This is a genomic window from Mesorhizobium sp. P2_C4 (genome assembly GCF_056404575.1).
This window is the reverse complement of the sequence record NZ_JBFUDT010000002.1, coordinates 951119-1006706: the sequence shown is the minus strand read 5'-3', so window position 1 is coordinate 1006706 and position 55588 is coordinate 951119. Positions and strand designations below refer to the sequence as shown.

General features: G+C 62.0%; 51 protein-coding genes, 1 tRNA gene and 1 pseudogene (2 of these 53 cut by a window edge). 23 read left to right on the top strand and 30 right to left on the bottom strand.

Annotated features, from left to right (window positions below; all coding sequences use genetic code 11):
• From AC1DX6_RS11200 to AC1DX6_RS11190, 3 genes are all read right to left on the bottom strand, one after another.
• Positions 1-552, bottom strand: partial view of an oxidoreductase gene (locus AC1DX6_RS11200; protein WP_477313130.1) — the 5' portion only. It extends 264 nt beyond the left edge of the window; the window shows 552 of its 816 coding nt (coding positions 1-552); the start codon lies at positions 550-552; its stop codon lies beyond the left edge, outside the window.
• 66 nt (positions 553-618) lie between these two features.
• Positions 619-1911 carry a beta-ketoacyl-ACP synthase II gene (fabF, locus tag AC1DX6_RS11195; RefSeq protein ID WP_477313128.1) on the bottom strand — a complete coding sequence of 431 codons (1293 nt, stop codon included), beginning with the start codon at positions 1909-1911 and terminating at the stop codon, positions 619-621.
• Between the two features lie 46 nt (positions 1912-1957).
• On the bottom strand, positions 1958-2536 hold the full coding sequence (locus AC1DX6_RS11190; protein WP_477313699.1) for a TetR/AcrR family transcriptional regulator: 579 nt from the start codon (positions 2534-2536) through the stop codon (positions 1958-1960).
• A 364-nt stretch (positions 2537-2900) separates the two neighbouring features.
• On the opposite strand from AC1DX6_RS11190, the gene AC1DX6_RS11185 reads away from it, so the two are divergent.
• From AC1DX6_RS11185 to AC1DX6_RS11155, 7 genes are all read left to right on the top strand, one after another.
• Positions 2901-4553, top strand: coding sequence for an ABC transporter substrate-binding protein (locus tag AC1DX6_RS11185; RefSeq protein ID WP_477313697.1), 1653 nt, complete (start codon positions 2901-2903; stop codon positions 4551-4553).
• Positions 4554-4729: 176 nt separating this feature from the next.
• A complete protein-coding gene (locus AC1DX6_RS11180; protein ID WP_477313126.1) occupies positions 4730-5713 on the top strand; it encodes an ABC transporter permease in 984 nt (327 codons plus the stop codon).
• Entirely contained in the window at positions 5710-6612 is a 903-nt protein-coding gene (locus tag AC1DX6_RS11175) for an ABC transporter permease (protein WP_477313124.1), read from the top strand. The genes AC1DX6_RS11180 and AC1DX6_RS11175 overlap by 4 nt, the downstream gene beginning before the upstream one ends.
• Positions 6609-7424 carry an ABC transporter ATP-binding protein gene (locus AC1DX6_RS11170; RefSeq protein ID WP_477313122.1) on the top strand — a complete coding sequence of 272 codons (816 nt, stop codon included), beginning with the start codon at positions 6609-6611 and terminating at the stop codon, positions 7422-7424. Before AC1DX6_RS11175 ends, AC1DX6_RS11170 begins: the two co-directional genes overlap by 4 nt.
• A complete protein-coding gene (locus AC1DX6_RS11165; protein ID WP_477313120.1) occupies positions 7421-8359 on the top strand; it encodes an ABC transporter ATP-binding protein in 939 nt (312 codons plus the stop codon). Before AC1DX6_RS11170 ends, AC1DX6_RS11165 begins: the two co-directional genes overlap by 4 nt.
• A 21-nt stretch (positions 8360-8380) precedes the next feature.
• Positions 8381-8857 (top strand): GNAT family N-acetyltransferase, encoded by a 477-nt coding sequence (locus AC1DX6_RS11160; protein ID WP_477313118.1) that lies wholly within the window; start codon positions 8381-8383, stop codon positions 8855-8857.
• 28 nt (positions 8858-8885) lie between these two features.
• Complete coding sequence (locus tag AC1DX6_RS11155; protein WP_477313116.1) at positions 8886-10895, top strand: beta-N-acetylhexosaminidase; 2010 nt, start codon at positions 8886-8888, stop codon at positions 10893-10895.
• 74 nt (positions 10896-10969) lie between these two features.
• Here the strand turns inward: AC1DX6_RS11155 and AC1DX6_RS11150 are convergent, their stop codons facing one another.
• A complete protein-coding gene (locus tag AC1DX6_RS11150) occupies positions 10970-11470 on the bottom strand; it encodes a peptide deformylase (protein ID WP_477313114.1) in 501 nt (166 codons plus the stop codon).
• A 6-nt stretch (positions 11471-11476) separates the two neighbouring features.
• Positions 11477-12682, bottom strand: coding sequence for an ROK family protein (locus tag AC1DX6_RS11145; protein ID WP_477313112.1), 1206 nt, complete (start codon positions 12680-12682; stop codon positions 11477-11479).
• A gap of 522 nt (positions 12683-13204) precedes the next feature.
• Here AC1DX6_RS11145 and eglC point away from each other — a divergent pair.
• From eglC to AC1DX6_RS11130, 3 genes are all read left to right on the top strand, one after another.
• On the top strand, positions 13205-14596 hold the full coding sequence (gene eglC, locus AC1DX6_RS11140; RefSeq protein ID WP_477313110.1) for an endo-1,3-1,4-beta-glycanase EglC: 1392 nt from the start codon (positions 13205-13207) through the stop codon (positions 14594-14596).
• Between the two features lie 99 nt (positions 14597-14695).
• Positions 14696-16450: a type I secretion system permease/ATPase gene (locus AC1DX6_RS11135; protein ID WP_477313108.1), complete on the top strand. Its 1755-nt coding sequence runs from the start codon at positions 14696-14698 to the stop codon at positions 16448-16450.
• Positions 16450-17760 (top strand): HlyD family type I secretion periplasmic adaptor subunit, encoded by a 1311-nt coding sequence (locus AC1DX6_RS11130; protein WP_477313106.1) that lies wholly within the window; start codon positions 16450-16452, stop codon positions 17758-17760. Before AC1DX6_RS11135 ends, AC1DX6_RS11130 begins: the two co-directional genes overlap by 1 nt.
• A gap of 92 nt (positions 17761-17852) precedes the next feature.
• Here the strand turns inward: AC1DX6_RS11130 and AC1DX6_RS11125 are convergent, their stop codons facing one another.
• On the bottom strand, positions 17853-19679 hold the full coding sequence (locus tag AC1DX6_RS11125) for a patatin-like phospholipase family protein (protein ID WP_477313104.1): 1827 nt from the start codon (positions 19677-19679) through the stop codon (positions 17853-17855).
• Between the two features lie 587 nt (positions 19680-20266).
• Here AC1DX6_RS11125 and AC1DX6_RS11120 point away from each other — a divergent pair.
• Both AC1DX6_RS11120 and AC1DX6_RS11115 read left to right on the top strand, forming a co-directional pair.
• Positions 20267-21682 carry an alpha/beta fold hydrolase gene (locus AC1DX6_RS11120; protein WP_477313102.1) on the top strand — a complete coding sequence of 472 codons (1416 nt, stop codon included), beginning with the start codon at positions 20267-20269 and terminating at the stop codon, positions 21680-21682.
• A gap of 299 nt (positions 21683-21981) precedes the next feature.
• Positions 21982-23778 carry an adenylate/guanylate cyclase domain-containing protein gene (locus AC1DX6_RS11115; protein WP_477313100.1) on the top strand — a complete coding sequence of 599 codons (1797 nt, stop codon included), beginning with the start codon at positions 21982-21984 and terminating at the stop codon, positions 23776-23778.
• A gap of 392 nt (positions 23779-24170) precedes the next feature.
• On the opposite strand, the gene AC1DX6_RS11110 is transcribed toward AC1DX6_RS11115, so the two are convergent.
• A tRNA-Met gene (locus AC1DX6_RS11110) sits at positions 24171-24247 on the bottom strand.
• Between the two features lie 241 nt (positions 24248-24488).
• On the opposite strand from AC1DX6_RS11110, the gene AC1DX6_RS11105 reads away from it, so the two are divergent.
• Positions 24489-25454 (top strand): Gfo/Idh/MocA family protein, encoded by a 966-nt coding sequence (locus AC1DX6_RS11105; RefSeq protein WP_477313098.1) that lies wholly within the window; start codon positions 24489-24491, stop codon positions 25452-25454.
• Between the two features lie 16 nt (positions 25455-25470).
• On the opposite strand, the gene mnmA is transcribed toward AC1DX6_RS11105, so the two are convergent.
• The gene (mnmA, locus tag AC1DX6_RS11100; protein WP_477313096.1) at positions 25471-26661 is read right to left on the bottom strand and encodes a tRNA 2-thiouridine(34) synthase MnmA; all 1191 of its coding nucleotides are present in this window, start codon (positions 26659-26661) and stop codon (positions 25471-25473) included.
• 257 nt (positions 26662-26918) lie between these two features.
• On the opposite strand from mnmA, the gene sciP reads away from it, so the two are divergent.
• Positions 26919-27194, top strand: a complete 276-nt coding sequence (sciP, locus tag AC1DX6_RS11095; RefSeq protein WP_013529904.1) for a CtrA inhibitor SciP — start codon at positions 26919-26921, stop codon at positions 27192-27194.
• A 73-nt stretch (positions 27195-27267) separates the two neighbouring features.
• Here sciP and AC1DX6_RS11090 read toward each other — a convergent pair whose 3' ends face one another.
• Positions 27268-28194, bottom strand: a complete 927-nt coding sequence (locus AC1DX6_RS11090) for an NADP-dependent oxidoreductase (RefSeq protein WP_477313094.1) — start codon at positions 28192-28194, stop codon at positions 27268-27270.
• Positions 28195-28282: 88 nt separating this feature from the next.
• Between AC1DX6_RS11090 and AC1DX6_RS11085 the strand changes: the two genes are divergently transcribed.
• A complete protein-coding gene (locus AC1DX6_RS11085) occupies positions 28283-28687 on the top strand; it encodes a winged helix-turn-helix transcriptional regulator (protein ID WP_477313092.1) in 405 nt (134 codons plus the stop codon).
• A gap of 125 nt (positions 28688-28812) precedes the next feature.
• Here the strand turns inward: AC1DX6_RS11085 and AC1DX6_RS11080 are convergent, their stop codons facing one another.
• Complete coding sequence (locus tag AC1DX6_RS11080; protein ID WP_023669945.1) at positions 28813-29190, bottom strand: flagellar export protein FliJ; 378 nt, start codon at positions 29188-29190, stop codon at positions 28813-28815.
• Between the two features lie 450 nt (positions 29191-29640).
• Between AC1DX6_RS11080 and ctrA the strand changes: the two genes are divergently transcribed.
• On the top strand, positions 29641-30336 hold the full coding sequence (gene ctrA / locus AC1DX6_RS11075; protein ID WP_006203583.1) for a response regulator transcription factor CtrA: 696 nt from the start codon (positions 29641-29643) through the stop codon (positions 30334-30336).
• A gap of 95 nt (positions 30337-30431) precedes the next feature.
• On the opposite strand, the gene AC1DX6_RS11070 is transcribed toward ctrA, so the two are convergent.
• Complete coding sequence (locus AC1DX6_RS11070) at positions 30432-30800, bottom strand: response regulator (protein WP_477245637.1); 369 nt, start codon at positions 30798-30800, stop codon at positions 30432-30434.
• 267 nt (positions 30801-31067) lie between these two features.
• A complete protein-coding gene (gene chpT, locus AC1DX6_RS11065) occupies positions 31068-31697 on the bottom strand; it encodes a histidine phosphotransferase ChpT (RefSeq protein ID WP_477313090.1) in 630 nt (209 codons plus the stop codon).
• A 345-nt stretch (positions 31698-32042) separates the two neighbouring features.
• Between chpT and AC1DX6_RS11060 the strand changes: the two genes are divergently transcribed.
• Both AC1DX6_RS11060 and AC1DX6_RS11055 read left to right on the top strand, forming a co-directional pair.
• On the top strand, positions 32043-32621 hold the full coding sequence (locus tag AC1DX6_RS11060) for a DUF1134 domain-containing protein (protein WP_477313088.1): 579 nt from the start codon (positions 32043-32045) through the stop codon (positions 32619-32621).
• A gap of 152 nt (positions 32622-32773) precedes the next feature.
• Positions 32774-33928, top strand: coding sequence for a coiled-coil domain-containing protein (locus tag AC1DX6_RS11055; RefSeq protein WP_477313086.1), 1155 nt, complete (start codon positions 32774-32776; stop codon positions 33926-33928).
• Positions 33929-33948: 20 nt separating this feature from the next.
• Here the strand turns inward: AC1DX6_RS11055 and AC1DX6_RS11050 are convergent, their stop codons facing one another.
• From AC1DX6_RS11050 to AC1DX6_RS11025, 6 genes are all read right to left on the bottom strand, one after another.
• Positions 33949-34752, bottom strand: a complete 804-nt coding sequence (locus tag AC1DX6_RS11050; protein ID WP_477313084.1) for a TrmH family RNA methyltransferase — start codon at positions 34750-34752, stop codon at positions 33949-33951.
• A gap of 56 nt (positions 34753-34808) precedes the next feature.
• Positions 34809-35147, bottom strand: coding sequence for an ArsR/SmtB family transcription factor (locus AC1DX6_RS11045; protein WP_477313082.1), 339 nt, complete (start codon positions 35145-35147; stop codon positions 34809-34811).
• 144 nt (positions 35148-35291) lie between these two features.
• Positions 35292-36080 carry a HugZ family pyridoxamine 5'-phosphate oxidase gene (locus tag AC1DX6_RS11040; protein ID WP_477313080.1) on the bottom strand — a complete coding sequence of 263 codons (789 nt, stop codon included), beginning with the start codon at positions 36078-36080 and terminating at the stop codon, positions 35292-35294.
• Positions 36081-36085: 5 nt separating this feature from the next.
• The gene (locus AC1DX6_RS11035) at positions 36086-37285 is read right to left on the bottom strand and encodes a CaiB/BaiF CoA transferase family protein (RefSeq protein ID WP_477313078.1); all 1200 of its coding nucleotides are present in this window, start codon (positions 37283-37285) and stop codon (positions 36086-36088) included.
• A gap of 10 nt (positions 37286-37295) precedes the next feature.
• Positions 37296-38057 carry a 3-hydroxyacyl-CoA dehydrogenase gene (locus AC1DX6_RS11030; protein ID WP_477313076.1) on the bottom strand — a complete coding sequence of 254 codons (762 nt, stop codon included), beginning with the start codon at positions 38055-38057 and terminating at the stop codon, positions 37296-37298.
• Between the two features lie 122 nt (positions 38058-38179).
• Positions 38180-38716, bottom strand: a complete 537-nt coding sequence (locus AC1DX6_RS11025) for a GNAT family N-acetyltransferase (RefSeq protein ID WP_477313074.1) — start codon at positions 38714-38716, stop codon at positions 38180-38182.
• A 273-nt stretch (positions 38717-38989) separates the two neighbouring features.
• Here AC1DX6_RS11025 and AC1DX6_RS11020 point away from each other — a divergent pair, with 273 nt between their 5' ends.
• Positions 38990-39979 carry a glutathione S-transferase family protein gene (locus tag AC1DX6_RS11020; RefSeq protein WP_477313072.1) on the top strand — a complete coding sequence of 330 codons (990 nt, stop codon included), beginning with the start codon at positions 38990-38992 and terminating at the stop codon, positions 39977-39979.
• Between the two features lie 100 nt (positions 39980-40079).
• Here the strand turns inward: AC1DX6_RS11020 and AC1DX6_RS11015 are convergent, their stop codons facing one another.
• Complete coding sequence (locus AC1DX6_RS11015; RefSeq protein WP_477313070.1) at positions 40080-40556, bottom strand: ABZJ_00895 family protein; 477 nt, start codon at positions 40554-40556, stop codon at positions 40080-40082.
• A gap of 65 nt (positions 40557-40621) precedes the next feature.
• A complete protein-coding gene (locus AC1DX6_RS11010; RefSeq protein ID WP_477313068.1) occupies positions 40622-41119 on the bottom strand; it encodes an NUDIX domain-containing protein in 498 nt (165 codons plus the stop codon).
• Between the two features lie 71 nt (positions 41120-41190).
• Here AC1DX6_RS11010 and AC1DX6_RS11005 point away from each other — a divergent pair, with 71 nt between their 5' ends.
• Positions 41191-42120, top strand: a complete 930-nt coding sequence (locus AC1DX6_RS11005) for a metallophosphoesterase family protein (protein ID WP_477313066.1) — start codon at positions 41191-41193, stop codon at positions 42118-42120.
• Here AC1DX6_RS11005 and AC1DX6_RS11000 read toward each other — a convergent pair.
• The 4 genes from AC1DX6_RS11000 to leuA all read right to left on the bottom strand — a co-directional run bounded on the left by AC1DX6_RS11000 (position 42110) and on the right by leuA (position 47405).
• Positions 42110-42721 carry a hypothetical protein gene (locus AC1DX6_RS11000; RefSeq protein ID WP_477313064.1) on the bottom strand — a complete coding sequence of 204 codons (612 nt, stop codon included), beginning with the start codon at positions 42719-42721 and terminating at the stop codon, positions 42110-42112. The genes AC1DX6_RS11005 and AC1DX6_RS11000 overlap by 11 nt on opposite strands.
• Before the next feature lie 79 nt (positions 42722-42800).
• The gene (locus AC1DX6_RS10995; RefSeq protein ID WP_477313062.1) at positions 42801-43604 is read right to left on the bottom strand and encodes an alpha/beta fold hydrolase; all 804 of its coding nucleotides are present in this window, start codon (positions 43602-43604) and stop codon (positions 42801-42803) included.
• A gap of 112 nt (positions 43605-43716) precedes the next feature.
• A complete protein-coding gene (locus tag AC1DX6_RS10990) occupies positions 43717-45489 on the bottom strand; it encodes a tetratricopeptide repeat protein (RefSeq protein ID WP_477313060.1) in 1773 nt (590 codons plus the stop codon).
• Between the two features lie 188 nt (positions 45490-45677).
• Positions 45678-47405 carry a 2-isopropylmalate synthase gene (leuA, locus tag AC1DX6_RS10985; protein ID WP_477313058.1) on the bottom strand — a complete coding sequence of 576 codons (1728 nt, stop codon included), beginning with the start codon at positions 47403-47405 and terminating at the stop codon, positions 45678-45680.
• 419 nt (positions 47406-47824) lie between these two features.
• Between leuA and AC1DX6_RS10980 the strand changes: the two genes are divergently transcribed.
• The gene (locus tag AC1DX6_RS10980; protein ID WP_477313695.1) at positions 47825-48991 is read left to right on the top strand and encodes an ATP-grasp domain-containing protein; all 1167 of its coding nucleotides are present in this window, start codon (positions 47825-47827) and stop codon (positions 48989-48991) included.
• A gap of 4 nt (positions 48992-48995) precedes the next feature.
• The gene (locus AC1DX6_RS10975) at positions 48996-49772 is read left to right on the top strand and encodes an esterase family protein (protein ID WP_477313693.1); all 777 of its coding nucleotides are present in this window, start codon (positions 48996-48998) and stop codon (positions 49770-49772) included.
• Between the two features lie 262 nt (positions 49773-50034).
• Here AC1DX6_RS10975 and AC1DX6_RS10970 read toward each other — a convergent pair.
• The 4 genes and pseudogenes from AC1DX6_RS10970 to AC1DX6_RS10955 form a co-directional block, all read right to left on the bottom strand.
• A pseudogene (locus tag AC1DX6_RS10970) lies at positions 50035-51112 on the bottom strand (AbrB family transcriptional regulator).
• 81 nt (positions 51113-51193) lie between these two features.
• Positions 51194-51502: a putative quinol monooxygenase gene (locus tag AC1DX6_RS10965; protein ID WP_477313056.1), complete on the bottom strand. Its 309-nt coding sequence runs from the start codon at positions 51500-51502 to the stop codon at positions 51194-51196.
• 42 nt (positions 51503-51544) lie between these two features.
• Positions 51545-52330, bottom strand: a complete 786-nt coding sequence (locus AC1DX6_RS10960) for an SDR family NAD(P)-dependent oxidoreductase (RefSeq protein ID WP_477313054.1) — start codon at positions 52328-52330, stop codon at positions 51545-51547.
• Positions 52331-52392: 62 nt separating this feature from the next.
• The gene (locus tag AC1DX6_RS10955; protein WP_477313052.1) at positions 52393-52836 is read right to left on the bottom strand and encodes a DsrE family protein; all 444 of its coding nucleotides are present in this window, start codon (positions 52834-52836) and stop codon (positions 52393-52395) included.
• A 102-nt stretch (positions 52837-52938) separates the two neighbouring features.
• Here AC1DX6_RS10955 and AC1DX6_RS10950 point away from each other — a divergent pair, with 102 nt between their 5' ends.
• On the top strand, positions 52939-54036 hold the full coding sequence (locus AC1DX6_RS10950) for a hypothetical protein (RefSeq protein WP_477313050.1): 1098 nt from the start codon (positions 52939-52941) through the stop codon (positions 54034-54036).
• 241 nt (positions 54037-54277) lie between these two features.
• Here AC1DX6_RS10950 and AC1DX6_RS10945 read toward each other — a convergent pair whose 3' ends face one another.
• Both AC1DX6_RS10945 and AC1DX6_RS10940 read right to left on the bottom strand, forming a co-directional pair.
• Positions 54278-55207, bottom strand: coding sequence for a cation diffusion facilitator family transporter (locus tag AC1DX6_RS10945; protein ID WP_477313691.1), 930 nt, complete (start codon positions 55205-55207; stop codon positions 54278-54280).
• 23 nt (positions 55208-55230) lie between these two features.
• Positions 55231-55588: the 3' end of an anthranilate synthase gene (locus AC1DX6_RS10940; RefSeq protein WP_477313048.1), read on the bottom strand. The gene runs 1832 nt beyond the window's last position; only the last 358 of its 2190 coding nucleotides appear in the window; its start codon lies off the right edge, out of view; its stop codon occupies positions 55231-55233.

The window sequence follows — 55588 nt, the reverse complement described above, 5'->3', positions numbered from 1 at the left end:
CTCGAATGACGTGCGGGTATAGGCAGGCTCCACCAACGAAACGCGAATGCCGAACGGGCGCAATTCGTGATCGAGCGATTCGGAATAGCCCTCGATGGCATGTTTGGTCGACGCGTAAAGCGCGAAATAGGGAGCGGGGATAAACCCCTGCACCGAACTCAAATTAACGATTCTGCCCTTCCCTTGGCGTCGCATTGCCGGCAACACCGCGTTGGTCATGCGGAAAACGCCGAAGACGTTCACGTCGAACAGCGCCTGGGCCTGGGCGGTCGAGGACTCCTCCGCGCCGCCAAACAGCCCCATGCCGGCATTGTTGACAAGCAGGTCGATGCGCCCGGCCTTTGCCAGGACGTCATCGACCATTTTCGCAACGGACGCGTCGTCGGTCACATCGCAGGTCAGCATGGTAACGCCGTCGGATTGCTTGGAGGCCGTGCGACGGCTGGTTCCGAATACGTGAAAGCCCGCGTTCCGTAGGGTGTTGGCGGTTGCGCGCCCGATGCCGGAGGATGCCCCTGTCACCAGGGCGACGCCAGGATTGGTCTTGTTCATGGAAATCATGTCTTTCTTTGCGTTGGATCGGAGTGGGAGAAGCATGAAAGGTCGGAGCAAAGGGCGTCAGTTGTGAGCGTCCTTGACGCTCGCGTCGGGCCAGCGCCTAAACAACGCGCTGGCATTCACGCCGCCAAAGCCGAAGCCATTTGAGATCGCATACTCCATCGCCATTGGCCGGGGCTCGTTTGCGACGAAGTCGATGCCGTCGGCGGCCGGATCGGGAGCGCTCAAATTGAGCGTCGGCGGTGCCACCTGATCCCTGAGCGCCAGGATCGCGAAGATGGCACCAAGCCCGCCGGCCGCTCCGAGAAGGTGTCCGGTCGCCGATTTCGTTGCGCTGACAGCTATCGCGAAATCGCGCCCGAACAGGCTCTTGATCGCTTCGATCTCACCCAGGTCGCCGACTGGCGTGGAGGTCGCATGCGCATTGAGGTGACGAACCTCGCGCGGCGAAATCCCTGCTTGCGCAATGGCGATCTGCATGGCTCGGCGCGCACCGTCGCCGTCCTCAGGACCGGAAGTGACGTGATGAGCATCCGCGGTCGTCCCGTAGCCGACGAGCTCGGCCAGCGGTTTTGCGCCGCGCGCCAGCGCGTGGCTCAACTCCTCGATGACCAGCACGCCGGCTCCTTCGCCCATGACGAAGCCGTCGCGCGACTTGTCGAACGGCCGGGAGGCCTCATCAGGACGGTGATTAAAGGAGGTCGAAAGAGAGCGTGCCGCGGCAAACCCACCGAGGCTGACGATATTCATGCATGCTTCCGTCCCGCCGCACACGGCAATATCGGCTTCATCGGCGCGGATAAGACGAGCCGCATCGCCGATCGCCTGGATGCCGGCCGCGCACGCCGTCACCGGCGCGCCGAGCGGACCTTTGAAGCCATGGCGGATCGAGATGTGACCTGCCGCAAGATTCACCAGGAAGGACGGCACCGTAAACGGCGACAGGCGGCGGACACCGCGCGTGTCCACCGTGCGCACCGCCTCGGTGATGGCGGGAAACCCGCCGATCCCTGAAGCGATGATCGTGGCTGTGCGCAGGCGATCCGTTTCCAAGGCAGGCTTCCATTTCGCCTGCGCAAGCGCCTCTTCCGCCGCAGCCAGCGCAAAGACAATGAACCGGTCTACCTTGCGCTGATCTTTCGCAGACAGGACGACATCGGGATCGAAACCGGCGTCCGGATCTTCTTCCAAGGAGGGCACCACGCCGCCGATCTTCGCCGGCAGGTCTCCCACCACATCGTCCGGAAGCCTACGGATGCCCGAACGACCTGCCAAGAGGCGCGACCAGGACGCTTCGACATTCGCGGCAAGGGGGGTGACCGCTCCCATGCCTGTAACAACAATCCGTCGCATCTATTCTCCTATCACTTGGGTGCACCGACAGCGCTACCGGCAACGCTCAAGCGGCGACTGCGTCGCGAACCTGATCGGTCGCCGCATCCAGAAAAGCCTGTGCGAGATCGGGATCGTTGACGACGCGCGAAAGGAGCACCGCGCCGACCATCGTCGAGAGAATGGCCGTGGCCTTGCCGCCGGTCTCCTCGCCATTGGTCTCGGCAATGAAACGGCCGAGGATCTCGAGATGCTCCTTGATGCCGGCTTCGAATGACGCCTTCACGTCCGTGCCCTGCCTTGCGGCATCCGAACCGAGCGCCACGATCGGACAACCGTCCATCTTTTCTCCGCGATGGCCCATACTGAGGTAGAATCCGATTACCGCGCCCAGCGGATCCTCAGGGTTCGTCGCAGTTGCGGCCGACCATCGGTGGGTGGCGCTCTCCATCGCCCGCCTGGACGCCTGCGCAGCCAGATCCTCCTTTGACGCGAATTGCTTGTAAAAGGCGCCCTGGGTCAGTCCGGCACCCTTCATCAAATCCTTGAGGCCGATGCCGTCAAAGCCGCGCTCCCGAAAAAGGCGGCTTGCGACGTTGATTACGGTTTCGCGGTTTTCCGCGGCCTGACTACGACTCACACGCATCGTCAGTCTCCCTTTAGAGTTCACTCGAAATCTATACCTCATATAGATGTCGAGCGCAATCTATCAAGAGGAGATAAGAGACGATCCTCTGGGCATCAATCCAACGCATTCCGCACCGCCGGCATCTGTGCCAGACCTTGGCATCCAGCGGCTCTGGGACCTTCAACCGGCAATGCTGAACAGAGGCGTTGACGGCAGCACCGTTTCCCACTTAGGATTAAATCAAATTGATTTATCTTATTCGCCCGAAGAGGCGGAATGGCAATCAACCAAGGGGAAATGAAGCATGACCGCCAAGCTGCCAGACCCGAATCTGCGTTACCCGCAAGACCTGTCGACGGCGATTTCACGCCGGCGGCTGTTGATGGGCACGGCGCTCGTCGCCGCGACCATTGCCACGACTTTTCCCTTCGGCGTGCGATCGGCGTCCGCCGAATCGGTGCTCGCCATGCACATCGAGGAGCAGACGAGCTGGGTGCAGAATTTCAACCCGTTCGATCTCGGTGGGCGCCGTCAGAGCACCATGGATTTCGTCTATGAGCCGCTGGTCATCTTCAACGATTATGACGGCGGCAAGCCGATCTACCGGCTGGCGACGGGTTACAAATTCTCCGACGATTTGAAGTCGATCACCTACACGCTGCGCGACGGCGTCAAATGGTCGGACGGCCAGCCGCTGACCTCGGCGGACATGAAATTCACGCTCGACCTGATGTTGAAGAACCCGGCGGTCGACACTGTCGGTGTCGGCAGCAGCGTCGCCTCGGTCGAGGCGCCGTCGCCGACCGAAGTCAAGATCACGCTGAAGGACATCGACACGCATTTTCCGGAATCGATGGCCGATTTCCCCGTGGTGCCCGAGCACATCTGGAAGGACGTCGCCGATCCGCTCGCCTTCAAGAACGAGAAGCCTGTGGGATCGGGTCCGATGACGGAGATCCGCCGCTTTACGCCGCAGGTCTATGAACAGTGCCGCAACCCGAACTACTGGGACGCCGCCTCGCTGCATGTCGACTGCCTGAAGCTGCCGCAGATCGCCGGCAACGACCAGATGCTGGCGCTGTTGCCGGAGGGGTCGATGGACTGGATCGGCTCGTTCCTGCCGGAGATCGACAAGACCTATGTCGCGCTCGACAAGGACCACAATGGCTATTGGCAGCCGCCGGCGGAAACCATCGCTTTCCAGATGAATTTCAAGACCGCCAAACCGGCGCTGGCCGAAGCCTTCAACGACATCAACTTCCGCCACGCCTTCAGCCTGGTCATGGATCGCACGGCGATGGTCGATATTGCCGGGTTCGGCTATCCGGTGGTCAATCTGCACGCCAGCGGCCTGCCGCCGCGGTTCGACGCCTGGCGCAACAAGGCAGCCGAAGGCGACAAGGACGTGTGGATGACCTACGACGTCGACAAGGCCAACAAGGTGCTTGACGACGCCGGCTACAAGAAAGGCGCCGACGGCATGCGCACCACGCCGAAGGGCGAGCCGATCGCGTTCTCGATCATCGTTCCCAATGGCTGGACCGACTGGATCGACGCCGTTCAGATCGCCACTGAAGGCCTGCGCAAGGCCGGCATCAACGCCTCTGTGGCGACGCCGGAATACGAGCAATGGCAAAAGCAGATTCTCGACGGTTCGTTCGATGCGGTCATGAACTCCCGCGCGGACGGCCCGACACCGTTCCGCGGCTATTACCAGTCGCTGTCGACGGCCTTTGCCGGGCGTATCACCAGCGCACCGTCGCGCTATTCCAACCCGGAGCTGGACAAGGTGTTCGATGCCTACCGCAAGGCGACCACCGACGACGAGCGCAAGAAACTGTTCGACCAGGTGCAAGTCATCATCGCCGACAATTTTCCGGTGGTGCCGGTGTTCAACGGACCGACCTGGTACCAGTATTCGACCAAGCGCTTCACCGGCTGGGTGACCAAGGACGAGCCGGTGATGAACCCTGAAAACCACGACAACAACCGCCTGCGGCTGATGCATTTGCTGCGCCTGAAGCCCGTGCAATAGTCGGGGCAAGCGCCCTTCTCTCGCTGAGGGGGAGGGGCGTCCCTGCCTTGCCTTGGCAGCAGCAGGGCAGGCGTCGCCAGGTCGGACGACGGTGCTGACGAAGCAGCCGACGTCCGCTTCCATCCGTTACCTTCTCCCTCAGGAGGAGAAGGCAAATCGAGCGCAAGGACAGGTGAATGCGGATTCCTCTTCGACGACTTGGGGTCTACTTCGTCGCATTCCTGTTCGCTATCGTCATGAATTTCACGGTGCCCCGGCTGATGCCGGGAAGCCCGGTCGACGGCATGATCGCGCAGCTGGGGCCACGCGCGACACCGGCGGCGATCGAAGCGATCAAGGCCCGCTTCGGCGCCGTCGAACAGCCTATCCTGGGGCAGTTCGTCGATTACATCACCGGTCTCGCCAGGTTCGATCTCGGCGTGTCGGTGAAATACTACCCGCAGACGGTCACCCAGGTTCTGGCACGCTCCGCCGGCTGGACCGCCTTCCTTGTCACCACGGCGATCATCTTTTCCCTCTGCGTTGGAGTCTCCCTCGGCGCAGTGGCAGCCTGGCGGCGGGGCGGACGCTTCGATGCGTTCGTCTCGCCGTTTTCTGTCGTGCTGATTGCGATCCCTCCGGTCATCATCGGACTGGCGACCTTGTTCACCTTCGGCGTGACGCTGCGCTGGTTCCCGGTCGGCTATGCCTACAATCCCGACCTCGATCCGGGGCTGAACTTCACCTTTTTCGGCAGCGTCTTCTGGCACGCGATCATGCCGGTGCTGACGCTGTCGCCCTATCTGATCGGCGAGTTCCAGACGACGACGCGCTCTTCGATGATATCGGTGCTTGGCGAGGACTATGTCACCATGGGCCGCGCCAAGGGGCTCGGCGAGACGATGGTGATGTTTTCCTACGCGTTGCGAAACGCCATGCTGCCGGTACTGACCAATCTCGCGCTGATGCTGGGCGCCGTATTCGGCGGCTCGATCGTGACCGAAATCGTCTTCAACTATCCCGGCCTCGGGCTGACGTTGTTTACCGCCAGCGTCGCGCGCGACTATCCGGTCATCCAGGGCCAGCTGCTTTTGATGACGATGGCGACGCTCGGCGCCAATCTTCTGGTCGATCTTCTTTACGGCGTCGTCGACCCACGCATTCGGGAGGAGCGGGCATGAATTTCGGTTGGCGACTTTTGTGGCGGCAGAAGAAGGCCGTCGCCGGCCTGATCATTGTCACGGCGCTCTGCCTGATGGCGCTGCTGGCGCCGATCCTCGCGCCGACCGATCCGGGTGAGCGCGTCGGCCGCTCGCATCAGCCGCCGACCGTCGAGCATTATTTCGGCACGACGAAGATGGGCCGCGACGTCTATGCGCAATTCGTCTGGGGCGCGCGCCCGTCGCTGGCAGTCGGCTTTGCCACCGGCCTGTTCATCACCGCGCTCGGCACCATCATCGGGCTTGTCGCCGGTTACTTCGGCGGCCGCACCGACGCCACGCTCGATCTGATCACCAATGCGGTGCTGGTGATCCCCAACATTCCGCTGCTTATCCTGCTCGCCTCCTTCGCCGGCACGGTCGGACCTGTCGCCATCATGATGATCATCGCGCTGACCTCATGGCCGTGGGGCGCGCGCATGACGCGCTCGCAGACGCTGGCACTCCGAAACCGCGAGTTCGTGACCGCCGCGCGCATGGTCGGCGAGCCGTCGTGGCGGATCATTTTCGTCGAGATCCTGCCCAATCTGGTGCCGCTGATCGGCATCAACATCGTCGGCTCGATCATCTACGCCATCGTAGCGCAGACGACGCTCGAATATCTCGGCTTCGGCGATCCACTCAACGTCACCTGGGGGACGATGCTCTACAATGCGCAGAATTCGTCCGCCATCATCGTTGGTGCCTGGTGGGACATCGGCGCGCCGGCCGCCGGCATCGCGCTGGTCGGGCTTGGCCTGGCGTTGCTGAATTTCACCTTCGACGAGATTGCCAACCCGCAGCTGCGCTCCGGTCCCGCACTCAGCCGGTGGCTGCGCCTCAACCGTCTGCGCAAGCGCGAGCTGGAGGCGGCACGGTGAGCGAGGCGTTGCTGCAAATCCGCGACCTCAGCGTCGACTATCTGCTCGACAAGGGCGCCTTTCGCGCGGTCAAGAACGTATCCTTCGACATCGGCCGCGGCGAACTGTTCGGGCTGGCCGGTGAATCCGGCTGCGGCAAAAGCACGATCGCCTATGCCATCACACGGCTGGCCAAGGCGCCGGCCTGGGTGGCGGGCGGCGAAATCCTGCTCGACGGCGAGGACCTTTTGAAACTGCCTGAAAGCCGGCTGCAAGAGGTGCGCTGGCGGCGAATAGGCATGGTGTTCCAGAGCGCGATGAATTCGCTCAATCCGCTGATGCGGGTCGAGGCGCAGTTCCACGATGTGCTGCGCCGGCATACCGGTTCATCGCGGGAAAAATCGCGGGCGCGGGCGGAAGAGATGTTCAAGCTGGTCGGCATTCCGGCCAGCCGGCTCAGTGACTATCCGCATCAGTTCTCAGGCGGCATGCGTCAGCGCATCGTCATCGCTATCTGCCTGGCGCTGAAGCCGGAGTTGATCATCATGGACGAGCCGACGACGGCGCTCGACGTGGTCGTCCAGCGCGAGATTCTCGAACAGGTCATCGACCTGCAGCGCGGGTACGGGTTCTCGGTGCTGTTCATCACCCACGATCTGCACCTGATGGCGCAGCTCTGCCACCGCATCGGGGTGATGCTGAAGGGTGAACTGGTCGAGATCGGTGACGTCCGGCAGGTCAGCCGCGCCCCGGCGCACGACTACACGCGAAAACTCTGGGGCGCGATCCCACAACTGCCAGGCCACCCCTTGGCAAAGGAAGCGGCCGTATGAACGCGTTGCCGACGACCCCCATTGCCACGATCGAGGCCGAGCCGATCATCAGGCTGGACGGCATCGAGCGCAGCTTTGGTCTGGTGCAGGCGTTGCGCGGCATCTCGCTGTCGCTGCGGGGCGGCCATGCGCTGGCATTGGTTGGCGAGTCCGGCTGCGGCAAGACCACCTGTGCCCGCATCATTGCGCGCATGGACGCCCCGACCGGTGGCGACATGTTCTTCCGCGGCCGCGACGTGACGCGAACCGGCTCAGCCGCCGGTGAAAAGGCCTATCGCCGCGCCGTGCAGATGGTGTTCCAGGATCCATTCGCCTCGCTCAATCCGGTGTTTTCGGTGCAGCATCATCTCGCCCGGCCGCTGGCGCTGCATGGCCACGCCAAAAGCAAGGCCGAGCAAGTGCGCGGCGTTGCCGATCTGCTTGAATGGGTCGGGCTGGAGCCGGCGCTGACGGCGCACAAGTTTCCGCACGAGCTTTCGGGCGGCCAGCGCCAGCGCGTCAACATCGCGCGCGCGCTTGCCGTTCAGCCGGAGGTTCTGGTCGCCGATGAGCCGACCTCGATGCTCGATGTCTCGATCCGTCTCGGCATCCTCGATCTCCTGGCGCGCATCAAGCGCGAGCGGCAGCTGGCGCTGCTCTACATCACCCACGACATCGCCACCGCGGCCCATGTCGCCGAAGAGGTGATCGTGATGTTTGCCGGACAGATGGTCGAGTGGGGCGATACGCGTGCCGTGATCGGCGATGCCCGCCATCCCTATACGCAGCTGCTGCTTTCAGCCGTGCCGGACCCGGAACGGCCGTTCATCGCTGGCGACAGCGCCCGCTTTCTCGGCCACGCCGAGGAGGTGCGCCGCTTGAGCCGGCCAACCTCGACGCTGGTCGACCAGGTCGGGCCGAACCATTTCGTCCGCGCGCTCGGTGCGGTTTCCTGACATTCACGCCGGAAGGTTTTCATGGACTATCTCGTCAATCTCTCGCTGCTTGCCCCCGATCCGGAACTCGACGCGCGCGTCCGCAGCGCCGCTGTCACCATCCGCCGGGCGCTGGCGCCGGAATATGAGTTGGTCACCGACTGGGTCCGGCGCAAGTTCAGTGCCGGCTGGGCGGGCGAGACGGCCGTTTCGATGATGCGCCAGCCGCCGACCTGTTTCCTGGCCACCAAGGGGCAAAAACTGGTCGGCTTTGCCTGCCATGAATCGATCGCCCGCGGCTTTTTCGGCCCCACAGGTGTCGACGAGGCTGTGCGCGGCCAGGGTATTGGCCATGCACTGCTGCTGGCGTCGCTGCTCGATCTCAAGACCATGGGCTACGCCTACGCCATCATCGGCGATGTCGGCCCGTCCGAATTCTACGAACGCACCGTCGGCGCGACGCAAATCCCCAATTCGGAACCCGGCATCTATGCCGGCCTCTTGAAGTCGGCCGACTGATCTTTTCACGCTTACACATGAGATTGCCATGACCGAGACACTTGCCCTGCGGCTGGAAAGTTTTTGGACGCCCGCATCGGACGGCCAGGCATTGGCCTATTCGCTGAAACTCACCAACGCCTCAAAGCAGCCCCTGCAGGATTTCCGCCTCTGTATCAGCGGTCCGGCGCGGATCGACCCCGCAGCCGCGGTGGAAGGCGCCATACTGGTCAATCGCGTGTCGAACCATGCCGAGTTTGCGCCACCCGCCGGCTTCGTGCTTGAACCCGGTGCTGCCTGGACCTTGACGGCGCGCGGCCTGAGCTACCCGCTGCGCCACTGGACGGATGGCGCCACCGGCGCCTATCTCGTGCTGGCTGATGGCAGCGTCCAGCGCATCGCCGTCGAACCGACGAAGGCCAAGGGCGACAACGCGCCGCTGAAGCGCGGCGCCGAGCCCTATCCGGTGCCGACTGTCGCGCCAGTTCCCATCTCGGTCATCCCCTGGCCGCGCCAGGTCGAAGTGTCAGGCGCGCTGCCCACGCCAGCCGGCATCGACCCGAGGCCAGAAGGCGAAGAGGCCAAGGCCGCGGCGGCCGCTTTCGCCGAGCTCAGCGCCAGGCTGTTCTCTGTCGAAGGCCTTGTGCGCCCTGCTGCGGAAGGCGGCTTTCCCGTCAATCTGTCTCGCAAGGACGGGTTCGCACGGGAGGCCTATACAATCGACTTTGCGGCCGACGCGGCAACGATTTCGGCGTCCACGCGCACGGGGCTTCTCTACGGGCTGATCACGCTCGGCCAGATCCTGCGCGGTGCCAGAAAACATCCCGCAACCTTTGTCTTCCCGGCGCGGGGAGAAATCCACGACGACCCGTCGCTCGGCTGGCGTGGCTGCCACCTCGATACGGCGCGCCAATTCTACGCCTCGGCCGAGATCGAGCAATTCCTCGCCATTTTTGCCTGGAACAAGCTCAACCGCTTCCATTGGCATCTGTCCGACGACGAAGCCTGGCGGGTCGAGATATCAGCCTATCCGCAGCTGACCAGCATCGGCGCCTGGCGCGGCCACGGCCTGCCCATCCCGTCGCTGCTTGGCTCAGGCCCGGGAAAGACCGGCGGCCATTACACCAAGGCCGTGATCCGCGAGATCGTTGCGCTTGCCGGCCGGTTCGGCATCGAAGTGGTGCCGGAGATCGACGTGCCCGGCCACTGCTATGCCATGCTCGAGGCATTGCGCGAGCTGCGCGATCCCGGCGAACACGGCCAGTATTTTTCCGTGCAGGGATTTCCCAACAACTGCCTCAACCCGGCACGCGAGGAAACCTACCGCGTGCTTGAGACGATCTTCGACGAGATGATCGAGCTGTTCCCGTTCAGGGCGATCCATGTCGGCGCCGACGAGGTGCCGATCGGTGCATGGTCGGGCTCGCCGGAAGCCTTGCGGCGGCTCGCCGAACTCGGCGGCGAGGCGCTGGCACAATCGCATGCCAAGCGCCTCGGCGTGGTGACCAACACGCATGGCGCCGACGAGATCGACGGCTCGGGGGCTGCCATGCTGCAAGCCCAGTTCCTCAAAAGGATACAAACATTCCTTGCTTCCCGCGGCTGCATCACCGGCGGCTGGGAAGAAGCCGCGCATGGCAACGTCATCGACAAGACGAAGTGCTACCTCAATGGCTGGCGCAACGTCGAGGTTTCGGCGGCACTGGCCGGCGAAGGTTACGACATCGTCGTCAATCCCGGACAGGTCTACTACCTCGACATGGCCAACAGCCAGGAATGGTCGGAGCCTGGCGCTGCCTGGGCCGGCTGGTCATCGCCCGAAAAGCTTTACGGCTTCGATCCGGTGGAAGGGTGGAGCGCGGCGCAGAAGAAGCATTTCCTCGGCGTGCAGTGCTGCATCTGGTCGGAACCGATGACCGACCGTGCCGTCTTCGACCGACTGGTGTTCCCCAGGCTCTCGGCCCTTGCCGAGACCGGCTGGACGGTGCCGGAGCGAAAGTCGTGGGAACGGTTCAGCGCGCTCGCCGGGCTGATGCCGGTGCTCTACGGGTTGTCCTAGAGCAATTCCAGGAAAAGTGTTGACGGTTTTCCGTCCGGAATTGCGTCAAAACAAAGAGATAGCCGGACCTCCGCTCAGGACGACCGCATCAGTTTGTCGTATCGTTTGGTCAGGCGGTCGCGCTTCAAGCGCGACAGCCTGTGCATCCAGAAGATACCGTCGAGTTGATCGATCTCATGTTGGTGGCAGACCGCCAGCAGACCATCGGCATCCTCGAACCGCTCGTCCCCGTCCAGATCCTGATAGCGAACACGTATTCTTGCGTGCCGCTCGACGTCTTCCGTGACGCCGGGCATCGAAACGCTGCCTTCCGCATGGCGGATCATTTCGGGCGAGGCCTGGATGACAGATGGATTGACATAGATTCCCGGCTTTGCGGCAGAAGGCAGCTGGATCACGACCAAGCGTTTCAAAATGCCAATATGCGGGCCAGTGATGCCGATTCCGGGTGCCGCGCGCATAGTGTCGATGAGATCGCCCGCCAGGCTCGACAAGTCGTTGTCGAACAGCTGGATTGGCTCCGCGACAGCGCGTAGGAGCGGATTGGGAAATCTTACGATCGATCGAACCGCCATAGGCGTCTAGCCGAACGGTTTCTGCAGCACGTCGAATTGCGGGTTGGTCTCCGAAAATATCGGCAGCGCGGCAGCGCCCAGAACCGAGGTGTCCTTGCCGGCGGCTCCAACCAGCACCCTTGGTACAGTGCGGGTGCTGGTCGAGCTGACCGAGAGATACAAGGGATCGAGCCGGCTCGCCAGAAGCTCGATCACCGCCAGCGGCATGAAGCCGCCGAGGACGACGGTTTCAGGATCGAGCGCCAGTTCGAGCACATTGATCGCCTGGCGCAGCGGCGCAGTGGCTTGTTCGATCCATGCTTCCATGCGGCTGTCGCCACTTGCCAGCAAAGCCTCGAGCAGTTCCGGCGAGGCGTGATCGGGATCGGGGATCTCCAAACATTCATAGGCGGCGCGCAAGGAGACATAGCGTTCAAGACAGCCGCGCTTGCCGCAGCCGCATTCGAGGCCGCCAGGATTGACGATCATATGGCCGATCTCGCCGGCGTTGTGGCGGGTGCCCTTGTAGAGATGGCTGTCAAGAAACAGGCCGGCACCGAGCCCGGTGCCGATGAACAAATAGACGAAGCTGCTGAGGTTGCGGGCAACGCCGTAAAGCCGCTCGCCGATGGCAGCGGCGGTGGCGTCGTTCTCGACCGTCACCGGAATGCCGGTCAGCCGCTCAAGCTCTTCGGCGACGGGGAAATCCTGCCAGCCGGGCAGTGCCGTCGGCCCGACCGAGGTCATGCCCTCGACATCGAACGGGCCGGGCATCGCCATGCCGATGCCAAGCAGGCGGCTGCGGTCGAAACGAAACGTCCGCATCAAATCATCGGCGATCGCCGCCAGCAATGGCATCGCCTGCGCCGGCGTCGGCCGGTCGACCGGCCGCTCGAAACGGGCCCGAACCGTACCGGAGAGATCGGTGATGACACCCACCGCCAGCTGATGGTCGAGTTGCAGGCCGATCGAATAGCCACCGTCGGGATTGATCGAATAGGGGACCGCCGGCTGGCCGCGCGCACCCTTCTGCGTCGCTTCGGGGCGCAGCAGCTCTTCATTTTCGAGCTCCTCGACGATGTTGGAAATGGTCTGGGAACTCAGCGCCGTAAGTCGCGCGATGGCCGCACGCGACAATGCGCCGTTGGTTCTGATCGCTTCGATCACCACACGGCGGTTGTGCGACTTGGCCTGTTCGAGATTGGTGCCGGCGATGGCTTTCTTGACTATCATGATGACCAGCTAGACGAGTCTTTCGGAATTATGATCCTGAAAATAAATCAATCATCTTGATTTAATTAATGTCAAGCGTTTGATTTCGGCTGGGCGGCCCGCCGGGGCCCGCAAATGGCGAATCCGCCGTCTTACGTGCGATAGCGGATCGAGGACGGTAGCGGGAGCGCGATACCGCCTCTCCCCACACCCACCGGACTGTCAATGCCGGCTTCGTTGCTGCCGTTGAGCAGCGCTGCCATGTTGCTCGGCGGACTGCCTTTTGATGGCGCAACGCGCGTTTCTCTGCACAGACGGTAGCGTCAAACCTTGCCCCCAAAATTGCGACGACTCGTGACCAAAAAAGTGCTGGCTGCCCAATCCTTATGCATTCGAGGCAATGAGGCGGCTCGGACCGCCTGCGTGTTAAGTTCTTGGTAACTCTCACAAGTCGAACCCAAGTCGACGACCAAATAAGAGGTTTGGCTTCTCGTCCCTACCGTAGATGCTAGGGCCGGCATCGAGCGAGACGAGGAGACCAGAATGGCCACCGTCCTGAACGCCAAAGGCGTTCCACTCCCCTATAGCGGGTCCTCAACAAAGTGGTACTCGGCGACGAATTCCGGCCCGTCACTCTATGGCAGCATATACAACGACACCATCTACGGCGACGCCAGCGTCAGCGTCACGATGTATGGCGGCAAGGGCGACGACATTTACTATCTGTATTCCACGAAGAACAAGCCGGTTGAGCTGGCCAATGAGGGTGTCGACACCATCTCGACCTGGATGAGCTACAGGCTGCCGGCGAATTTCGAGAACCTGACCGTCACCGGCGACAAACACTATGCTTTTGGAAACGCGCTAGACAACATCATTGCCGGCGGCGCCGGCCAGCAGACGCTCGACGGCTTGCAGGGCGATGACGTTCTGAAAGGTGGATCCGGGGCGGATATCTTCGTCGTTACCCGGGGCAACGGCAGCGACCTGATCCTGGACTTTGGCGCCGACGACACCGTGCGCGTCGGCAGCTACGGCTTCACCTCCTTCGAGCAGGTGCAGGCCAATATGGTCCAGTCGGGCGCGAATGTGCGGCTCAATCTTTCCAGCACCGAGTTTCTGGTCTTCGCCAACAAGACGGTCGGCCAGTTCACTGAAGGCCAGTTCGATCTGGCGCTGGACAGGTCGCATCTGCAACTCACCTTCTCCGACGAGTTCAACGCGCTGAGCCTGAGGAATGGCTCGAGCGGCACCTGGGATACGAACTTCTGGTGGGGCGGCGCGAACGGCAGTTCGCTCACCGACAATGGCGAGCTTCAATGGTATGTCGATGCCAATTACGCGCCGACCAGTTCCGTCCACCCGTTTAGCGTTGCGAACGGCGTTCTCACGATAACCGCCGCCCCGGCTGCGGACGCGATCCAACCCTTGATCAACGACTACAAGTATACTTCAGGCTTGCTGACGACCCACGACACCTTCGCGCAGACCTATGGCTATTTCGAAATCCGTGCCGACATGCCGGAAAAACAAGGCGTGTGGCCGGCCTTCTGGCTGCTGCCGGCGGACGGTTCCTGGCCGCCGGAACTGGATGCAATCGAGATGACCGGCCAGGACCCGAACAAGCTCCTCCTGACTGGCCACACGAACGAGACGGGAACGCACACAACCGTGGGCGCGACGCCCTTTGTCTCGGATACCGCAGGCTTCCACACATACGGGGTGCTGTGGACGCAAGACGAACTGGTCTGGTATTTCGACGACGTCGAAGTCGCCCGCGCCGCAACGCCTGCCGACATGCACGAGCCGATGTATATGCTGGTCGACCTGGCGGTTGGCGGCATCGCGGGAGCGCCAGCCGACGGGCTCGCGACGCCCGCGGAAATGCACATCGACTATGTTCATGCTTATGCGCTGGGCGATTGGTTTATCTAAGCGCAACACCTGACGGTGAGGTCGGCACGGACGCGTTCGTCATCAAGCCTCGGCAATTTCCGTTGTTGCACTGCCGCCTGAGACTGAACTGGAACTGATGTGAAGGCGACGACGCAACTCCATCCATCCGAGCCGCCGCGAACAACCCTGGCGGCGGTTTTGGCTTCGTTTCGACGCGCGTTCGCCGGAATCGCTCTGATGAGCGGCGTCGTCAACATCCTGGCGCTGACCGGCTCGTTCTTCATGCTGCAGGTCTATGATCGCGTCATACCCGGCCGCAGCGTGCCGACGCTTGTCGGCCTTGCGGTGTTTGCCGCCACGCTTTTCATCTTCCAGGGCGTTCTCGAGCTCATCCGGTCACGGCTGCTGGTGCGCATCGGCATGGCGCTCGACGCGCAGCTGAGCGGGCAAGTCTATGCCGCGCTGATGCGCCTGCCATTGCGCACCAAGCTCGCTGGCGATGGCCTGCAGTCGTTGCGGGATCTCGACCAGGTGCGCTCGTTTCTGTCGAGCGCTGGTCCGACCGCGCTTTTCGATCTGCCGTGGATGCCGCTGTATCTGGGTATTTGCTTCCTGTTCCATTTCTGGATTGGCATGGCGGCGCTCGCCGGCGCCGTCATTCTCTTTGGCCTGACATTGCTTGCCGAAATGCGCACACGAGAGCCGGCAAAAAGAGCAAACAGCCAGGCCGCGGCGCGCAACACGCTTGCCGAGGCTACCCGGCGCAACGTCGAGGTTCTGCAGGCCATGGGCTTTGGCTCGCGCATCGCCGAGCGCTGGTCGGGTATCAACGCCGACTATCTCGACACGAATGCGAAAGCGAGCGATCTGGCGGGTACGCTCGGAACGATCTCGAAGATCCTGCGGATGATGCTGCAGTCGGGTGTGCTGGCGATCGGCGCCTATCTCGTCATTCATCAGGAGGCGACGGGCGGTATCATGATCGCCAGTTCGATCATGATGGGCCGGGCGCTCGCTCCTATCGAACTGGCCATCGCCCACTGGAAGGGTTTTGTCACTGCCCGCCAGGCTTGGACTCGGCTGACGCAGCTTTTGGCGCTGCTTCCCGAAACTGCAACAAGTGTCTCGCTGCCGGCGCCGATATCGGCGCTTTCGGTCGAAGGCATCAGCGTCACGCCGCCGGGCGAGCGCCGCATGGTTGTCCAGGATGCCGGCTTCGCGCTGGAGAAGGGTGCTGGCCTCGGCATCATCGGGCCGAGCGCTTCGGGAAAATCCTCGCTTGTCCGCGCGATCGCCGGTATCTGGCTGCCGGTGCGCGGAACCGTCAGGCTGGACGGCGCGACGCTCGACCAGTGGTCGCCCGAAGAGCTTGGCAAGCATGTCGGCTACCTGCCGCAGGACGTCCAGCTGTTCGACGGCACCATTGCCGAAAACATATCGCGCTTCGAACCCCAGGCGCCCTCGGACAGGATATTGGCGGCGGCGCGCGCCGCGGGTGTGCACGATCTTGTCGTCCATCTGGCGGAAGGTTACGAGACGCGGATCGGCGAGGCCGGGTCGGCACTCTCGGCCGGACAGAGGCAAAGGGTGGCGCTGGCCAGGGCTCTCTATGGCGATCCGTTCCTGGTCATTCTGGATGAGCCCAACTCCAATCTCGATTCCGAAGGCGAAGCCGCGCTGACGGCGGCAATCCAGGGCGTGCGTGAAAGAGGTGGCATCGCCGTCGTTGTGGCGCATCGACCAAGCGCGCTGGCAAGCCTGGATCAGGTGCTCGTCATGGCCGGCGGCCGCGTCCAGGCCTTTGGTCCCAAGAATGAGGTGTTGAACAAGGTTGCCCGCCCGGCAGGCGTCCCGCTGAAGGTCGTCTCCGCCCCCGAAGAGGCTACATCCTGATGGCGGAACGCGCTGCATCCGCGATTGACCGGACCATTCGGCGCTATCTCATGGCCGGTGTCGCCGCCTGCGTCCTGCTTGTTGGCGGCGCGGGAAGCCTTGCGGCGGTCACAGAGCTTTCCGGAGCCGTCATCGCCTCGGGACGATTGGTCGTCGATTCAAGCGTGAAGAAGGTGCAGCATCCAACGGGCGGCGTGGTCGGTCAAATCTTGGTCCGGGAAGGCGATGCCGTGCAGGCGGGGCAAGTCCTGATCCGTCTCGATGAAACGATCACCCGCGCCAATCTGGCCATTGTCACCAAGAGCCTCGATGAATTCGATGCCCGCCTGGCGCGCCTTGAAGCCGAGCGCGACGGCGCCGACGTCATCGCCTTTCCAGCGTCACTCATGTCGCGGCAAGCGGAACCCGAGACCAGCCGCGCGATGGCCGGCGAGCGATCCCTGTTCGAGTTTCGCAGGCAGGCGCGCGCTGGCCAGAAGGCTCAGCTGGCGGAGCGTATCGCTCAGCTTGTCGAGGAGGTCTCCGGACTGACCGAGCAAAGAGACGCCAAAAGCCAGGAAATCAAGCTGATCGAAATCGAGCTCGAGGGCATGCGCAAACTTTGGCAAAGCAAGCTGGTCTCGATCGAACGTATAACCGCTCTCGAACGCGATGCCGTGCGGCTGGAAGGCGAGCACGGGCAGCTGACCGCGTCGATCGCGCAGTCGAAGGGCCACACGTCAGAAATCCGCCTGCAGATCATCCAGGTCGACCAGGATCTGCGCAGCGAGGTCGCGACCGAGCTGCGCGATGTCCAGGCAAAGATCTCCGAGCTGGTCGAACGCAAGGTGTCGGCCGAGGACCAGCTCAAGCGAATCGACATACGCAGCCCGCAAACCGGGGTGGTTCTTCAGCTTGCCGTGCACACGGTCGGCGGTGTTGTCTCTCCGGGAGAGCTGATCATGCTCATTGTGCCGGTGGCAGACGAACTGACCGTCGAGGCACGCGTGGCTCCCCAGGACATCGATCAACTGAGGCTAGGGCAGGGCGCAACTTTGCGGCTGTCGGCTTTCAACCAGCGAACGACGCCGGAACTCAACGGAACCGTCAGCAAGATTTCCGCCGATCTCAGCATCGATGAGCGAAGTGGTGTCAGCTTCTATACCGTGCACGTCGTTTTACCGCGCGAGGAACTCGCCAGGCTCAAAGGATTGTCCCTGACGCCTGGAATGCCGGTCGAGGTGTTCTTTTCGACCAGCAGTCGCACAATGCTTTCCTATCTCGTGAAACCCCTGGCGGATCAGATCCAGAGGGCGTTCCGGGAGGAGTAAACGTGTGCTGCTTCCGAATGCCTAGCGCGAGGGGTACAGAGGTCAGCCGATACCCTCCGTGAACCGCTTGAGCATAGTGGGACTGTGATGCGCTAGGTATGTGCGTTACCGAGCACCGCCCGGAGCCCTGAGTCGTTCTGGCGGAGACGTTCCTCGATCCAATGCGCCGTGCGGTCGTAGGCGTCCGAAAACAACTCGGAATGCCGACTCCAATCCATGAAGGTGCTCGAAACCTGCGGACAAACCAAGACATCTTCGTCGCCGACGGCAATGTCCTGCGGCCCGTGTGCCAGTATGCTCGCGGCAATAACCTGAAGCATGCTCGGAACCTGCGGCAGGCGGGCACGGCCGAAAGGGTTCAGCAGGGCGACCGCCAGTTCCAATCTTCCGGGGATGCGGTCATAGTCGATGTGGTATTTTTGCGGTCCACTGGACCCAAAGCTCACGATGACATTGGGGCCGGTCTTGAGTTCCCTCATCTGTTCCAGCGGCAAATTGTTCATGATGGCGCCGTCCACCAGCATATCGCCGTCTGCGGTAAAGAACGGCGGCAGAACACCCGGGAGCGAGCCGGATGCCCGAACGGCGTGCCAGAGTTTTCCACGACGGTGGACATGGGGCTGACGGCTGCTCAGATTGCTCGAAAGCGCAAAGAACGGAAGCCAAAGATCTTCGATCAGAACGTCGCCGTATTCCTCCCGAAGGGCTCGATCGAAGGCTTTGTGGTCTAGAAGCGCGAAACGCGGCAAGGTGGGGCGCCGAAACGCCCGACTCTTGACAAATACGTTGTGCGTGCCGCGGTCGATCTGCTCCGCGTCCAACCCTCTGGCGAAGCCGGCCATCATCGCCGCTCCGGAACTCGTCCCGCCGAGATAGTCGAAGCGCCCGCCCGCCTCGACGAAGGCCTTGTAGACGCCCAGATGGGCGCTGCCCAGGGACCCACCCCCCGCCGCCACGAAGCCACGTGCCTTGCAGGAAATAAATCGGACCAGGCGCTGGATATCAGACGCGTCCTCCAGCGCAACATGATGATGCTGGCCGACATGGGGGCGCTCATCGAGCCACGCAGAGGTGCCGGAGACCGCAGCCGAGCGATTGTCGTGAATTAGGACTAGCCGACCGGTCGATGGTGGATGGACCGATAGCGCCAATTCCTCGGACGTGTTCAAGCGAGGCGAGGAGGACGCGTTCGCTAGCAGCAGGACGGTATCGGCCTGGCGAATGCAGACTCGTGTCCATTCATTAGGTTCTTCATCGGCGACGTAGACAACGAATTCAGCTTGCGCCTCCAGTTCGTTCAACCAGTTAAGGACCGGCTGGTCGTCGATCGGACGACCTGCGAACTTCGCCTGGACGTCAAGCCGGGAAACGAACTGAGCGCGCGCGACCGCGCCGAACTCTTGCTGTAGGTGCCCGATGAAAACCGGTGAGATACGGCTTCCGCCGGCTGCAATGATGGCAAGCGTTCGAATCTTGGCAGGCTGGAGACGTGACAAAATCGGAGATTGCGTGGCGAACCGGCGCGCCAGAGATATTGTGACCGCCTCTCTCAGGTTCGGCAGAGCCTCGGCCGCCTTCTCGAAATGATTACGACTGATTTCAAGGACGATCGAATCGCGCGCTGCAAGGACAGTGGCCGTACGGGGCAGCCCTGCAAAGAAACCAATTTCGCCGACTAGTTCGCCCTGTGCGATCTCGGCGACCGAGCCAATCCGATCTCCTTTGTGTACCGTAAAGCGACCGGACAGCACGACGAAGAACCTGTCCGATGGATCGCCTTCGCGAACCAGGACCTCACCGCGCCTCAGGACCCGACGGTCGGATTCGGCAGCCAAAGCCTCGAGCGCCAGCAACGACGCACGATCGAACATCAAGGTCGCCGACAATAATCTCGCGGCGAGAGAATCGGCGGAGGACATTTTGAGCCATCCGAGGAACGCATTCGCTCCGGTAGTTGTATCCTGTACCGCTCGTGTTTGCAGCATCGCAAGGCGCGATCCGAGCCGAACCGCAACGTTGCCGGCTGGAGCCCGTCTATGGATCAAAATTCCGATGTGCCGACCTTATGCGAAGCATTGGTTCACTGTGGCGTCTGCGAGGCGCTCGATCCGGCAACTGGTGGGATTCGCCAGGCCATCTCGAAGGCGCGCCGTCGCTGCAAGCGTGCCGACCTCATCCCTGCCAATGAGCCGAGTGTAACCCGCCACGTCAGCGGCAAAGATGGCCGCGAGGCGGCGTTGGACGCGTCCTTCAGGCATGTAGTGCATTGCCTTCAAGAGCAACAGGACAAGGATTGTACGGGCGACCGCCGGCCGAGTCCACGAGCGGGAGCGTCGAGTATGGGTCGTCATGAGCCGGAATTCAAACTAAGACACTACCGGCGCGAGGGAGGCTTTGGTCGCGATGTACCGACCGTGAACCAAGACCGCGCTCTGTTTGCTTGCTATGGTGAAGCGAATTCAGCTCCAGACAGAGCTACCACCCGAAGTGAGGGGTCATACCGAGCATGACCGAGGGACCTATGCAGCGTCGTTTGGCTGCCATCCTCGCTGCCGATGTGGTTGGCTACTCCAGGCTCATGGGTCTCGACGAGGGCGGAACACTTTCGGCTTTCAAGGCGCATCGGCGCGAACTGGTCGATGGCAAGATAGCAGAGCATCAGGGCAGGATCGTCAAGCTCACGGGCGACGGCATTCTGGTCGAGTTCCCGAGCGTGGTGGAAGCGGTTGCGTGCGCTGCTGATATCCAGCGGCAAATGCGCGAGCGCAATGTGGACGTGCCAGAGGACCGGCGCATCGAGTTCCGCATTGGGGTCAATCTCGGCGACATAATCGTTGAAGATGACGACATTTTCGGCGATGGCGTCAACGTGGCCTCGCGGCTAGAGGGGCTCGCCAAGCCGGGTGGCGTGTGCGTCTCGGACATTGTGCATCAGGCAGTCGAGGACCGGATCCAGGTCCCCTTCCGTGACATGGGCAACCAGCGGGTAAAGAACATCTCCCGACCCATCCGTGTCTGGCAGTGGACACCCGACGCGGCGCTGCAGACGAATCGACCTGTCGAGGCGGCGCTGCATCAGAGGGTGCAGTTCGCGACGGCGTCGGACGGTGTGCAACTGGCTTGGGCAAGCATTGGCCAGGGAGCGCCGGTGCTGAAGGGTCCGAACTGGCTGAACCATCTTGAGTATGAATGGCACAGTCCAATTTGGCGTCCGATGCTCGCGAAGCTCGCCAAGTTTTGCCATCTCGTGCGGTTCGATCAACGCGGAAACGGCCTCTCGGACTGGGAGGTTGAGACTATATCGGAAGATGCAATGGCCGGTGACATGTCCACAGTCGCGACCGCTGCACAGGTGGATCGGTTCGCGCTTCTCGGCATCTCGCAAGCCTGCGCCTTTTCCGTGCGCTATGCTGTGGAGCATCCGACGCAAGTGACATGTCTCGTCCTGCTGGGTGGTTTTGTCCGAGGTCGGCTAAAGCGACCGGGTCTCGACCAAAGGAAGCTATATGAAGCCGGGGCGATGATGATCCGCGACGGCTGGGGCTCGCCGAATCCTGTTTTCAGGCATTTCTTCACTTCGACGTTCATCCCCGACGCCCCACATGAGATTATGGCGGGCTTTGACGAACTACAGCGCATTGCCACGAGTCCCGAGGCGGCGATGCGACTTTGGCAAATGAACAGCACAGTTGAGGTGACAGAGCTGGCAAAGAGGGTCCGTGTGCCAACGCTCGTGCTGCATTGCGTGGGCGATCGCGTCGTGCCGATCGAGGAGGGCCGCCTGATGGCAAAACTCATTCCGGGGGCGATGTTCGTCGAACTGCCGGGAAATAACCACGTGCTCATTGAAGGCACGTCAGCCTACGACCAGTTTTTCGAGGAAACGGCTGTCTTCCTGGCGATGCACAATCCGGTCGCGTAGCTTACGACCGGTGATCCACTTTGGAACTGCCAGTGCACGGCAAGCTTTGACCCGTTGGAGACCTTCATTCGCGACCATGCAATGGCAGCAATGCGCCGCATTTCGGCCTAACAGGCAAAGTTCGTCGTTGCCCTGAAGCGGACACCATTAGGCTGAGGGTCGTGGTTGCGACTCTCCCCGATCAGGGGGAAGTCACGAGACTCGACCATGAGTGGGAACGGCTCAGCCCATACCAAGACGCAAGAATTTAAGTTACCTTTCTGGGACTGAGCTGTCGCGACTTATGGTCGGGTCGCATCATGTGGAGACCTTTCTCCAATCTCAAAGCCGGTTCCATGCGTCGATCGCTATTTCAGAAGTATTTTCTAGTCTTGTTCGCGGCGGCCATTTTTCCAATGGCTGCCAGTGGCATCAGCAACACGTGGTTCAGCTATGTCGACCAGCGTGCGATCCTCAGTGCCTTGCTGCGGTCCGAGGCAACATCGGCGGCCGACAAGATTGAGAGCTTTCTTGACAGCATCAAGGTTCCGCTCGGCTCCACGATGTCGGCCATGTCCAGCGTGAACCAGCTTCGGCTCCTTGCCGTACGAGCGATGCACCAGGTCCCGGCAATTCTCAGCATCAGTTTTGTCGACGGTACTGGCGCGGAGCGGCTGCACATCTCTCGCACTGGCTCAAACAGGACGGAAGGCGGGGCGGATCGCTCAGGCGATCCCGCTGTCGTGGGAGCCAGGACGGCGAAGGTCTGGTACGGCCCAGTCACTTATCGCCAGGGTTCCCTACCATTCGTAACCATGGCGATTGCCAATTACGACGGTACAGTCGTCGTCAACTCGGTCATCGCCGAAATCAGTCTGAAGCCTATTTGGCTCATCGTTTCCGAAATCCGCGTGGGCCGCAGCGGCCGGGGATTTGTCGTCGACCAGACCGGCCGCCTCATCGCTCACCCAGCGGTCAGCAAAGTGATGCAGGGAGCCGACGAGAAAGCAGTGTTGGCCCTGCGCGGATTGCGGGATGCGATCGCCGCCGCGGGCGGCAATGCGATTGCAAGCCGCAATCCCGATAATGAACGCGTTGTGACCGCTGTCGCGCCGGTTACCGCAGCCGGCTGGACGGTATTTGTCGAGCAGTCGCAGGCAGAGGCTTTTGCACCCCTATACGCTTCATTGTGGCGGACCGGCGGGTTGTTGTTCCTCGCCACGGCCCTTGCGGCGGTACTCGCATATTGGCTTGCCAGACGGATGAGCGGCCCTATCCTCCTGTTGGAGGAAGGCGCTCTCAAGATCGGTGCTGGACAGTTCGATCACCGGATCAACATCTCCACTGGAGACGAACTTGAGCGGTTGGCTGCTCGGTTCAACCAAATGGCGCAGGAACTTGCCACATCGCGCGACCGCGCGGAGCGATTGACGCGGTTGAAGCGCTTCCTTGCACCACAGGTTGCGGAACTCGTAGAAAAGGCCGGTGACGAGCGAATGCTCGCTGGACAGCGCGCAGAAGTAGTCGCTGTTTTTAGCGACTTGCGTGGCTTTACTGCATTTTCAGCGCACGCTGAGCCTGAGGACATCATGCAGGTCCTGCGTGAGTACTATGAGGCGCTCGGCGCGATCATCACCAAGTATGAAGCAACGCTGACCAGTTTTTCGGCGGATGGATTGATGATTCTCATCAACGCCCCGGTTCCATGTGAAGAGCCGGCGCTTCATGCCGTAAAAATGGCTGTCGACATGCAGGATTCCACACAAGAGCTCATATCTGGGTGGCGGCAGCGTGGTTATGAGATTGGCTTCGGCATGGGGCTCGCTATGGGGTGGGCAACGGTGGGTCGAATTGGCTATGAGGCCCGCGCTGACTACACGGCAATTGGCAATGTCGTGAACTTGGCATCGAGGCTGTGTTCGTCCGCTGAAGATCGACAAATCCTTATCGATTATTCCGTGGCGCGCCATTTGCCTGGCAACACGCCGTTCGTAGACCTCGGTACTCGCCAGTTCAAAGGCCTCGAAGGGCACGTTCGCGTCTACAATGTTGAGACGCAAGGGATTGAGCGGCCGAATTTAGATCCTGCTGAGAATGACGCCACGGCAAAGGGCTAGGCTCTTCTGCATCGACGTCGGCTATCGTTCTTCCCTGCACCACAAGCGGACCTACTGCTCCCGGCCCCGATCAAGACGTTCGGTGCATCGCCGCCAAGCGTCCGCTCATGGCGCAAGCCGGGCCTAGCGATGGTATGGTTGTGGTCTTTCTTGACAGGCGAGCGAACCGCAAAACCGCCCCCAGCAAGGCCGGCGCTAAGGCATTGATATTGCTGTTGTCAAAACCTGGGATTTTAGAGCTACTCCCCAGCTTCGGAGAACGACGGGCATTCGGAGAACAATTTGGGCGGGAACGTTGTTTCCGCTCCCCCCAGCTCTCGGCCGCACAGCCCGCAAACTCTGGGCTTGCGGGGAGCCATGAGGCAACCGGAGAATCGTTTGGACTTTGAAGGTGGTAGCGGGAGAGGGACTTGAACCCCCGACCCCAGGATTATGATTCCCGTGCTCTAACCAACTGAGCTACCCCGCCAGGGCGGCGAAAGGCCCGAAATCCGCCTCAAATCGAAAGGCATGTCGAGGCGTTCGCCAAGGTCGCGCGGATATAAGGTTGGGAGGGCAAGCCTGTCAAGCTTCCAGGCGACCGGCATGGCGGCATATTCGCGTGTCGCCGAAAAGCTTTGCCGGGCAGACATTTGAGCTGGGCCACCGGGGTTGAGTTCGGCGGGGCACGTCGCTATGTCTCGGCCTGGAAATTCTAGAGTTTGAAACAAATGAAACCGCGCATCGCAGTCCTCGGTTGCGGATACTGGGGCAGCAACCACATCCGCACCCTCAAGGCGCTTGGCGCGCTGCATGCGGTCTCCGACCTCAACAGCGCCCGTGCGGAAGGTTTTGCCAGCGAGCAGGATTGCCTGGCGATCGAGCCCGAGCAGTTGTTTGTCCGCGACGATATCGACGCCATCATCATGGCGCTGCCGCCGCAGTTCCATGCCGACATGGCGGTGCGCGCCGTCGAGGGCGGCAAGGACGTGCTGGTGGAAAAGCCGATCGCGCTGACGGTGACCGATGCCGAGCGCGCGGTGCAAGCGGCCAAAGACAATGGCCGCGTCTTCATGGTCGGCCATGTGCTGCGCTTTCATCCCGCCTTCGAGACGCTGAAGGCGCTGATCGACAATGGCGAGCTCGGCGAGGTACGATACATCCACTCGCACCGGCTCGGGCTCGGCAAGTTCCACACCGAGAACGATGCACTGTGGGATCTGGCGCCGCACGATCTGTCGATGATCCTGGCCATCACCGGCACGGAGCCGATCGAGGTGCGCGGCGAGGGTGCTGCGCTGCTCGACAATCTCAGCGACTTCGCCCATCTGCACATGCGCTTTCCCAATGGCCTGCGCAGCCACCTCTTCGCCTCGCGGCTCAATCCCTACCGCGAGCGGCGGTTGACCGTGGTCGGCACCAAGGCGATGGCGGTGTTCGACGATGTCGAGCCGTGGGAGCGCAAGCTCGCCGTCTACCGCCACGCCGTATGGCAGGACAGCGGCCAGTGGGCGTTCACCGCCAACGAGCCGTCCTATGTGGCGGTTGGGCAAGGCATGCCGCTGACGCGCGAGCTGGAGCATTTCATCCAGTGCATCGAGACGCGGGCCGAACCGCGCACCAGCGGTGAGGAAGCCATCAGGGTGCTGCGCATCCTGACCGCGGGCACCGTCACCCACACCAAGTCCAATTCCTGAAGAAAATGGTTGCCGTTTACTCGGCGGGGATCTGCGCCGGGCGGGCGGCCAGCCGTGTCAGCATCGCCTCGGCCTCGGCGCCGCGCTCGGAGCGCTCGATGAAGCCGCCGCCAAAGACGCGGGCCTCGTTGCCGTCGTCGGAATAGAGCACGCAGGCCTGGCCGGGCGCGATGCCGGACTCGCCATCGGCCAGCTCGACAAAGGTGCTGCCGGCACGGTGATGCAGTACGGCCGGGCGTGGCGGGCGCGTCGAACGAACCTTGGCGAACAGCTCCAACCCGGCTGCCGGAATGTCCGACAGCGAAATGTCGCCCAGCCAGTTCATGTTGCGCAGATAGATCTTGTGCGTCTCCAGCGCTTCGCGCGGACCAACGATGACGCGGGCGCGGTCGGCGTCGAGATGGACGACATAGAGCGGCTCGCCCGACGCGATGCCGATGCCGCGCCGCTGGCCGATCGTGTAGCGCAAAATGCCCTCATGGCGGCCAAGCACACGGCCGTCGATGTGGACGATGTCGCCCGGATTGGCGGCGGACGGCTTCAGCTTGGCGATGATGTCGGAATATTTGCCCTGCGGCACGAAGCAGATGTCCTGGCTGTCCTGCTTGGCGGCGACGGTGAGCCCCATCTCTTCGGCAATGGCGCGAACCTGTGGCTTCGACAGGCCGCCGAGCGGAAAGCGCAGATAGTCGATCTGCGCCTGGGTGGTGGCAAAGAGGAAATAGCTTTGGTCGCGATCGGCGTCGACCGGCCGATACAGCGCGCGATGGGCGCCGTTGGCGCCGGAGCGGATGTAGTGGCCTGTGGCCAGCGCATCGGCGCCAAGCTCCTTGGCGGTGGCCAGGAGGTCGGCGAACTTGACCGTCTGGTTGCAGGAAACGCAAGGGATCGGCGTTTCGCCGGCGACATAGCTCTCGGCGAAGGGGTCGATGACCGCCTTGCGGAAGCGCTCTTCGTAGTCGAGCACATAGTGCGGGATGCCCAGCGTCTCTGAGACACGGCGGGCATCGTCGATGTCCTGGCCGGCGCAGCACGAACCGGCCCGGTGCGTTGCCGCGCCATGATCATAGAGCTGCAGCGTGACGCCGACGACATCGTAACCTTCGCGCTTGAGCAGGCCGGCGACGACCGATGAATCGACACCGCCCGACATGGCGACGACGATGCGGGTGTTTTGCGGGCTTGCGGGAAGATCGAGGCTGTTCATGGTTCTTTCGTTCTGCACGGCGCTTGCATGCCAATGGCGCGAATATAGGTCAAGCTCTCCGGGCGCGCCAGCTTTGCGGCAGCGCCGATTTTGCGATCAAATTCCGCGCTTGCCGGCGAGTGTTTCAAATGCCGATGAAAAGACTAACGCGGCGTTCATGATCCTTACCTAGTCATTAGGGTCTGCTTAGGCAATTTTTAAAGCTGTGGCGGTAATGTGGTGGGGATTGGGTCTTTGAGTTTTTTGTAGAGAGTACGATGACCGATCTGGTTAGACCGCGAGTCAAATATGTTATCGGGCCTGACGGCAGCCCCCTTACGATTGCCGATCTGCCGCCGACGAACACTCGGCGCTGGGTTATTCGGCGCAAGGCGGAGGTAGTGGCGGCTGTTCGTGGCGGGCTTTTGAGCCTCGATGAGGCATGCCAGCGCTACAAGCTTACCACCGAGGAATTCCTGTCCTGGCAGGCGTCGATCGACGAATATGGCCTTGCCGGGCTGCGCACCACGCGCATCCAGCAATACCGGCATTAAGGCCGGCTTGAAGATAAGAAAAGGGCGCGGCAATCCGCGCCCTTTTTGTTTTGCCACGACGACTGCGTTTGCCTTAGACCGCCAGCACCACCTTGCCGATCGGTCTGGTGGCAAGAAAAGCATGGGCGTCGCCGGCCTCTTCAAGCGGAAAGCTCCTGGCCACGTGAATGGCAAGCTTTTTCGCATCGATCAGTTTGCCGAGCTCCACAAGGCCCTCACGATCGGGCACGACGGACATTCGCTCGACGCGGATATTGCGCGCGCTAGCCTCTGCCCTGGTGGCGTCGCTGACATTGAGCAGCGAGACCAGCACGCCACCGGCCTTGAGCACTTTCAGGGAGCGCTGCGCATGGTCGCCGCCGATTGGCTCCAGGACCAAATCAATGTCGCGGGCGCTATCGGTGAAATCGCCCTCGGTGTAGTCGATCACCTCGTCGGCGCCGAGTGAGCGGACGAAATCGAGCTTTTCCGGGCTGGCGGTGGCGATGACGTAAGCCCCGCGCGCCTTGGCGATCTGTACCGCCAGGTGTCCGACGCCACCGGCGGCGGCATGGATCAGCACGCGCTGGCCCTGCTTCAACCCGCCATGGCGGACAAGGCCTTGCCAGGCTGTCAGCCCGGCCAGTGGCAATGCGGCGGCATGGATGTGGTCGATACCTGCGGGCTTCAGCGCAATTTCATCGGCGGGCGTGACGGCGAGTTCAGCATAGGCCGCTGCCTGTCTGGGAAAATGCGGCATGCCGAACACGGCGTCGCCGACCTTGAGGCCCGTCACGTCGGCGCCGAGCGCCTCGACGGTTCCCGAAATATCCCAGCCGAGGATGAAGGGCGGCTCGCCGAGCAGCGGGTAATAGCCGCCGCGTACGGCACCATCGACCGGATTGATGCCGGCGCCCCTGACGCGGACAAGCACTTCGCCGTGTTTTGGGGTCGGGTTGGGCCGGTCGGCGATGACAAGGACGTCGGGTCCGCCGACGGAATTCTGGATAACGGCACGCATGGGAGTCTCCTGCTCTGTTGATGCCACTATCATTTGGATAGTAATATTCCCTTGTCTAGTATGTACCTTTTCTATATATAGGCACCTCATGGATAGTGACGAGAACTGCCCCTTCGGCTATGACGCCTTCCAGCGGACGTGTCCTTCGCATGCCGTGCTCGAGATGCTGGCCAGCAAATGGGTCTATCTGACGGTTTGCGCGCTACGCCGCGGCCGGATGCGCAATGGCGAGCTGGCGCGCAAGCTCGAAGGCATTACGCCAAAGATGCTGACGCAGACGTTGCGCATCCTCGAACGCGACGGTCTGGTGCGGCGCGAAATCTTTCCGGTGATCCCGCCACGGGTTGAATATGAATTGACCGAACTCGGCCAGAACCTGGCGGGGCTGCTCAATCAGATAAGATCCTGGTCGGAGCAGCATGTGCCCGACATCAAGGAGGCCCGTGCACGGGCGACAGTGGGTCACGAAGAGGATTTGTTGGCCCAAGCCTGAGGCCGCCGGCTTATCCGATCATCCACAAAGTGCCGGATTCATGCCGTCTGGCTTGCGCGTTGCGCTGGTCGGGCGGCGGCGCCTCGCTCCGATTGCCCAGGTGGAGTGGGTCTAAGGCCCTGTTTTCAGCCGATCATGGCGCTGCGGCCGCCCAATTCGGCGTCGCGGATCTTGGTATCGCGCGATTCCAGCATTTCCGCTTTGGAAAGCTCCGCTTCAGCTTCGCCGAGTAATGATTCGGCAGCGCTTCGCTGCTGGGCGAGGTCGCTTTGTGAATTTCTGAGGTTGTCGCGGCGCAAGCGCGCTGCCTTGGCGAAGGTCGGATAGGCAAAATGATTGATGTCGGTGATGCCGGCCTTCTTTTCTTCGGCGGTGATCTGAAGCTCCAGTTCCACAGCCATGCGCTCGAACTCGGCGATCATCATGTCGAGCTGCAGCAGCTGCCGCCGCTTCTCATTCACCTGAAACTGCTTCAGCCGAACGAGGTTTTCACGTGACTTCATGATTCGGTACTCCCGGAAACGCACACCTGCACATATCGTCCAATCCACCCGGCAAGGGCCTGGTGCCACCCGTTTCCACCGGCATTCCCGGAATTATGGGAAACAAACTCCTAAAGTTTTTTGCCGGCGGTAACCATTCGTTTACGGGCATTGTTAATCATACGGCTCAGGACTTAAGGCCGGGTAAAAATTCCGGCTCTCTGTACGGAAGCTGGCCAGCGAGTCCCTGGAGTCACTTAGTCCGGCTTATTAATGTGTTGCATTAGCGGTTTGGTTCTGTGATTCGTTATTAGATTCAACAGGGTGTAGAAAGGGGTTAAAAAATCTGGTACCGTCGTCCATGCGGAATTAGGTTTTGTTAACCATTCGATGGCACCTTCTGTTCAGGCAATCACTGCTCCGGTCCCGGACGGGTCGTGAAATGGTCCGGCAGCAGAAAAGGGGAATGAAATGCGCGTTCTGCTGATAGAAGATGACAGTGCAACCGCACAAAGCATCGAACTGATGCTGAAATCGGAAAGCTTCAACGTCTATACGACCGATCTCGGCGAAGAGGGTGTCGATCTCGGAAAACTCTACGACTACGACATCATCCTTCTCGATCTCAATCTCCCCGACATGTCGGGTTATGAAGTCTTGAGAACGCTTCGCCTTTCCAAGGTGAAGACACCAATTCTCATCCTCTCCGGCATGGCCGGCATCGAGGACAAGGTGCGCGGTCTCGGCTTCGGCGCCGACGATTACATGACCAAGCCATTCCACAAGGACGAGTTGGTGGCGCGTATCCACGCCATCGTGCGGCGTTCCAAGGGCCATGCGCAGTCGGTCATCACCACTGGCGACCTGGTGGTCAATCTCGACGCCAAGACCGTCGAAGTCGGTGGCCAGCGCGTGCATCTGACAGGCAAGGAATACCAGATGCTGGAGCTGCTCTCGCTGCGGAAGGGCACCACGCTGACGAAGGAAATGTTCCTCAACCACCTCTATGGCGGCATGGACGAACCGGAATTGAAGATCATCGACGTCTTCATCTGCAAACTGCGCAAGAAGCTCGATGCCGCTTCCGGCGGCCAGAACTACATCGAGACGGTCTGGGGCCGCGGCTATGTGCTGCGCGAACCGGAAGACATTCGCGTCAGCGCCTGAGCGAAAACGCCCGTCCGATCGATTTTCCCACAAAAAACCCGGCCTAGGCCGGGTTTTTTGTACATGTGGCTGGCTGACAGCTATTATCGAGCGAATCAGGCGGCAATTTTCAGAGTGCGGAAACGCTCGAGCAGTTGCGGCCGGTTGAATGGCTTCAGCAGATAGCCCTGGGCGCCGGCACGCTTTGCCCGCATGATCGAGGCGACGTCGACCTCGACCAGTGAAATCAGGATCTGCGGCTTTATCGAGCTCTCCATGGCGCGCACCCGGCGGATGAGATCCACTGCCTGCATATCCGGCAGAGCGCCGTCGACGACGATAACATCCGGCATGTCGGCTGCGCACATCTCAACGGCGTCAAGCCCGGTGGCGGCTTCGATCACCACCATGTCAGAGCCACCCAGGATGCGTTTTGCAACCTTCCTGATGACACTCGAATCGTCGACGAACATGCAGCGTTTCATTTCCGGGTCCTCTTTGCCATGTGGCGAACCGGCGGCATCCGGGCATCTGTGAGACACCATAGATCAATCTGGTAAAGAAGCTGAAAAGCCGTTAGGTAAAGTTTTCGCAAACATGGCCTTGGCGCACCGTTTTCGTCGCGAATTCGACGCGGCCAGGCAGGCGACGCTTGCTTGCCCTGAATTGTCTTGTCGTGAATTGCAAAATATGTCGCAAATATTAGCAGAAAAAAATACTTGATCTGTTCTTGCCGGCCGGGTCGAGATTTCTCAGGCCGCCGAGAGCACGATTTCTTCCGCGGTCGCGTGGATCGATATCGTCATGTTGGCTTCACGCGCCAGAAGAAGCGTGTAGTAGGGCTGGACTGAATGGGCATCGATCGGCTCCTCGGGCTTGTTGCCGGAATGCAGTTCGAGGAATTTCGGCGGCACGCGCAGCATCGGGCCACTTGCCGCAAGGGCAAAGCGCGGCTCGGTGTCGAGATTTTCGAGCGTGACCCCAAGCTTGCCGCCGCGCGGTATGGCGGCATTGGCGACGAGAATGAGGTTGAGCAGCAGCTTGACCTTGTTTTTGGGCAGAAGCGCGCGGGGTCCGTTCCAGGTCAGCTCCGGCTTTTCGTTCTTGAGGAAAGCGATGGCGACAGCCTCGGCGTCGCCGGTGTCGATCATCATCCCGGCCGAGCCGGCGGCGCCGAAGGCGATGCGGGCAAATTGCAGGCGGGCGGAAGCGTTTCTGGCGCTCTGGCGGATCAGCTTCATGGCGTCTTCGTCAGCGCCGCCTTCGTCGAGCAGTTCAAGTCCATTGTTAATGGCGCCGACCGGCGAAATGATGTCGTGGCAGACCCGGCTGCATAACAAGGCTGCGAGATCGGGCGCGGAAAGGGTGAAAAGCTCGGCCATCGGCGAAAATCCCTGCTAAAAATCTGCGTCCCTACGGTCGGGCGGTCAACCGTCGCGCCTGTCTACACGAATCACGCTCGCTCCCAAGCCTTCTGAATACACAGCGCCTGTGCGTGCAGCAACAAATCCAAAATTGTCGTTAGCGAAAATGCCGTGGTCACGCAGGGTGGGAGCCTGCGCGGACGGCTCGAAACCAGCCTTCGAACCGCCATGTTCATGTGAGAGGTTAATGGTTGAAAAAGAATTACGGCATAGTTTGCCCGTAACAGTCATCCTTAACGGCCGCCAAAGAGCCGCATGGGTGAGAGGCGTCGGCGAAAGTGCTCCATGACGGAGATTGGAAGCATGTTTTCCCGATTCTACGACCGGACTTTCCGCGTCCTTTCGATGACGATTGCCCTGATGGGGCTCCTCGTCTTTTCAACCTCGGCTTTGCGGGCCCAGGAGTACACCGCTCAGGAGATCGTCGATTCCGGTCACAAGTTCTTCGGTGCGACATCGGGCGGACTCGCCACCGTCGTCGAGAAGATTTTTGCCTCCTACGGTCTTCCCAATGGCTATCTGCTGGGCGAAGAGGGCTCCGGCGCGCTGATTGGCGGCCTTACCTACGGCGAAGGCACGCTCTACACCAAGAATGCCGGCGACCACAAAGTGTTCTGGCAAGGTCCGTCGCTGGGCTGGGATTTCGGCGGCGAGGGATCGCGCGTCATGATGCTGGTCTATAATCTCGACGACGTGAACAGTCTCTACAATCGTTTCGGCGGTGTTGCCGGCTCCGCCTATGTCGTGGCGGGCGTCGGCTTCAACGTGCTGCAGAACAACCGGGTTCTGCTGGTGCCGATCCGTACCGGCGTCGGTGCGCGGCTCGGCGTCAATCTCGGCTATCTCAAGCTTACCCAGAAGCCGACCTGGAATCCCTTCTGATCGAGGTGTGACTGCGCCATTTCGACCGGATCAATAGGTCCTCGCCCCAACGTTGCTGTGGCATACCCTTGCCGCGGCACTGGATTTGCGTCATGCGAAGATGGCAAAGTCCAGCCTTGGCGGTTCTCTGCCATCCATAACGGATAGTCACCTTGGTCCAGTCGATCCTGTTCTTCGCTCTCGGCTTTCTCTGCGCTGGCTTTCTGGCGCTGATGGTTGCGCCGGCCATCTGGCGGCGTGCCGTGGCGCTGACGCGCAAACGCGTCGAGGCCTCGGTGCCGATGACGCTGGCCGAGATCCAGGCCGACAAGGATCGCGTCCGGGCCGAATACGCGATGTCGACGCGCCGGCTCGAAATAAACGTCAAGACGTTGCGGGAGAAAGCGGCCGAACAGCTGGTCGAGATCAGTCGTGGACACGAGGCCATGAAGGGTCTTGCGGTCGAGCGGAAGGACAAGAATCAGGCGCTTTCCGAACTGCAGGCCAAGGGCGAAGAGCTTCGCCAGCGCGAAGAGCAGTCGCAGCGCCTGTCGGAACGCCTGGCGCAAACCGAGCGCATGCTGGAAAAGCGTGCGCTCGAACTCGAAAAGCTGGAGCACATGTATGACGACGCCAGCTTCTCCTCCAGCAACCGCCAGATCGAACTGGTGGCGCGCGAATCCGAACTGGAAAAGCTGGCCAACGACATCTCGGTGTTGCGAAGCCAGCGCAAGGAGGCAGAGAGGCGCAATCAGGAGATCGCTGCCGAAGGCAAGGCCACTCGCGATGCCTTGAAAGCCGAGAAGAAGAGAACCGCCGACCTGGACAAGAAGCTCGAACGCCTGCTGGCAACGCTTGCCGATCGCGAGGACAAGCTCGACCGCCGTGAAAAGGAGCTGGCACGGCTTCGTGAAAAATCGAAGGGCGAGGCTGGGGGAAATGCTCCAGCTGTTCGCCTCGTCGCAGGAGAGGACGTCGGCGGAAAAAGCACCGATATCGACAAGGCGATCGCCAAGCTCGACAGCGACCGGGAGCGGCTTGAGGCCAGGCTGACGGTGCTGGCGCGCGAGAACAAGAGATTGAAGGCGGATCTTGGCGCGCTCGAAACATCGAAATCCGGCGATGGCGGCGATGTGCGAGGCGCCGGTGCTGCATTGCGCGAACAGATGAACGATCTGGCGGCGGAGGTCGTCAATCTGACGGCGAAACTCGAGGGACCGGATTCGCCGATAGCCAAGGCACTTTCAGCACCTCAAGACGTGCGGTCCGGGACCACCAGTCTCGCCGACCGCGTGCGAGCGCTGCAAAAAGCCGCTTCGGCGAATTGAGATCCAGAAAACCAGCCGGCCTATACCTTCCTGGCTGAAAAATGATGCAGCGCGATGGCTGAGGCGGCGGCGACGTTCAGGCTGTCGAAACCTTGCGCCATATCGATCCGCACCGTTTGCAGGCGGGCGAGCAGGTCTTCAGGCAGACCTTGGCCTTCCGTACCGAGATAGAGCGCCAGTCGTTGCGCCGTTCTGGCATCGCGAATGTCGGTCAGCCCGCGCGGCGACAGGGCGAACTGGCTGAAGCCCAGCCGGTCGAGCATGGCGGTGAAGCCGGCGGTGTCGCCGAGGGAGGCAAAGGGAACTTTCAGCGCCGCGCCGACAGAGACGCGGATCGCCTTGCGGTACAACGGATCGCAGCAGGTTGCGTCGAGAAGCACGGCATCGGCGCCAAAGGCGGCGGCGTTGCGGAAGATCGAACCCATATTGTCATGATTGGCGATGCCAACCAGCACGACGACCAGGGCGCCAGCGGGCAAGGTGTCCAGCAAGGCCTCGGCAGGCTGCGGGGTGCCTTTGCTGCCGATCGCCAAGATGCCGCGGTGCATGTGAAAGCCGGCGATCCTGTCCATGACCTGGCTGGCCGCGACGTAGACCGGAAGGTCCACCGGTGCCTTGAGCAAGACCTGATCGAGGCCGGCCAGACGGTTCTCGAGAATCAGAACCGACTCAGTGGCAAAGCGCCGGGCCGAGAGCAGCACGTCCAGCACCACCTTGCCTTCGGCAACGAAGCGGCCGTGCCGGCCGGTGAGGTCGCGTTCGCGGATATCGAGATAGGCGGCAACGCGCGGGTCTTGCGGGTCGTCGATAGGGATGGGAACCATGGGCACCTCGCCGGCGAAAATTCGTCAGCGAGGTAAGGGACGAACGGTCCTGCCGGTCAAGTCCCGGCGCGGCGCAGACGATAAGCCATCTGGGACAGATCACCTTCGCCAAAAATGCCGTCCAGCATAGCGAGGAGGTCGCGCACAGCTCCGGACTTGCAGGAGTAGTAGATCATCTGCCGGTCGCGGCGGGTCTCGACAAGGTCGAGCGCCCGCAGCTTGGCCAGATGCTGCGACAGAGCGGATTGGCTGAGCATGACTTTCTCAGCGATGGCGCCGACCGACATTTCACCGTCGGACAGATAGCTCATGATCAGCAGCCGTTTCTCGTTGCCCATCAGGGTGAGAAACGTAGCTGCCGACTCGGCGTTGGCAATTAGCTTAGTCGAGACCATTGATGCCCCATGTTTTCCAGCTCATCCGAACGCTATGGGGGCAATAGCGTCTGGTGCCAAATTCAACTGTGGATGCACGCTGGTGAATCAGCGCCATATTGAATCGTAGAACATTTCCTCCAAATCTCAAGACTTGCTTTTGATTCATGGCGATAAACTGCCTACTTTGTGCATAGCCGGCTGCCGTCCAGTCTTGGCCATGTCGACCAGAACCGGCCGCAAGTCGCGCGCCGCCTTCAGTGGTTCAGGGAAAAAGACCCGGCAAATCATGTCTCCCGAGGCCAGATCCATGCCTTCGGCATCGAAACCGGTGATGATCCAGCCCTCGCCCTCGCCCTTGGCAAAATGGTGCGCGTAGACGGCGATTGCCTCGAGATGGTCGGCATTCATGTGATCGAGGGCGGATTGTTCGCTCGCGGCAAGCTCTTCGACGATCGATCCGCTGGTGATCAGATCAGAGCGATCGAGCAGATAGGCCTTGCCGAAACCGCCATTGAGGCTGGCGCGCTCCGGCTCGAGGCGGAAGATCGAGAAGTCGCCAAGCCCGGCATAGAGCTTGGCCTTGGGATTGCGGTTGAGATAGCGCCGCTCGGCTCGGGCGTGCTCGCTCGATCCGCGTTCAAGCCGCAGCGCCCGGCAGACCAGCGTCAAGCGCGGGTGTGCCAGCGGATCGCCCTTGCCGGGTTCGCCGACGAGCAGGGAGCAGCGTGGGTCGGCGAGAATGGCTCCGGTGTGGGCAGACAGCATCGACACCAGGATCAGCGGCGCACCGTCGATATCGCTGGCGATGCCGACCCTTGAGGCCAGCGGCGAACCGGTCGCGGGCTCGATCACCGCCAGCGCGCCGAAGCGCGCGCTGCGGGTCAGCGTCCGGGCCAGCCTGACCGCTTCAGCGTCGGTCTCGCGAATGACATTCTTCTTCCGGTCACCCAAAGTGCTCACCGCTTAAGCTGTTTTTTCTTCTCGAGGTATCGGCCCACCAGGCCGGATTTGACAAGGGCTTCGGTCTCGCTTTTCGAAATGCCGAAGCGCGCCAGCACGGTCGCCGGCTCGCATTCGTGTGCGGTCGGCGCAACCGCTAGCGTCGATTGCGAGCCCGGGAAACGCGGCGTCGGGGCAGGGCGCTCGAACGCACCGGTGTTCACGAACGCGTTGCGCGCCCGATTGTGCGGATGATCGCTGGCTTCGCGCAGCGACAGCACCGGCGCAACGCAGGCGTCGGTCTCGGCAAACAGGCCGGCCCAGTCGTCGCGCGCCTTCTCCCTGACCCGGTCGGCGATGGCGACGCGCATGTCCGGCCACAATGATTTGTCGTACTGGCCGCGGACAAAACGCGCGTCGAGTGGCAGCAATCTTGCGAATTCGGCGAAGAAGCGGGGTTCGAGGCAGCCGACGGCGATGTGCCGTCCATCCGCCGTTGCATAGATATCGTAGAAGGGCGCCCCGGAATCGAACAGGTTGACGCCGCGCGTGTCGCTCCAAAGGCCGGCCGCCATCAAGGCGTGCACAGGTGTCGCCAGCATCGAAGCGCCGTCGACCATCGCCGCATCGATCACCTGGCCCTTGCCGGAGCGCGAGCGCTGGAACAGCGCGGCGAGAACCCCGGCAATCAGCATCATGGCGCCGCCGCCATAGTCGGCGACGAGGTTGAGCGGCGGGACCGGCCGGCCGCCTTCCTGGCCGATGGCGTGCAGCACCCCGGAATAGGCGAGATAGGTGATGTCGTGGCCGGCGCGGCCGGAGAGCGGTCCGTCCTGGCCGAAGCCGGTCATGCGGCCGTAGATCAGCGCCGGGTTGCGCGCCAGCGCAATATCGGGCCCGAGACCAAGCCGCTCCATGACACCAGGACGAAAGCCTTCGACCAGCATGTCGGCCTTTTGCGCAAGGCGCAGCACCAACTCGGCGCCTTCCCCGCGTTTCAGGTCGATGCGCAGGATGGAGCGGCCGTGACGGTCGAGGTTGTAGTCATCCGGCAGCGGCACGAACGGCTGGTCCGAACCGGTCCGCTCGATGCGCAGCACGTCGGCTCCCATCTCCGACAGCATCAGGCCGGCCAGCGGCACAGGTCCGAGCCCGGCCATCTCGATCACGGTCAGACCGACAAGCGGGCCGGTCTTTGCCGGGACGTCGGCACTCATGGGCGCCTGCCTACTTCGGCGCCATGCGGATGGCGCCGTCGAGGCGGATGGTCTCGCCATTCAGCATCTGGTTCTCGACGATATGCAGCGCGAGCGCAGCATATTCGGAAGGCTCGCCGAGGCGGGACGGGAAGGGCACCGCGGCGCCCAGCGAATCCTGCACGTCCTGCGGCATGCCGGCCATCATCGGCGTCTTGAAGATGCCAGGCGCTATTGTGCAGACTCGAATGCCGGAACGGGCGAGGTCGCGGGCTACCGGCAGCGTCATGCCGACGACACCGCCCTTGGAGGCGGCGTAGGCGGCCTGGCCGATCTGCCCGTCATAGGCGGCCACCGATGCCGTGTTGACGATGACGCCGCGCTCGCCGCCCTGCAGGGGATCGAGCTTTGCGGCACGATCGGCAACAAGGCGGATCATGTTGAAGGTGCCGATGAGGTTGATCTCGATCACCTTGCGATACTGGTCGAGCGGGTGCGGACCATCCTTGCCGATGGTTTTCACGCCGATGGCGATGCCGGCGCAGTTGACCAGAATACGCGGTGCGCCGAGCCGTTTTTCCACCTCTGCGACGGCTGCGGCGCCGCTGTCGGCGCTGCTGACATCGCATTGGACGGCGATGCCGCCAATGTCGCCCGCCACCTTCTGCGCCCGCTCGATGCCGATGTCGAATATGGCGACGCGGGCACCTTTGTCGGCCAGCGCTCGGGCCGTCGCCTCGCCAAGGCCGGAGCCGCCACCGGTGACGATCGCAATCTGGCCATTCGGGTTCATGCCGGCGTCCTCCAAGGTGTGGGGATCATGCTACGAAGCCCGGCGCGGGGGCGCAACCGGCAGGATCAATCGACGTTCTGTTTGAAGGCGGGATCAATCGAAGTCTCGATTGACCCTGGGGGTTAGGCGATGACCGCGACCTGCGCGGCAATCCTGGCAAGGTCGGCATGGCAAACCTCGCCCGAAAGCCTTGCCGCGGCGCCGGGTACGATCTCGTGCGACAGCAGCCGGTCGAGATCGACCGGACGCGGCATCGATATCTGCCCGCGCGGGATTTTCTTGAAGCCAAGCGGACCATAGTAGGGCTCGTCGCCGACGAGCATAACGGCCGGTACACCGGCCTTGGCCGCGGCCTCCAGCGCGATCGCCACCAGCCGGCGGCCGATGCCGAGATTCTTGAAGGCGGGCCGCACGGCAAGCGGCCCGAGCATCAGAGCGCGGCCGGCGCCGGCTGCAATGCGCGTCATCCGCACGGAGGCGACGACGATGTCGCCATCGACGGCAACAAAGGACAGGGAGCGTTCGTGGCCGCCGGCCTCGCGGATCTTGTAGGCAGCCAGCACGAAACGGCCCGGCCCAAAGGCTTCTTCGTTGATGGCTTCGATTTCGGGATCATGCGCCGGAGTTTCCGGCAGGTATTTCACGTCGGCAAGGCTCATGGTCTTTGCGTTCCGGTCTACGAGGAAAAGGTTTGCTGCAAGCGGCAGCGTTCGCCAGTCAGCGCTTTCTAAGCGCGGGCGCCCTTTCGTCGTCGGTCAAACCGGATCAAAGCAAAGTTGAACATGCGGATTTTCCGCTAGCATCAATTTTCGACCTTCGCAATCGGCGCTTTTCATCAGCCGCCCCTGCCGGGTGACGGTCTGTTCAGCATCAAGCGATTCCGTGCGGCGGCTTTGCTCCCTACATCAGCGCAAAGATGAAAGGGCATTTGCATGGGATTGCTGGTCGAAGGCAGATGGCAGGACCGCTGGTACGACACCAAGAACAGCGGCGGCAAGTTCGTACGCACGCAGGCGCAGTGGCGTGACTGGATCACCCCCGACGGTGCGCCGGCCGAGGGGCGCAGCCGCGGCTTCAAGGCCGAGCCCGGCCGCTATCACCTCTATGTCTCGCTCGCCTGTCCGTGGGCGCACCGGACGCTGATCTTTCGCGCCTTGAAAAAGCTCGAGGGCATCATTTCTGTCTCGGTGGTGCATCCCTTCATGGGGGCGAATGGCTGGACGTTTCTGGCCGAGGACGGCGCCACCGGCGACACACTCTATGGCCTCGACTTCCTGCATCAGATCTACACCAGGGCCGATCCCGCCTATTCCGGCCGGGTGACGGTGCCGGTGCTGTGGGACAAGAAGCTGCAGACCATCGTCTCCAACGAATCCTCCGAGATCATCCGGATGCTGAATTCGGCTTTTGACGCATGGGGCGATGCCAGCCTCGATTTCTATCCGTCGGCGCTGCGTGGCGAGATCGACAAGATCAATGCGCTGGTCTATCCCGCAATCAACAACGGCGTCTATCGCGCCGGCTTTGCCACCACGCAAGCGGCCTATGAAGAAGCCTTTGGCGAGCTGTTCGCGGCGCTCGACACGCTGGAGGACAGGCTGTCGGAGCAACGCTATCTCACCGGCGATCGCATCACCGAGGCTGACTGGCGCCTGTTCACCACGCTGGTGCGTTTCGACCCGGTCTATGTCGGCCATTTCAAATGCAATTTGCGCCGCATCGCCGACTATCCGAACCTGTCGAACTATCTGCGCGATCTCTACCAGGTGCCCGGCGTCGCCGGCACGGTGAACTTGCACCACATCAAGGCGCATTACTACGGCAGCCACGAAACGATCAATCCGACGCGCATCGTGCCGGCCGGTCCGGAACTGGACTATGCCGCGCCGCATGATCGGGCGCGATTCAGGAAGGCGGCGTGAAATCAGTGATGTAGAGTTCACCGTTTCGCGGAAGCGCAGAACCGTTCTATTCGTTTGTTCGACGCAATTCCGGACGGAGAGCCGTTATGCTGGGATTGCGCTAGCGGAAGGTCTCGGTGTCGATCCGGGTCCTTCTGGCAAGTTCAGCTTTCAACAGAGTTTTTCCAAATCGGCTCGAATACCAGGCGGCATTCAAACCAAACGTCAGCAGGAAAGCGAACAGAACGCCTCCAACCCACACGGCCAGCGGAACGCCGCTCAAGTCATGCGCGTCCCCCGCGATAGCCAACCAACCCAGCGGCGCCGAAATCAAAGAGGCTGCCAGGGTCGAGAGCAGAACTATCGTCCAATATTCCCTGCGACTAAACAATCGGCCGTTTCTTCTAATAAACTTATATAGCGCAACGTTGGCCGATCCGAAGCTTATGGCGAATCCCGCAGCTTTACCAAATTCCTTTGAAAGTGTCGGGATGACGACCACCAGGATGCCAAGCGCAACGATCAGCGCCACCGTCGTCAAAGTATAATAGCCAACATAAGGCCAGACGCTTACGGAAGGCTCATCTCTGTTGCTCACTGTCTCCCCCTAACTCAAAATTGCCCGAAGTAGAGCATAGAGTTTCTGCAAAGGAGAAAGCAAGCCTACCAATATGCCGATACAGGCTGGCCCCCAAAAACCTCGGCGATCCGCCGCAGCGTTGCCGGCGTCGTGTCCTGCGGCAAGCGGTCGAGCGGGAAGAAACCAGCCTCGGCGATCTCGTGGTCCGGAAGCTTCGGCTTGGTCTGGCTGAAGTTCTCGATCAGATAGAAACCGACATGGTCGCGATTGCTGGAGCGGCGGTTGAAATGCATCGATTTCAGCAACGGCGGAGCGGTCAAGGCGATGTTGCCTTCCTCGGCAAGTTCGCGTGTCAGTGCCTCGACCAGCGTCTCGCCGACCTCGACGCCGCCGCCTGGAAGCTGCCAGCCTGGAACATAAGTGTGGCGGATGAGAAAGACCGAGTTGGAAGCGCGGTCGTGGATCAGGCCGCGCACGCCGAGCGTCATCGGTCGCCGCAGCACGAAATAGAGATGGAACAGTCTTGCCCTGAGGCCCGGCCAGCCGGTCTGGCGGAAGGCAGCCTCCGTATCGGTCGCCATCACCAGCCGAACCGTGGATGGAAAGGAAACCGGGAGTGGAAAGCGGGGGGCGCGTCGCTTATGAAGGAGGAATGTTCAGGCTCGCGCATATTTCCGATGTCCATCTGGGGCCGCTTCCCGATGTAACCTATCGCGATCTCGCCTCCAAGCGCGTGGTCGGCTACGTCAACTGGCAGCGCAACCGCCGCCGCCACATGCACGACGCCGTCATCGACACCATCATCGCCGACCTGAAGGCGAACGCACCGGACCATCTCGCGATCACCGGCGATCTGGTCAACCTGGCGCTCGATGGCGAGATCGAGATGGCCAGGCACTGGCTGGAAACGCTGGGCTCTCCGCACGATGTGTCGGTCGTTCCGGGAAACCATGACGCTTATGTGCCGGGCGCCTTCGACAAGACCTGCCGCTCCTGGGCGGCATGGATGAGCGGCGACGGTGTCAACGCGCCGGTCGACCGCAACGCCTTTCCCTATCTGCGCGTGCGCGGCAATGTCGCGCTGATCGGCGTTTCTACGGCGCGCGCCACCGCGCCGTTCATGGCAAACGGCTTCTTCATGGAAGGCCAGGCGCAAAGGCTCGGCAAGCTGCTCGACGCAACGGCCAGGCAAGGTCTTTTCCGGGTGATCATGATCCACCATCCGCCGGTGCGCGGCGCGGTTTCGCAACACAAGCGGCTGTTCGGCATTGCCCGCTTCAACAAGACCGTTCACCGGCACGGGGCCGAACTGGTGCTGCATGGCCATTCGCATCTGCCGTCGCTGTTCTTCATCGGCGGGCGCGGCGTCAAGATTCCGGCGGTTGGCGTCGCTGCCGCGGGGCAAGCACCAGGCGGCAAGAACCCGGCAGCACAATTCAATCTGATCGATATCGATGGTGAAAAGGGCAACTGGCGGATCAAGCTGACGCGACGCGGCCTGACCGGGCCGGCAATGCCGCCATCCGATTTGCAGACGTTGGAACTCGGCGTGGATGCCGAGGCATCGCTGGTTAGAAGCTGATTTTCATCGCCATCAGGCGATCCCAAAACAGCGCGGCCGAGACGGCCAACCCGACAAGTGCGCCGGCGGTGATCACGCCGAGGCCGGAAAAGAAGGTCGACCAGCCGTTGCCGCGCATGACGGATTTCAGCGGCGGCTCGGCTTCCGCCACCGCATTGCGCCTTACGCCGGCGTGCTCGACGCCGCCTTCCATCATTCTTTGGTGCTCGACGACGCGCTCGGCGACATAGCGTGTCACCTGATCGGCGACCGGTTTCATGTCGGTGGATTCGGCGAGCACGACACGGCCGATGCGGGTATCCCTGAGGAAGCGATAGGTGCGGCGATCACGCCCCATGGCGACATGGCTGACGGCGTCTATCCAAAGGCGCGGTTGCAGACCGGACGAGACGGCGAAGTCGAAATTATCCATATCGGCCGGCACATCGGCGAAGACAGGGGCGAGTTCTGCTGCCAACAGTTCGAGGCGCATACGATGCGCCTCGCGCATATCGACCACGACATCGTCGCGGTCGGCGAAGGCGTTCTTCACGTCGCGAATGGCGTCGGACAGCTTTCGCGACTGGTCGATGGGTGTCACGTTCTCGCCTGCGTCCTTCATCGGCATGGCCTCGCGGGTATGGTTAACAGCGAGTTAACACAGCCGCCGGCAAAATGCACTGGCGAGTTGGCAGCGGGAGTCAACCCGCAGCTGCATCAAGCCTTGGACGAGGGCGCCTGCTGCGGCGGTTCATGTTGCGGCGCACAGCCTCCGCGATCAGCCCTGGCGCTTCCTCGACCAGCATGTGGCCGGCTTCCAGCACATGGTGCAGGTGAAAATGTACCGGCACGTCATCAGCCTGGGTGAAAGGCAGCACCGGGTCATCCGTTCCCCAAACCAGCATGACCGGCATGTCAAGCGTGTCGAGCTGTTCGCGCGGGATGACGCCCTGCCGATCATCCCTGGTCATGGCGGCCGCGATCTCGACAAGTTTCTGCAACTGATCTGGGCGCCGGCGCATCCCATCGAAGACATCCACCAGATGCTCCGGCGGCAGGCTTTGCGGTCCGGACATGGCGGCAAGGCACGCGCGAATTTCGCGCCTGTCGGCAGCCGCGGCGTAGCGGCGCAACAGCGGTCCATTGATCTCCGTGCCAAGACCGCCCGGCGCAAGGAGCGTCAGCGAGGCTATCTTTTCGGGCTCGATCAATGCCATCAGCGTCGCCACCGCCCCGCCCATCGAATGACCGACGAGATGCACCCTTTTTGTTTTGCGTGCAGTGAGATCTGCCAGAACCGCCCGGGCGGCCGTCTTGGCAGGACCGCTGCCGGGAAAATCGAGCGACAGTCCGTGGCCTGGAAGATCATAGGCCAGCGTCCGAGCACCGGGCGACAGTGCCGAGGTCACCTCACGCCAGACATCATGACACCCGCCGAAGCCATGCAGGAAGACGATCGTCTTCTGGCCGGCGCCCCGTTCGGCAGCGTAAAGGGATGAGGTCATGAAAATTTATGGATTGTCGCAGGGACCGGGCAGGCACAGAACTTCAGATTGTGGCTGGATTGCTCCTAGTCCAGATCGATGGCCAGTAAAATTTTCGCGATCTTAGAAAAGCTTAGCTGGCATTGCCAAGCCCGGCGGTGCGCAGCGCCTCGACCAGCCGGTCGGTCAGGTCGGCTGGATATTTTCTGTCGACGAAAGTCGCGCGTGGATTGGCCGCGAATTTGGGAAATTTGGCGACCAGCTCATCCACCAGTTTGCCCGCCAGTTGATCGCGGCCGGCGGCTTTGGCGCCAATCAGGCGCGCCGCCAGATAATGCGATTTCGTCGCCGTCGTCCGCAAAGCCTCGCTGGCCAGCGCGGCCTTGTTCATATCGCCGACCATGAACTCGCCGACAAACAGCCCAAAATCCCACCATGTCGGGTGGCCGCTCGAAATGTCGACGGCGTGGGCAAGGATCGGCGTTCCCTCGGCGTATTTGCCGGCGAAAATCAATCCATAGCCGTAAGCTGCCGCCATGCCGAGGTCGTAAGGGTTGAGATCGTAGGCCTTGTGCATCCAGCGGATCGACTCTTCCGAATTGCCGAGGCGCGAATAGAGGTAGCCATAGGCGCGGTGCGCATAGGGGCTCATCGGTCCCATCTGCACGGCGCGGTGCGCGAACGACATCGCCTGTTCCACTGTCGCGCCGGGCGGATAGGCGTAGTGATCAGTGACAGCCTCGAGATGCAGGGAGGCGAGTTCAGAATAGACCAGCGACGACTTCGCATCCCGGTTGGCCAGGTTTTCGAGACAGCGATAGGCGGCCTCGTGGGTTTTGGCGCTCTGGTCGAGATAGTATTTGTCGTTGCGTACCAGGCATTCGGTGAGACCGGTCTCAATGCCGCTCTGCTCGATATAAGCGTAGATGGTGCCAGAGGCGGGAATGGTCGAACTCAAGATGTTGGCGATGCTGTCCTCGACAGCAGCGGGGGCGCTGTTGGCGGGTGTCAGATTGCGTGACAGCAACACGCGACCGGTGGCAACGCTCTGAAGTTCGAGCGTGACATCGCCCGCCGCTGGTCCCGGTGAAATCTCGAACACGAAGCTGGTTGCGTCGGTGACCGGGTCGGGCGTGCCGTCGGCGTCGCGCCCAATGAAGTCGATGGTGTCAAAACCGGCGAGGCCGGCGCGCAGCGATGCAGCAACGCGGGCAGCTTCGGCGCCATTGTCCTTCACGGCGATATAGACCAGGGGCAAGGTCTCCACCGGAGGCGATGCGATGCTGCCGGTGGCCACGGCGGTCTCGACCGCCGAGCCTGCGTCACTGTTGGTGAGCAGGTCACCGCTGCCCTGGCGAAGGATCAGCACACCCAGCATGGCGATGACCAGAGCCATCGCGACCCAGAAGAACTGGAGATGGCGCGCCAACGAAGATGCCGGCTCGGCGACTGCCGACGACATCAATGAAGCAGGATGCGCGCTGCTACCGGGCTCAGGCAATGCGGACAGGGCGGCTGCTACGGCTGCCTGTTCCACCGGCTCTTGCCCGGCTGGCAAGCGAATGGCGTTGAGCTCATAAGATGGAACATAGCCGCCGCGCGGAATGGCGATGCGGACCGGCTCGGCCACACCTTCGTTGGCGAAGTACTGCTGCAGAAGCTCGCGCAGCCTGCCCGCCTGCACCCTGACCACCGCATCGGTCGACGAATCGAAATCGCCGTCCTTGCCGAAAACGTCCATGGCGATGGAAAAGCCCTTGAGCCTGTCGGCTTCGCCGGCCTGCTCGCGCTCGACCAGATAACGCAACAATTTCCGCGCGCGTTCGGATCTCCCGAACGTTTCGCTGGCAAGCAGTCGCTCCAACGTCTCGCGCACTGCGGGGGCGGCAGGCGTGGCATGCTGCAAGTGTCGATCCTCTCGAAGTCGGCACAGGTTAAGGCGCAATCATATAGGGCCTGCACCGCCGCACAAGCGTGCACGTATTATGCGATCGCGTACCCCACCGGATATTTCCCATTGGGTTAATGCATGACCCGGAGACCGGATCGGGTGTCCGGGTCATGCGCAGATTGGAAAATGTCGGCCGCGAAAGATCAGCCGGCCTTACGACCGACGATGCGGTTGGCGGCCGAAACCACAGCTTCCAGCGAGGCGGCCACGATGTTGGTGTTGATGCCGGCGCCGAACAGCTTGCCGCCGGGATATTCCATCTCGACATAGGAGATGGCGGACGCATTCGAGCCACGCTGCATGGAATGCTCGGAATAGTCGAGCACCGACATGTCGACGCCGACATGGCGCGATAGCGCATCGACGAAGCCGTCGATCGGGCCTGTGCCGGTGCCGGTGATGGTCACCTCCTTGCCCTTGTCGAGGATCACCGCCTCGACGACGCGCCGGCCCTTGGTCACGGTGTCCGGATAGGTGTGGTGGTCGAGGAATTTCAGCCGCGCGCCGGGCTGGTCGACATAGGTTTCGAGAAAGTGCTCGTAGATGCGTTTTGCCGGCACCTCCTTGCCCTCGGCGTCCGTGATGGCCTGGATATGCTGGCTGAATTCGATCTGCAGGTTGCGCGGCAGGTTGAGGCCATAATCGGCCTGCAACACATAGGCGATGCCGCCCTTGCCGGACTGCGAGTTGATGCGAATGATCGCCTCGTAGTTGCGACCGACATCGGCCGGGTCGATCGGCAGATAAGGCACTTCCCAGTGCGGCGTGTTGGCCTTGCGCAGCGCCTTCATGCCCTTGTTGATGGCATCCTGGTGCGAGCCGGAAAAGGCGGTGTAGACGAGCTCGCCGACATAAGGGTGGCGCTCGGGAATCTTCAACTGGTTCGAATATTCGTAGACGTCCTTCATCCGGTTGATGTCGGAGCAATCGAGTTCCGGGTCGACGCCTTGCGTGTACATGTTGAGCGCCAGCGTGACGATGTCGACATTGCCGGTGCGCTCGCCATTGCCGAACAGCGTGCCTTCGACGCGGTCGGCACCGGCCATCAGGCCGAGTTCGGTGGTGGCGATGCCTGTGCCGCGATCATTGTGCGGATGCAATGAAATCAACAGCTTGTCGCGGTTGTCGAGGTTGCGGCACATCCATTCGATGCGGTCGGCATAGATGTTGGGCGTCGACATCTCGACCGTCGACGGCAGATTGATGATCAGCTTGTTGTCCACCGTCGGCTTCACGATCTCAGTGACGGCGTTGCAGATTTCGAGTGCGACTTCGAGCTCGGTGCCGGTAAAGCTCTCCGGCGAATATTCGAAGCGAAAGCCGCCGCCGGCCTTGGCCGCCATGTCAGTGATCATCTTGGCGGCGTCGGTGGCGATCCGCTTGATTCCGGCGACGTCCTTGTCGAAGACGACGCGGCGCTGCAACTCGCTGGTCGAATTGTAGAAATGGACGATCGGGTTGGTGGCGCCCTTCAGCGCCTCGAAGGTGCGGGTGATCAGTTCGGGCCGGCACTGCACCAGCACCTGCAACGAGACGTCGGCAGGCACATTGCCTTCTTCGATGCACCAGCGGGCGAAATCGAAATCAGTCTGCGAGGCCGAGGGGAAACCGATCTCGATCTCCTTGAAGCCCATGTCGAGCAACAGGGCGAACATGCGCGCCTTGCGCTCATGGCCCATCGGGTCGATCAGCGCCTGGTTGCCGTCACGCAGGTCGACCGAGCACCAGATCGGCGCCTTGTCGATAATCTTGTTGGGCCATGTGCGATCGGTGAGGCCGACGGTCGGATAGGGTTGGTACTTGCGGGCTGCGTCGCGCATGCCCCGCGCCGTTACCGTGGCATCGGATCGGATGTCTTCTCGTGCGTTCATCGTCGTTTCTCCCGGCGGCTCGCGGATCGGTCTTCAGACGGATTGAGGCGAGCTGCGCCTTACCAGATTTTCGTTCGCTTGATGTGACTTGCCAATTTTGAGACTGGCCAAGGAGCGTGCGCGTGAGCGGCGGTTCGACCGCCGGGCGCTCCTTCAGCGAACCCGGCGATCGCCGATAAGGCCGAGAAGAAGCAGGGTCGAAGCAAGCGCGCGCACGGTCTGGCCGGCAATGCCGGTCTGACGGGAAGCGACGGAGGTGTGGCGCGTGTTCATGGCGGGTCTCATACAGGAGCGGCTATGGACAGGCAAGTGGTTGCACCGCCGCTTGTCCCGGAGTGCTCTTCCCCATACGCGGCAAATGCGCCAAACTTGGCAGTCGACGGGGCCGTATTGCCTCACTGCCGGAGGGGTCGTTGCCTATGAATTTCGTGTTCTTCTCGCCGCATTTTCCCGCCAACGGTGCCGACTTCTGCGACCGGCTGAAGAAAGCCGGCGCCACCGTGCTCGGCATCGGCGATGCGCCCTTCGACGCGCTGGACGGCAAGCTCAAGGCAGCGCTTTCGGAATATTACCGCATCGCCGACATGGAGGACTATGACCCGGTGTTCCGGGCGATGGGTCATTTCATCCACAAATGGGGCCGCATCGACCGCTTTGAATCGCTGAACGAGCACTGGCTGGAGCTAGAAGCCCACATCCGCACCGACTTCAACATCTATGGCACCAAGCTCGATTTCGTGAAGAATTTGAAGCGCAAGAGCCGCATGCGCGCCTTCTTCCGCAAGAGCGGCGTCGAAACCATTCCGCAGCGCAAATGCTCCGACCGAACCGGGGCCATGACCTTCATCCGCCGCGTCGGCTATCCGGTGGTGGTGAAGCCGGATTCCGGCTCCGGCGCCTCGAACACCTACAAGATCTCCAACGCCAAAGAGCTCGACCAGTTTTTCAAGGAAAAGCCCGAGGATGTCAGCTTCGTTATGGAGCAGTTCATCGAGGGGCTGGTGGTGACCTTTGACGGGCTGGTCAACCGCGACGGCGAGGTGGTGCTGGCCGCCAGCCACCGCTACGACCAGAGCGTCATGGAGGTGGTCAACCGGGACCGTCACATGAGCTACACCTGCTTTCCCGAAATCAACCCGGTGGTGGAAGAGGCCGGCAGGAAGATCCTGAAGGCATTCGACGTGCGCGAGCGCTTCTTCCACATCGAACTGTTCGAGACCAAAGACAATCGGGCCATCGCGCTGGAGGTCAACATGCGGCCGCCCGGCGCCTGGATGACCGACGCCATCAACTATACGTTCGACATCGATGTCTACGCCGCATGGGCCGACATGGTGGTGAAGGACGCGACAGGCGGGCCGTATACGGGCAAATATTTCACCGCTTATGCCAGCCGCAAGCGTCACCTCCACTATTTGCACAGCCATGCGGACGTGCTAGCCGCGCACGGCGACAAGATCGTCCACCATCAGCCAATCGAAGAGGTTTTCAGCCGCGCCATGGGAAATTACGCCTATCAGATGCGCTCGAAGGATCCGAAGGCGCTGCGCCAGGCGGTCGACTATATCCATGCGGAAGAGGCGTGAGGTGATGGACATCTCCTATCACAAGGGGTCCAGCCGCAACCTCGGCCGCGACATGGAATACAAGCGCTACGGCCATGCCGGCCGGCCGGTGGTGGTGTTCCCGACCTCGCAGGGGCGCTTCTATCAGTTCGAGGATTCCGGCGCGGTGGCAGCCCTTGCCGAGTTCATCGACACCGGCCGCATCCAGCTGTTCACGCTCGACGGCATCGATTCGGAATCCTTCTTCAACAAGCATGTCGACGCCGCCCACCGCATCGCCCGCCATGAGGCCTATTTCCGTTACGTGCGCGAAGAGGCGCTGCCGGAACTTTTGTCCACGGCCGCAGGCGCCAATGGTGGACGCGAGCTTAAGCCGCTGTTCTCAGGCTGCTCGATGGGCGGCTACCATTCGTCGAATTTCGTCTTCCGCTTTCCGGAACTTGCCAGCGGCGTTATCGCGCTGTCGGGCGTCTATTCCGCCCGCGACTTCTTCGGCAAGGCGCTGGACGGCGACATTTTCTACAACTCGCCGCTCGACTATCTGCCCGGCATCGTCGACCAGAAACTGCTTGCCCGGCTGAAGGCGCTCAGGCTGATCTTCTGCTGTGGGCAGGGCGCGTGGGAAGAGCGGATGCTGGTCGAGACGCATGCGCTGGAACAGATCCTACGCGACAAGTCGATCCCCGCTTGGGTCGACTATTGGGGTGGTGATGTCGCCCATGACTGGCCGTGGTGGCACAAGCAACTGGTCTATTTCTTCGCCCGCTGGCTGGATGACGATCTGATGCACCGGCTGGACTAAGGTGCGTTGATATTCAGGTGATGCCGGCCTGCAAACGATGGTTTCCTGCGCGTCCGGTGCTCACGTACTTCAAGTACGCTCCGCTCCGGTTCTCGAAAACCATCTGGTTTGGTCGCTTCGCGCCCGTCTTCGACTCCGACTCGGCCTGACCTGAATCTCAACACACCTTAGGGCACAGACGAATAACCACGCCCGATCCCACCGCGAGCCCGGTGGTCGCCTAACGATCCGTCGAGCCATGGTGCCGCGGAACGCTTGCGGCCTATTCCTTGACTGCTCGTGCCACCAGCCGTGCGACGCTCGGCCCGACCAGCAGCACGACAAGGAAGCGGGCCGACTGCAGCGCCATGACGAAGGAGATGTCGACGTGTTGCGCGGCGGCGGCAATGATGGCGACGCTGTCCATGCCGCCGGGGCTTGTCGCCAGATAGGCGGTCAGCGGATCGATGCCGAGCAGGTGGCTGATCATGAAGCCGAGGCCGCCGCAGAAGGCGATGAGGATGATGATCGAACCGACGATCTGCGGCAGCGCCCGCGTCGCATGGCGCAGGATCGGTCGGGTGAAGTTGAGCCCGATCGACCAGCCGACCATGGCGTAGCTGACCGCCAGCAGCCATGGCGGCAATTGCATCGTCACGCCAAAACCGAGATGGACGATGGCGCCGAAAATGAAAGTGCCGAGGAAGAAGGGCGACGGCAGCCTGAGCAGCTTGCCGAGCAAACCGCCTATGACCGCGACGCCAAGTGTTGCGGCAAAGGCGGCCAGCTCGATCGGTGGAAACCAGACGATTGCGGGGATCTCGATGCCTGAGGTGTCGACCCACAAGGGCGGCCGTCATCGAAACGAAGATGACGCGCAGATACTGCATGAAGGCGACGAGGCGCTGGTCGGCGCCGAAGGCGCCGGCCATCAGCACCATGGCGGTGGCGGCGCCCGGCGACGAGCCCCAGACCGCCGTGGTGCCGGGCAAGATGCGCCAGCGGCTGATCAGCCAGCCGAGCAGGCTTGAGGCGGAGACGGTCGCCACCACCGCGCCGAGGAACAGCGGCCATTCCTTGTAGAAGACCGGGAAGATGTCGGCGGAGATCGAGGCGGCGACAAGGCAGCCGACGATGGCTTGCGCCGAGCCGAACAGAACGCGAGGCACCCGCACCGTGGCGCCGTTGGTGCCGGCGAGGATCGCCGCCAGCATCGGGCCGATCAGCAGCGCCGCGGGCAGGGCGGCGAATTCGAGCGCGCCGGCGAAGAGCAGCGAGACAATGAGCAGGACCAGCCACTGAAACGAGGAGCGCATGCGCGCAAAGCGTTCGAGAGTTGGTTGATGCGGCGAGGAGTCCATATCCGCGTGTCTTAGACCGATCGCAGAGGAATGCGAACCGCTTTTGGCGGAAGGATAGCCTTGAAGTAAAGCCTCCGGGCGTCAGCCGGTCTGGGCGTCTGTGAGGCCGAAGCCGCCGACCGGATGGGTCTCGACCTGGAACTCGAAGCCGGCGATGAAGGGGCGCGCCTTGGCGATCGTCGCCTGGACCTCGGGGAGCTGCAGCGAGGACTTGTGGCTTGCCTGGTCGGTCCACACTTCGGTGACCCAGATCGCGTCGGCGTCGGCCGGGTCGGTGGCGATGATGTAGCTCAGGCAGCCCGGCAGGGCGCCGGTGCTTTCGCGCAGCAGGGCCATGACAGCATCGCGCTGGCCGCGCGCCGCGCGCATCTTGCCGATCAGTCCGTACATCGTGTCCTCCGCGTTACGCGACACAAGTATGCAGTGCGCAGCTCAAGGCATCAACTGGCCGCCATTCACCTCGATTATTTGGCCGGTGATGTAGCCGCTGAGCAGATCGGAGGAGAGGAACAGATAGGCGCCGACGCAATCTTGCGCAGTGCCGGCGCGCCCCTGCGGGATGGTGGCGACCATGCCCTTCATCTGCTCGCCGGTGGAATAGCGCTCGTGAAACGGTGTCGCGATGGTGCCCGGCGCCACCGCGTTGACGCGGATACCGAAGCCGATCAGCTCCTTGGCCATGCCGCGCGTCACGTTGGAGACGAAGGCCTTGGCCGAGCCATAGAGGCCGGCGCCGCCGCCGGCGCCGTTGCGCGCGGCAATCGACGAGGTGTTGACGATGAAGCCGCCCTGCTTCTTCAGCCACGGGATTGCCTTGCGCGAGGCGGTCAGCACCGAACGGGCGTTGAGGTCCATGACCGCGTCGTAGTGCGCCTCAGTCTGCTCGGCATAGGGCACCCGGCCAAGCATGCCGCCGGCATTGTTGACCAGGCCGTCGAGCCGGCCGAATTTTTCAGCGCTCTCCTCGACGACGCGCTCGACATCGGCAGGCACCGAGAAATCGCCCTGGGTCAAGAACACCTCGCCACCGGCATCGCGAATGGTCCCGGCCAGTTTCTCGGCGGCTTCGCGGCTCGAATTGTAGTGCAGCGCGACGCGGCTTTTCTGCGCGGCGTAGGCCAGCGCAAGTGCTGCCCCAATGCCGGTCGAGGCACCGGTGACCAGCACCGCCTTGCCGGCGAGATCGGGTATGCTGAGAGCGATCGGGGTGGCTGGCACTGCTGTTCCTCCGGGATTTTCCCCGTCCCTTCGTAGGCCCTTGCCCCCCTTATGTTCAAGCCTCAGGGCCTGAGATAGACATAGCCTTGGCCCTGCAGTTCGGCGAGTTTGACGACGCCGCCCTTGTCGGCGGCGTGGAAGCCGTCGAGCAGGTCGGCAAGGGTGATCTCCATGCCTTTCATTGTGTTGCCGCAGGCATGCGGCTCAAGCCCTTCCTGGACAAGGCCGGCGAAACGCCCGGAAATCGCGGCCGATATGCCCTTCGACTTGAAGGCGGCAAGGGCTGGACCATGCACGACCAGCGCGATGTCGACATTGCCGCCGGTGCCATCATAGTGGTTCTTGATGTTGCCGAGCACGAAATTGACCTTGTCGACATCGCTGAGGTGATAGGCGACTTTTTGCCTTTCCCCGGCGGTGTCAGTGCTTGCTGCCTGCGCCACCCGCAAGCCAAAAAGCGTTCCAGTTCCGGCAAGAACCGCGCGGAACATATCGCGTCGGCGCATCGCATCCTCCTCGGCTTGACGCTCACTGCAAATTGCGTGGCTGCGGCCATGATACTAGCATAAAACGACGTTACGTCCTGTCGATGCGAGGGAGAGGGTCACATGGCGTTCGGGAGATGGAAGACTGCTGCCGGCGCCGGATTTGGCGTCGCGCTGTTCGGCGCGCTTGCCGGCTCGGCCCTTGCCGACGAGGCCCTCAAGCTCACCGAGCTGAGCCCGGACGGCAAGGATGCCTGCTTCGGCCGGGTCTACGATGCTGCACATCTCAAGGCGCATCCGAAGCAGAAGGTGGCGCGAATATTCTTCCTCTATGGACGTGACCCGGTGAGCCGTCCGAACGAGGAGCCGGCCACGAATTCCGACTCGTCCTACAATGGCTTTATCGCCACCACCGTGCGCGGCGCCAAGGCGCCGGAATGGGCCAGCGGCTGGTGCAATCACGAGTCCGAGGACGGCAAGACCGGTCCGATCCGTTGCGGCATGGATTGCGACCGCACCATGGCGTCACTGAAGCTCGACGACAAAGGCCGTCTGATCGTCACCGATGTTTCTCAGGATCTTTATCTCGACGCGGGGTCGGAAGACGAACTCGGCGAGGCTGAATATGACCGGCAGGCGCTTGGCTCGGAGGACGACAATTTCCGCCTCGACCCGATGCCGGCGGCAACCTGCCAGGCCGAGTTCGCGCGCATCGATCCGATCGATCCGGCGCTCGGTCCGCCTTTGCGCGAGCGGCTGAAGTCGGACCAGGCTTTTTGCTACGGACGTGACTACGATGCCGCGCATCTAGGCTCGCATCCCGACCAGGTGACGCAATCCATCCGGGTTTTCCGTGGCCCGGTCGAACTTGCGTCCTTCGCCGCCGGCGGCGATGCCGCCAACTGGCCCGACGGCGCCGATATCGCCGTTTCGGTCACCACGCGGCAGAAGGCAGGCAAGGTTACGCAGACCTACTCCTGCCAGGGGGAGGCGGACCAGTGGCGCTGCGCGGCGAGCGCGAAGATGAGCAACTTTTCCTGCGATATCGGCCAAAAGGAAATCTACCTCAAGCGCGGCGCCAACGGCACCATGATGCTGGCCAACCCCAACAGCAGCCTGGCGATCGTCGACCTCTGTTCGAAGGCGGCCGAGGGCAAGACCAACTCCGACGATAAGGTCTACCGGCTGGAGCCGATGCCGCAATCGGCTTGCGCGCCGTAAACCGGCGCTTCGTCATTCTATGGCGGAGCAAGGAGCGAAGCGACGCAGCGCAGACCATAGAATCCATGCCGTGACGCATGAGCGCTGCTGCGGTGCATCTTCTGTTCCGCTGCATGCTTCGTCCCAGGTCGCGGCATGGATCCTCGGGGTCTACGCGACGAAGCTTCGCTCCTGCTCCGCCCGTAGATGACGAAGTCGAGAGTCTTCGGCTAATTTTCCAGGGCCGTGACGGGAAACTGTCTCAGGCGAACGGCACTGCCGTCGTGCCCTTGGGCAGCTTGGCCTCGTCGTCGGGTTCGACATGGATGGTAACGCGCACCGAGGGGATTTCGGCCTTCAGCGCGTCCTCGATGCGGTCGCAGATGACGTGGCTGGCGCCGACGGTCATGTCGGCATCGACGACCAGGTGGAACTCGATGAAGGTGGCGCGGCCGGCAATGCGCGTCTTCAGGTCGTGAACCTCCAGCGCACCCTTGCAGTTGGCCGAGATGATGTCGCGGATATGCATGTGTTCCTGGGTGTCGACGGCGCGGTCCATAAGGCCGCTCAGCGATTCTCCGGTGAGCTTCCAGCCCTGGTAGAGAATGTTCAGCGCCACGAGGAGCGCAAGCAGCGGGTCGAGAATATGCCAGCCGGTCAGTACCGCCCCGACAAGGCCAATAATGACCCCAACCGAGGTCAGCACGTCGGTCATGATGTGCTGGCCGTCAGCAACCAGCGCCGGCGATCGTTCGGCACGGCCGTTGCGGATCAGCACGAAGGCCCAGACCGCATTGACGAGAGCCGCGCCGGCATTGATCGCCAAACCTTCCCAAGGCTGTTCGAGCGATGTCGGGTTCGGCAGCGACTGCCACACCTTGGCGATGATCAGCATCGCGGCGACGACGATCAGCACGCCCTCCAGAACGGCGGAAAAATATTCGGCCTTGTGATGGCCGAACGGATGGTCGCTGTCGGCTGGTTTGTGGCTGATGCGGATCGCCCAGAGAGCGGCGGTCGCGGTGATGACGTTGACGATGGATTCCAGGGCGTCAGAATAGAGGGCGACCGAGCCGGTGATCCGCCAGGCAAAGAACTTCAAACCCATCACCAGGAAGGCGATGACGATCGACCAGAAGGCAAGGCTTGCGACCTTGCGCTTGGCAGCGGCTTTGGCCGCGATCGCCGTCATGTCTTCGGTTGCGGCCATCGTCGCTAGGCTGCCTTTTCCTTGGCCTTGCGCGGCAGATGCGCAACGATGTTCTCGATGATGCGCATGCCGGCATTGTGGCCGAGCGTCATGATCGATTCGGGATGGAACTGCACGGCGGCGATCGGCTCCTTGCGATGCTCGAAGGCCATGATGATACCGTCCTCGGTCTCGGCGGTGACTATGAAATCGTCGGGCAGGCGCACCGGATCGGCGAAGATCGAGTGGTATCGGCCAACGGTCACTTCCTTGGGCAGGCCGGAAAAGATGATGCCGGGCTTCGACACGCGAATGCGCGACGGCTTGCCGTGCATCGGCACGTGCAGTTGCCTGAGTTCGCCGCCATAGGCCTCGGCCAACGCC

What these genes read in the sequence shown, in the direction of transcription:
- fabF (WP_477313128.1), bottom strand. Translation starts at nt 1,911, where the DNA reads ATGCGACGGATTGTTGTTACAGGCATGGGAGCGGTCACCCCCCTTGCC.
- AC1DX6_RS11190 (WP_477313699.1), bottom strand. Translation starts at nt 2,536, where the DNA reads ATGCGTGTGAGTCGTAGTCAGGCCGCGGAAAACCGCGAAACCGTAATC.
- AC1DX6_RS11185 (WP_477313697.1), top strand. Translation starts at nt 2,901, where the DNA reads ATGGGCACGGCGCTCGTCGCCGCGACCATTGCCACGACTTTTCCCTTC.
- AC1DX6_RS11180 (WP_477313126.1), top strand. Translation starts at nt 4,730, where the DNA reads ATGCGGATTCCTCTTCGACGACTTGGGGTCTACTTCGTCGCATTCCTG.
- AC1DX6_RS11175 (WP_477313124.1), top strand. Translation starts at nt 5,710, where the DNA reads ATGAATTTCGGTTGGCGACTTTTGTGGCGGCAGAAGAAGGCCGTCGCC.
- AC1DX6_RS11165 (WP_477313120.1), top strand. Translation starts at nt 7,421, where the DNA reads ATGAACGCGTTGCCGACGACCCCCATTGCCACGATCGAGGCCGAGCCG.
- AC1DX6_RS11160 (WP_477313118.1), top strand. Translation starts at nt 8,381, where the DNA reads ATGGACTATCTCGTCAATCTCTCGCTGCTTGCCCCCGATCCGGAACTC.
- AC1DX6_RS11155 (WP_477313116.1), top strand. Translation starts at nt 8,886, where the DNA reads ATGACCGAGACACTTGCCCTGCGGCTGGAAAGTTTTTGGACGCCCGCA.
- AC1DX6_RS11150 (WP_477313114.1), bottom strand. Translation starts at nt 11,470, where the DNA reads ATGGCGGTTCGATCGATCGTAAGATTTCCCAATCCGCTCCTACGCGCT.
- AC1DX6_RS11145 (WP_477313112.1), bottom strand. Translation starts at nt 12,682, where the DNA reads ATGATAGTCAAGAAAGCCATCGCCGGCACCAATCTCGAACAGGCCAAG.
- eglC (WP_477313110.1), top strand. Translation starts at nt 13,205, where the DNA reads ATGGCCACCGTCCTGAACGCCAAAGGCGTTCCACTCCCCTATAGCGGG.
- AC1DX6_RS11130 (WP_477313106.1), top strand. Translation starts at nt 16,450, where the DNA reads ATGGCGGAACGCGCTGCATCCGCGATTGACCGGACCATTCGGCGCTAT.
- AC1DX6_RS11125 (WP_477313104.1), bottom strand. Translation starts at nt 19,679, where the DNA reads ATGTCCTCCGCCGATTCTCTCGCCGCGAGATTATTGTCGGCGACCTTG.
- AC1DX6_RS11120 (WP_477313102.1), top strand. Translation starts at nt 20,267, where the DNA reads ATGACCGAGGGACCTATGCAGCGTCGTTTGGCTGCCATCCTCGCTGCC.
- AC1DX6_RS11115 (WP_477313100.1), top strand. Translation starts at nt 21,982, where the DNA reads ATGTGGAGACCTTTCTCCAATCTCAAAGCCGGTTCCATGCGTCGATCG.
- AC1DX6_RS11105 (WP_477313098.1), top strand. Translation starts at nt 24,489, where the DNA reads ATGAAACCGCGCATCGCAGTCCTCGGTTGCGGATACTGGGGCAGCAAC.
- mnmA (WP_477313096.1), bottom strand. Translation starts at nt 26,661, where the DNA reads ATGAACAGCCTCGATCTTCCCGCAAGCCCGCAAAACACCCGCATCGTC.
- sciP (WP_013529904.1), top strand. Translation starts at nt 26,919, where the DNA reads ATGACCGATCTGGTTAGACCGCGAGTCAAATATGTTATCGGGCCTGAC.
- AC1DX6_RS11090 (WP_477313094.1), bottom strand. Translation starts at nt 28,194, where the DNA reads ATGCGTGCCGTTATCCAGAATTCCGTCGGCGGACCCGACGTCCTTGTC.
- AC1DX6_RS11085 (WP_477313092.1), top strand. Translation starts at nt 28,283, where the DNA reads ATGGATAGTGACGAGAACTGCCCCTTCGGCTATGACGCCTTCCAGCGG.
- AC1DX6_RS11080 (WP_023669945.1), bottom strand. Translation starts at nt 29,190, where the DNA reads ATGAAGTCACGTGAAAACCTCGTTCGGCTGAAGCAGTTTCAGGTGAAT.
- ctrA (WP_006203583.1), top strand. Translation starts at nt 29,641, where the DNA reads ATGCGCGTTCTGCTGATAGAAGATGACAGTGCAACCGCACAAAGCATC.
- AC1DX6_RS11070 (WP_477245637.1), bottom strand. Translation starts at nt 30,800, where the DNA reads ATGAAACGCTGCATGTTCGTCGACGATTCGAGTGTCATCAGGAAGGTT.
- chpT (WP_477313090.1), bottom strand. Translation starts at nt 31,697, where the DNA reads ATGGCCGAGCTTTTCACCCTTTCCGCGCCCGATCTCGCAGCCTTGTTA.
- AC1DX6_RS11060 (WP_477313088.1), top strand. Translation starts at nt 32,043, where the DNA reads ATGTTTTCCCGATTCTACGACCGGACTTTCCGCGTCCTTTCGATGACG.
- AC1DX6_RS11050 (WP_477313084.1), bottom strand. Translation starts at nt 34,752, where the DNA reads ATGGTTCCCATCCCTATCGACGACCCGCAAGACCCGCGCGTTGCCGCC.
- AC1DX6_RS11045 (WP_477313082.1), bottom strand. Translation starts at nt 35,147, where the DNA reads ATGGTCTCGACTAAGCTAATTGCCAACGCCGAGTCGGCAGCTACGTTT.
- AC1DX6_RS11035 (WP_477313078.1), bottom strand. Translation starts at nt 37,285, where the DNA reads ATGAGTGCCGACGTCCCGGCAAAGACCGGCCCGCTTGTCGGTCTGACC.
- AC1DX6_RS11030 (WP_477313076.1), bottom strand. Translation starts at nt 38,057, where the DNA reads ATGAACCCGAATGGCCAGATTGCGATCGTCACCGGTGGCGGCTCCGGC.
- AC1DX6_RS11025 (WP_477313074.1), bottom strand. Translation starts at nt 38,716, where the DNA reads ATGAGCCTTGCCGACGTGAAATACCTGCCGGAAACTCCGGCGCATGAT.
- AC1DX6_RS11020 (WP_477313072.1), top strand. Translation starts at nt 38,990, where the DNA reads ATGGGATTGCTGGTCGAAGGCAGATGGCAGGACCGCTGGTACGACACC.
- AC1DX6_RS11010 (WP_477313068.1), bottom strand. Translation starts at nt 41,119, where the DNA reads ATGGCGACCGATACGGAGGCTGCCTTCCGCCAGACCGGCTGGCCGGGC.
- AC1DX6_RS11005 (WP_477313066.1), top strand. Translation starts at nt 41,191, where the DNA reads ATGTTCAGGCTCGCGCATATTTCCGATGTCCATCTGGGGCCGCTTCCC.
- AC1DX6_RS11000 (WP_477313064.1), bottom strand. Translation starts at nt 42,721, where the DNA reads ATGAAGGACGCAGGCGAGAACGTGACACCCATCGACCAGTCGCGAAAG.
- AC1DX6_RS10995 (WP_477313062.1), bottom strand. Translation starts at nt 43,604, where the DNA reads ATGACCTCATCCCTTTACGCTGCCGAACGGGGCGCCGGCCAGAAGACG.
- leuA (WP_477313058.1), bottom strand. Translation starts at nt 47,405, where the DNA reads ATGAACGCACGAGAAGACATCCGATCCGATGCCACGGTAACGGCGCGG.
- AC1DX6_RS10980 (WP_477313695.1), top strand. Translation starts at nt 47,825, where the DNA reads ATGAATTTCGTGTTCTTCTCGCCGCATTTTCCCGCCAACGGTGCCGAC.
- AC1DX6_RS10975 (WP_477313693.1), top strand. Translation starts at nt 48,996, where the DNA reads ATGGACATCTCCTATCACAAGGGGTCCAGCCGCAACCTCGGCCGCGAC.
- AC1DX6_RS10965 (WP_477313056.1), bottom strand. Translation starts at nt 51,502, where the DNA reads ATGTACGGACTGATCGGCAAGATGCGCGCGGCGCGCGGCCAGCGCGAT.
- AC1DX6_RS10955 (WP_477313052.1), bottom strand. Translation starts at nt 52,836, where the DNA reads ATGCGCCGACGCGATATGTTCCGCGCGGTTCTTGCCGGAACTGGAACG.
- AC1DX6_RS10950 (WP_477313050.1), top strand. Translation starts at nt 52,939, where the DNA reads ATGGCGTTCGGGAGATGGAAGACTGCTGCCGGCGCCGGATTTGGCGTC.
- AC1DX6_RS10945 (WP_477313691.1), bottom strand. Translation starts at nt 55,207, where the DNA reads ATGACGGCGATCGCGGCCAAAGCCGCTGCCAAGCGCAAGGTCGCAAGC.